This window comes from Streptomyces mayteni (assembly GCF_054783955.1).
The window spans coordinates 55,323-112,181 of the sequence record NZ_BAAGPR010000006.1 but is presented as its reverse complement, the minus strand read 5'-3'; the positions used below and the strand labels follow the sequence as shown (position 1 = coordinate 112,181).

Here is a 56,859-nt window from a genome sequence, read left to right as displayed (position 1 = left end):
GGCGCACGGTCGCCGTCAAACTGGTCCAGCCTGAGCTGGCCGCGCAGCCGGAGTTCCGGCAGCGCTTCCAGCAGGAAGTGGAGGCGGCCCGCCGGGTCGGCGGCGACTGGACGGCACCGGTCCTCGACGCCGACACGCTCGCCGACACGCCATGGGTGGCCACCGGCTACGTCGCGGGGCCCTCGCTCCACGACGTCGTCGCCAACTCCTACGGCCCGCTGCCGGAGCGCACGCTGTTCGTCCTGGCCAACGGGCTGGTGAAGGCGCTGCGCGACATCCACGGCGCCGGCCTGGTGCACCGTGACCTCAAGCCGTCCAACGTGATGATCACCATCGACGGCCCGCGCGTCATCGACTTCGGCATCGCCCGCGCCCTGGAGAGCGGCGAGGGCCTGACCCGCACCGGCGCCGCCGTCGGCTCCCCCGGCTTCATGTCGCCCGAGCAGTGCCGCGGCGAGACGCTGACGGCCGCCAGCGACATCTTCTGCCTCGGCTCCGTGCTCACCTTCGCCGCCACCGGACGCACCCCCTTCGGCGACGCCAACAGCGCCATGACGGCGCTGATGCTGGCCATCGTCCAGGGGCAGCAGGACCTTTCGGCGGTGCCCGAGGGCATCCGCCCGCTGATCGAGAGCTGCCTGGCGCAGGACCCGACCCAGCGGCCCAGCCTCGACCAGCTCCACCAGTTCACCGACATACCGGACGACGGTGACGAGCCCTGGCTGCCCGGCGCGCTCGTCGCGAAGCTCGGCCGGCACGCCGTCGAGCTCCTCGACTCCGAGGACCCGATGCACGCGCCGCCGCTGCCCACCAACCAGCCGCCGCCCGCGATGCCCGCCGGGCCGCCGGTCACCCCGCTGCCGCCCGGTGCCCACCCGACGCCGACCGCGTTCGCGCCGGCCACCCCGCCGCCCAGCCCGCTGCCGCCGACCGGCAACGTGAACGCGATGGCGACCATGACGTCGGCCGTACCGCCGCCCGGCTTCAACCAGCCGCCCGGCCAGCAGCCCCCCGGCGCCCCGCCGTACGGCTACCCGCAGCAGGGTGCGCCCGGCGCCCCCGCCTACGGCTATCCGCAGTCGCACGACATGGGCGGCCCGCAGGGGCCCTACAACACCGGCTACCCGGTCGGCCCCGGTGGCCCGGGCGCTCCCAAGCGGAACAACAACACGATCTGGATCGTGGTCGCGGCGGTCGTGGCCGTCGCGCTGGCCGCCGGCATCGCCATCTTCGCGATGGGTGGTGGCGGCGACGACAACGACCAGGCCGACGGCAACGGCAACGGCGGCGGTGGGGGCAACAACTCGACCGAGGACAACCAGAACCAGCCGACCACCGAGCCCACCAGGGAAGGCAGCGAGACCGACAACACGGCGCCCGACCCCACCGCGGCGGTACCGTCCGGCTACGCGGGCGCCTGGGTCGGCGAGGTGACCGGCGACGACGGCGCGTTCATGCTGCGGCTCGAGATCACGGAGGGCGGCGCCGGCCAGCAGGTCGTCACGGAGTACAGCCTGCTGGACTCCGTGATGTGCGTGGAGGGTTCCACCCTGGTGTCGTCCAACAACGGCATGCAGGTCACCGGCTCGGGCGTCACGTCCACCTTCCCGACCGGCGCCACCTGCAACCCGTTCGGCGAGCAGTCGATCACGATGCAGGGCACCACGCTGCACTGGGAGAGCGGCCGGTGGTCGGCGGACCTGACCCCCTCGCAGCAGGACGTGGGCTCGGACGGCATGCCGTACGCGATCTTCACCGAGACCTTCAGCTCCAGCGACCTGCGGTTCGACCCGGAGACCACCTCGTACCCGGGTGAGCTGGCGCTGGCGGTCACCAACGCCGACGGCAGCTGCACCTGGTCCCAGCCGATGATGAACGGCGGCCTCCAGGAGACCACGATCTACGTCGGCCCCGCCTCGGTGCTCACCGGCGACTGCGACCCGCTGCCGTCCTACCGGATCAGCTGGCCCAACCCGAACGGCGGCAAGCCCTCGCAGATCCAGTTCTTCCGACTCGGCTCGGACAGCCCGGAGTTCACGGCGCAGAACGACAACGGCTGAGACGACAACGGCCGAGACGACAACGGCCGAGAGGCCACGAGGGCCGGGTGGTGATCCGATCGGATCACCACCCGGCCCTCCGCCGTTCCCCGCCGAGGTGCCGGCCTACAGGAACGAGTTGATCTGGATGGTCTCGTCGCGCCCGGGGCCGACGCCGATCGCCGAGATCGGGGCGCCCGACATCTCTTCCAGGGCCCGCACGTAGCCGCGGGCGTTGGCCGGCAGGTCCTCCAGGGAACGGGCCTTGGTGATGTCCTCGGTCCAGCCAGGCAGGTACTCGTAGACCGGCTTGGCGTGGTGGAAGTCGGTCTGGTTGTAGGGGAGTTCCTCCACCCGCCGGCCGTCGATCTCGTAGGCAACGCAGACCGGGATCCGCTCCCAGCCGGTGAGCACGTCCAGCTTGGTGAGGAAGAAGTCGGTGAGGCCGTTGACCCGGGTGGCATAGCGGGCGATCACCGCGTCGAACCAGCCGCAGCGCCGGTCGCGCCCGGTGGTGACGCCGAACTCGCCGCCGATGCGGCGCAGCGCCTCCCCGTCGTCGTCCAACAGCTCGGTGGGGAACGGGCCGGCGCCGACCCGGGTGGTGTAGGCCTTGAGGATGCCGATGACCCGGCTGATCTTCGTCGGCCCGACCCCGGCGCCGGTGCAGGCGCCACCGGCGGTGGGGTTGGAGGAGGTGACGAACGGATAGGTGCCGTGGTCGACGTCGAGCAGGGTGCCCTGGCCGCCCTCGAAGAGCACCACCTTGCCGTCGTCGACGGCCTGGTTGAGCAGCAGCACGGTGTCGCACACATAGGGCCGCAGCCGGTCCGCGTAGCCGAGGAGTTCGTCGACGACCTGGTCAACGGCGATGGCGCGGCGGTTGTACAACTTGGCGAGCAGCTGGTTCTTCTGGTCCAGCGCCGCCTCCACCTTCTGGTGCAGGATCGATTCGTCGAACAGGTCCTGGACCCGGATGCCCTGCCGGTTGATCTTGTCCGCGTAGGCGGGGCCGATGCCGCGCCCGGTGGTGCCGATCTTCCGCTTGCCGAGGAAGCGTTCCGAGACCTTGTCGAGAGTGGTGTGGTACGGCGTGATCAAATGGGCGTTGCCGCTGATCAGCAGGCGGGACGTGTCGATGCCGCGCGCGGCGAGACCGCCCAGCTCGTCGAGCAGCACCTTGGGGTCGACCACGACCCCGTTGCCGATGACCGGAACGCAGCCGGGCGAGAGGATCCCGGATGGCAGCAGGTGAAGGGCGTACTTCTGGTCGTCCACCACGACGGTGTGGCCGGCGTTGTTGCCGCCCTGGTAGCGCACGACGTAGTCCACCGAACCGCCGAGCAGATCGGTGGCCTTGCCTTTGCCTTCGTCACCCCACTGAGCACCAAGCAGCACAAGTGCGGGCACAGGCGTACACCCCTTCCGAGCGGGGCATCTACGCAAAGGCTGCCCCGGATCGACGAAACCCCTGGCGCAATCGCGACAGGGGCTCTTGCACAGAGAGCTTACGGGAGACGCAGCCGGGAGGCGAACAGTCAGGTGCTCATCGTCATCGACCCGACGGCCCGCCAGACGGATGGGGAATCGGTGCGGATCGCCAGGGACGTGCTGTGCGCGGGCGCGAGCGGGGCCAAGGTGTGTGTGCTCGACCGGTCGCAGGGCATGACGCACGCCCTGCTCAAGCGGGGCGACCGGCGGGTGGTGATCGTCGGGGACGATCGGGCGCTGCTGCGCGCGGTGGGGGTGTTGCACAGCCGCGGTGAACTGGCGGCGAGCCCGCTCGGGGTGGTGCCGGTGGGGCCAGGGCCCTCGGTGGCGGTGGCGCGGGCGCTCGGGGTGCCGACGGACGCGGTGGCCGCCTCGCGGGCGGTGCTCTCGGGCGCGGACCGGCGGCTCGACGTGCTGACGGACGACGCGGGGGACGTGGTGTTAGGGGCCCTGGGCATTCCGGCGCCGCGGCGCGGGCCCGGGGCGGCGCTGTGGTGGCGGACCAAGCATCCGGTGCGGCAGCGGCTGCGGGTGGAGGCGGACGGCCGGCTGCTCGCGGACGTGGACCGGCCGGTGTCGGCGGTGTCGGTGCGGGCGGCGAACGGCCTGGCCGAAGTGGTGGTGCGGCACTGCCCGGACGGCTCGGACACCAGCGCGCGGGCCACCTCGGTGACGGTCTCCGGCACGCCGGGGGCGGCGTTCAGCTACCGGGCGAACGCGCTGGACCTCGGGCCGACCAGGACGCGGACGTGGACGGTGCGGCCCGGCGCGCTGCGGCTGACGGTGCCGAAGGCGCGAAGCGCAACCTTGGGTTGACAGTCCGAGGGTGTCAACCTACGGTTGACACATGAGCGAACCCACCCCCGTAAACCCCCGGATCAGCCTGGACGAGCTGATCGAGGCCATCAAGAAGGTCCACCCCGAGCCGCTCGACCAGCTCTCCGACGCGGTGATCGCCGGCGACCACCTCGGCGAGGTGGCCGACCACCTCATCGGCCACTTCGTCGACCAGGCCAGGCGCTCCGGCGCCTCCTGGACCGACATCGGCCGCAGCATGGGCGTGACGCGACAGGCGGCGCAGAAGCGCTTCGTCCCCAAGGACCCGGCCGACCCGAGTCAGGGTTTCGAGCGCTACACGCCCCGCGCCAGGCAGGTGGTGGTGGGCGCGCAGGTCCTGGCGCGCGAGGACCGCCACCCCGAGATCACCGCCGGGCACCTGCTGCTCGCCCTGGCGCGCAACCAGGACAGCCTGGCCGCCAAGGTGATCACGGGCGGCGGCGTGACGCTGGACGCGGTCACCGAGGCCGCCGCCGCGACCCTGCCGCCGGCCGTCGACCAGGCGCCCGACCCGATCCCGTTCGACGCGGGCGGCCGGAAGACGCTGGAGCTGACCTTCCGCGAGGCGCTGCGGCTCGGCCACAACTACATCGGGACCGAGCACCTGCTGCTGGCGCTGCTGGAACACGAGGACGGCACAGGACCGCTCTCAGGACTCGGCGTGACCAAGGCCGCGGTCGAGGCCCGCGTCACCGCCGCGCTCGCCGCCCTCCGGGCCGGCTGACGGCGGCGCCTCGGCCGCCCATCCACCGCCGCCCCCCGCCGACCGCTCGCTGGCGCGGCGCTCGCGCCAGCGAGCCAACATCTCCACCAGCTCTTCCTCCAGGAACGTCATGAACTCGGCGGTCTCGCGCAGCCGCTCGGCAGCCAGACCCTTCGGATCCACCACCGCGAGGCCGGCCTCCATGGAGCTCACCCAGCGGCGCAGCATCGCGTCCCGGCTCACCATCGCCAGATACCAGGAGTTGTGATGGAGCCGGTAGCGCTCGCGCCGGGAGCCGGGCTCGCGCTCCCGGCTCACCAGACTCATCTGCGCCAGATAGCGCACCGCGCCGGAGATCGCGGCCGGTGAGACGCGCAGCCGCGTGGCCAGCTCCGCGGAGCTCAGCGCGCTCTCGTCGGAGGCCAGCAGGCAGGCGAAGACCCGGGACGGCATGCGCGGCATCCCGGCCTCGATCAGATCGGCCGCGAACCGCTCCACGAAGGCGGCCCTGCCCTCGCCGTGCCCCTCTTCCGACGTCTCATCCGTCGTCGAACCGTGCTCGATCACCTGGTCATCCTCGCATCCCGTCACGCTCGGGCCCTTGACGGCTCCTTAACTTCACACATTTCTAAAATTACCGTAGATTCAAAATCATGAAAGCCCCAATCGTGAACGTGGCAACCAACGCCATCACCGTCTCCGGGCTGGTGAAGACCTTCGGTCGAACCCGCGCCCTCGACGGCCTCGACCTGGAGGTCGCCAGGGGCGAGGTCCACGGTTTCCTCGGCCCCAACGGCGCGGGCAAGTCCACCACCATCCGGGTGCTGCTGGGGCTGCTACGCCAGGACGCGGGCGCCGTCCAGCTGCTCGGCGCCGACCCCTGGCACGACGCGGTCGAGCTGCACCGCCATCTCGCCTACGTGCCGGGCGACGTCGAACTCTGGCCGAACCTCACCGGCGGCGAGGCCATCGGACTGCTCGGCCGGCTGCGCGGCGGCCTGGACCAGGCGCGCTCCGCCGAGCTGATCGAGCGCTTCGACCTCGACCCCACCAAGAAGGGCCGCACCTACTCCAAGGGCAACCGCCAGAAGGTCGCCATCGTCGCCGCGCTGGCCTCCCGCGCCGACCTGCTGCTGCTCGACGAGCCGACCGCGGGACTCGACCCGCTGATGGAGGTGGTCTTCCAGGACGTCATCGCCGAGGCCAAGGACGCCGGCACGACCGTCCTGCTCTCCAGCCACATCCTGGCCCAGGTCGAGAAGCTGTGCGACCGGGTCAGCATCATCCGGCTCGGCCGGATCGTGCAGTCCGGCTCGCTCAGCGACATGCGGCACCTCACCCGCACCACCATCGAGGCCGAGACCGGCGACCCCGTCACCGGCCTCGACCAGCTGCCCGGCGTCCACGACTTCCGCGTCGAGGGCGGCAAGGTCCACCTGACCGTCGACGGCGCCCACCTCGAGAACGCCGTCAGCCGCCTCGCCAGGTTCGGCGTCCGCAGCCTCGTCAGCCACCCGCCCACCCTCGAGGAGCTGATGCTCCGGCACTACGGCGACGAGCTCGAGGCCCGGGAGGGCAACGGCCACCGCACCCCCGAGGTGACGCGGTGACCGCCACCACCACAGCCGCCACCGCCACCGCCACCGGAACGATCGCGTCAGGGCAGGGGCAGGTCCTGGCGGGCACCGGGACGCTGATCAGGTTCGCGCTGCGCCGCGACCGGGTCAGGCTCCCCGTGTGGATCCTGGCGACCACGTTCGTCGCGACGTCCTCGCTCTCCAGCTTCGAGAGCCAGTACGCGACCGCCGCCGACCGCGCCAACGCCGCGGAGACCCTCGGCGGACCGGCCGGCCTCGCGATGACCGGCCCGGAACGCTACGTCACCGCCGCCGACTACACGTACGGGGCGATGACGGGGCACCAGATGATCGGCTACCTCGCCATCACCGTCGGGCTGATGAGCGTCCTCACCGTCGTCCGCCACACCAGGACGGAGGAGGAGACCGGCCGTGCCGAACTGCTGAGGGCCAACGTCCTCGGCCGGCACGCCCATCTGGCCGCCGCCCTCGCCGTCGCCGTGCTCGCCAACCTCACCGTCGGGCTGCTGCTCGCGGTCACGCTCGGCAGCTCCGGGGTCGAGTCGGTCACCGGTGCCGGCTCCCTGGTCCTCGGCGCGGCCGTCGCCGCCGCCGGCATCAGCTTCGCGGCCATTACCGCCGTCGGCGCGCAGATCACCGCCTTCTCGCGCGGCGCCTCCGGGCTCGGCATGGCCGCGGTCGGCGCCGCCTTCGCGCTGCGCGCCGTCGGCGACATCGGCGCCGACGCCGTCTCCTGGCTCTCCCCGATCGGCTGGGCCCAGCGCACCTACGCCTACGTCGACGACCGGTGGTGGCCGCTGCTGCTCAACCTGGCGCTGGCCGCGGCCTGCGCCGCCACGGCCTTCGTGCTCTCCACTCGCCGCGACGTCGGCGCCGGCCTGCGGCCACCGCGCCCCGGCCGGCCCACCGCCTCCGCGACGCTCGGCCACCCGCTCGGCTTCGCGCTCCGGCTGCACCGCGGGGTGCTGCTCGGCTTCGCCGCCGGCGGGCTGCTGTTCAGCCTGATGTACGGCTCGATCCTCGGCAGCGCCGAGGACATGATCCGCGACAACGAGCAGCTGCGGGAGCTCATCGACCGGCTCGGCGGCGACGTCATCGAGTCGTTCGCCTCCGTGGTGATGACCGTCCTCGTGGTCCTCGCCGCCTGCTACGTCGTGGTCGCCGTCCTGCGCGCCCGCGCCGAGGAGACCGCGGGACGCGCCGAACCCGTGCTCGCCACCGGGCTCTCCCGCACCCGCTGGCTCGCCGGCCACCTGGCCGTCGCGCTGGTCGGCGGCACCGCCGTGCTGCTGCTCGCCGGTCTCGGCTTCGGGCTCTCCGGCGCCGCGTCGAGCGACGACTGGGGACTGGTCGGCAGCCTCACCGGCGCCTCCCTCGCCTACGCGCCCGCGCTCTGGGTCACCGCGGGGATCGCCGTGGCGCTCTTCGGCTGGTTCCCGAGCGCCTCGGCCGCCGCCTGGGCCGTGCCCGCCTACTCCTTCCTGGTGGTCTATCTGGGCGACCTCATCGACCTGCCCGACGGGCTCGCCAACTTCTCCCCCATCGGCCACGTCCCCCAGGTGCCGGCCGCCGACCTGGAGTGGACGCCGCTGCTGATCCTGACCGCGGTGGCCGCCGGCCTGATCGGCCTCGGCCTGGCCGGCTTCAACCGGCGCGACCTGGACTGCAAGTGAGCCGGCGGCCCGGCCCAGGGCGCGGGCCGGGCCGCCCCCCACACTCGGACCCGCACTCGGCCCCCCACTCGGACCCGCACGCGTGCTCACCGCCGCTCCGCCCACCGGACGGCGCAACGCCCCACCCCTTTTGACCCGCTCCGGATGCGACCTCCGTGACGCGCTGTTCGCATAGGTGACAACCCGTCACGCCTCCCTGCGTGCGGCAGACGACCCGGAGGTCACCGCTCATGAGAACCGCGCACTCCCGAAGCCGCCTGGCCGCCGCAGCGGCCGCCCTCTTCCTGTCGCTGGGGCTCGCCGCCACCCCGACGCTCGCCCACGCCGACGGCCACCCGTCCCCGTCGCCTTCCCCCTCGGCGCCGCTCTCCATCTCGCCGAGCTCCGGCGCCCAAGGCACCTCGGTCACCGTCCGGGCGGTCTGCCAGCCCAACGGCCCGGCGACCTCGCCCGCCTTCCAGTCGGACATCACCCTGCAGCAGTCGAGCAACAACCAGTGGGTGGGCACCGGCCGGATCAAGTCCAGCGGGCTCCAGGTCGGCAAGAGCTACACCGTCACCGTCAACTGCCGGGACGGCGTCACCCTGACCACCAACTTCACCGTCACCTCGGCCACCCCGACCGGCGGCGCGTCCGCGGGCTTCGGTGGCAGCAGCGGCATCGGCGGCGGCAACTCGGTGGCGACGGCGCTGACCGTCGGCGGCGGGGTCGCCGTGGCCGGCACCGCCGGCTACGTGTTCCTCGCCAGGCGGCGCCGCACCACCGGCAACCACTACTGAGAGGCGCGGCGGTGCGCCACATCCTCCGCAACCTTCGGGGCGCCGACCGTCCGCCTCGCCTGCGCGTCCCGCGGGCGATGCGGAAGGTCAAACCCCGGCGCACCCCGCGCACGCCGCGGGACCCGCGCAAGGTCAGGACCAGGGAGCGGGACAGGACCGGGGCCGAGGCGCGGGCCGAGGCTCCGGTCGAAGTCCCGGTCGAGGCGCCGGCCGAGGTGACGGTCGAGGTCCCGGTCGAGGCGGAAACCGAGGAGGACGCCGGCCTCGCGATCCTGACCGAGGCCAGGACCACCACCACGACTGCGACCACGATCACGGCCACAGCCACAGACGCGACCGAGGCGGACGCCGGGCCGGGGGACGCGACCGAGCCCCGGGCCGGCGCCCGGCGCGGGCGCCGGCGCGGCGCCACGTTCCACCCGTGGCGCCGGATCCGGCTGCTCGCCCGCCTCGTCGGGCGGCCGTTCGCGGCCGTGTACCGCGCGCTGGTCCGGGCGGCGCGCCGGGCCAGCGCCTGGTTCCGTCGCGTCAGCCGGCCGGTGGCGCTGGCCGCCGGCGCCGGCAAGCGACTGGCCCAGGCCCGCCCCGACGACGGCACCCGGGAGGCGGCGGCCCGCGTCACCCGGCAGCAGCGGCTGGCGCTGCGGGCCCGCCGCCTGGAGGTGGCGGCCGCCGCCACCGCGGTCACCGTGGGGCTCGCCGGCGGGCTGCTGCTGCCCGGCTCAGGCGAACGCGTCAGCGAGGCCCGGGAGTCGAGCAGCATCGCGGAGGGCGTCTCCCGGCCCGGCGCGGTGGACGCTCCAGGCGCGGCACCCGACGCCGGCTCCACGGCCAATCTGGAGGGCTCGTTCCAGCCCTCCGGGGTGGTCGCCCCTCCGCTGCCCCGCTCGGCGCCCACCCGGATCCGGATCCCGCAGCTCAACACGGACGTCGAGGTGTTCGGCGCCGAACTCGGCACGGACGGCGGCCCGCCGTCCCCGGTCGAGGAGGACGCTATGCGGGCCGCCTGGTACTCGGGCGGCGCGGCGCCAGGCGAACGCGGGCCGGCCATCGTGGTCGGCCACCTGGACACCTACACGGGGCCCGCGGCCTTCGCCGGCCTCGGCCAACTCCGGCCCGGCGAACTCATCGAGATCGACCGGGAGGACGGCGGCACCGCGCTCTTCGAGGTGGACTCCGTCGAGCAGTACCCGAAGGCCGACTTCCCCGACCTGCGGGTCTACGGCGCGGTCGACACCCCACAGCTCCGGCTGATCACCTGCGGCGGCCGCTGGGCGGCGGACGGCGGCTACGACTCCAACATCGTGGCCTACGCCCACCTGATCGGCACGATCGCCTCACCGGCCGGCACCTGACCCGGCCCGACCCGGCCGACCCCAACATGCCGGAGGCGTCCCGCGACGGCGGGACGCCTCGGCGTGCTTCGTGCTTCTGCTACGTGCTCGTGCCTCGTGCCTCGTGCCTCAGGAGAGCGTGTCGGCGGCCGTCGGAGAGCTGTCCCGCAGGAACTGCGAGCAGCGCTGGTACTCCTCGTCCTCGCCGATCGTCCGGGCCGCGCGGGCCAGCGCGTGCAGCGCGCGCAGGAAGCCCCGGTTCGGCTCGTGCTCGAACGGGATCGGGCCCTGGCCGCGCCAGCCGCTGCGCCGCAGCGCGTCCAGGCCCCGGTGGTACCCGGTGCGGGCGAAGGCGTAGGACTCGACGGTCCGGCCCTCGGCGAACGCGTCGTCCGCCAACTGCGCCCACGCCAGCGAGGAGGCCGGATACTTCGCGGCCACCTCGGCCGGCGCCGTGCCCGAGGCCAGCAGCTCACGGGGCTGCGGGTCGTCGGGCAGATGGGTCGGGGGCGGGCCCCCGAGCAGGTTCTCGTGAATCGCCATGTCGTCCAGTGTGCCGCCTCGCCGAGGTGGCGAGCGCCGGCCGGCTACTCAGGTCGCCGGCCCCGGCCGCTCACTTCAGGCGGGTGCCGGTGGAACGCAGGTCGGCGCACGCCTGGGTGACGCGGGCCGCCATGCCGGCCTCGGCCAGCTTGCCCCAGCTGCGCGGGTCGTAGGTCTTCTTGTCGCCGACCTCGCCGTCCACCTTGAGCACGCCGTCGTAGTTGCGGAAGGCGTGGTCGACGATCGGCCGGGTGAAGGCGTACTGGGTGTCGGTGTCCAGGTTCATCTTCACCACGCCGTTCTCGAGCGCGGTGGCGATCTCCTCCTGGGTGGAGCCCGAACCGCCGTGGAAGACGAAGTCGAACGGGGACGCCTTGCCGTACTTCGCCGCGACGCCGTCCTGGAGGTCCTTCAGCAGGTCGGGACGGAGCACCACGTTGCCCGGCTTGTAGACGCCGTGCACGTTGCCGAAGGAGGCGGCCAGCAGGTAGCGGCCCTTCTCCCCGAGGCCCAGCGCCTCGGCGGTGCGCAGCGCGTCCTCGACGGTGGTGTACAGCTTGTCGTTGATCTCGTGGCTGACGCCGTCCTCCTCGCCGCCGGTGGGGGTGATCTCCACCTCGAGCACGATCCGGGCGGCGGCGGCCAGGGCCAGCAGCTCCTCGGCGATCTCCAGGTTGTCCTTCAGGGTCTCGGCGGAGCCGTCCCACATGTGCGACTGGAAGAGCGGGTTCTCGCCCCGGTCGACGCGCTCCCTGGAGAGGGCGAGCAGCGGCCGGACGTAGCCGTCCAGCTTGTCCTTCGGGCAGTGGTCGGTGTGCAGGGCGACGTTGACCGGGTACTTGTGGGCCACGACGTGCGCGAACTCGGCGAGCGCGGTGGAACCGGAGACCATGTCCTTGTTGTACTGGCCACCCAGGAACTCGGCGCCGCCGGTGGAGATCTGGACGATGCCGTCGCTCTCGGCCTCGGCGAAGCCGCGCAGCGCGGCGTGCAGGGTCTGCGTCGAGGTGACATTGATGGCCGGGTAGGCGAACTTGCCCGCCTTGGCCCGGTCAAGCATCTCGTTGTAGACCTCTGGGGTCGCGATGGGCATCTGTCCGCTCCTTGTATGCGTTGATCTGCTCGTCGGCGTCCCGCTCATCCTCCCAGAGAAGGACCCATACCGGGACAGCGCGCGACAGTTTCACGTGAAACCACTACAGAGTGTTATCTCCCCAGTTCAGGGGGAGATCAGCCGAGGCCCAGGTCGCCCATCGAGTACGCCTGGTAGTAGGGGAGGCCGGCCGCCTCGATGGCCGGAGCGGCGCCCCGCTCGACGATCACCGCGACGGCCACCACCTCGGCGCCGGCCTCGCGCAGCGCGGCCACCGCGTCGAGCACCGAGCCGCCGGTGGTGGAGGTGTCCTCCAGCGCCAGCACCCGGCGCCCCGCCACGTCGGGGCCCTCGATCCGGCGCTGCAGACCGTGGGCCTTGCCGGCCTTGCGCACCACGAAGGCGTCGAGCCGACGGCCGCGGGCCGCGGCCGCGTGCAGCATGGCGGCGGCCACCGGGTCGGCGCCCAGCGTCAGCCCGCCCACGGCGTCGAAGTCGAGATCCGCGGTGAGGTCGAGCAGGACCTCACCGACGAGCGGCGCGGCCTCGCCGTCCAGCGTGATCCGCCGGAGGTCGACGTACCAGTCGGCCTCCCGGCCTGAGGAGAGGACGACCTTGCCGTGGACGACGGCCTTGTCCTTGATCTGCTGTAGCAGTTCGTCACGCGCGCTCATGGTTCACGACATTACGCCAGGCCGGATCAGAGCCTTCGCCACGTCCAGGTTGTGGAGATCTCCAGCGGCTCCAGCTCCGTGACCAGCCGCGGCTGGCTGTTCAGCCCGTTGGGCGGCCCCGACTGGGGCTCGACGCAGACGGCCTCGGGCTGCTCGTCGTAGACGACGACCCAGGGGGTGCGGCTGGCGACGGTCAACTCCAGCTCGTCCGGCCAGTGGAGGGCGACCCGGACGCCGTCGGGCATCACGAAGCAGTCGTCCCAGGGCCCTGGCCCGGGCGGGACCCGGTGCCCGGTCGGCAGGTGGTCGTCACCGCGCTCCTCCTGCCACTCCGCGGTGAAGTCGAGGGTGACGTCCTTGCCGCCCGGGCTGAGGGTGCGGAGGAACCAGGGGTGCCAGCCGGCCTGCGCGGGGAAGGAGTCGCCCAGCGTCTCCACGGCGAGGGTGAGGGTGAGCCCCGAGCCGTCCTCGGCGAGCTCGACCAGCTGGCTCACCCGGCCGGGGTAGGGCCATGGGTCGTCGAGCTCGCAGACCAGCGCGACGCTGCGGTCGTCCGCGGTGACCACCCGCCAGGGCCGGCGCCGGACGGTGCCGTGGATCGCGTGCGGGCCGGCGTTCAACGGCAGCTGGTGGACGGTGGTGCCATTGCTGAAGCGGCCCTCGCGGGTGCGGCCGCACCAGGGCGCCATCACGAAGGAGCCGAAACGCTCGCCCTGGCGCAGCAGTTCGAGCTCGCCGACGCGGAGGGAGGACAGCCGGCCGCCCTCGTCGGGGCGCACGGTCAACTCGGTGTCGGCGGCGCGGAGTCGCACTCCGCGGTCGGTGTCGTCGGTGGTCACCCCATGACGATAACGATCTGATGTATGCAGATCCTAATGTCGCCGCCGGATCCTGCCGGATGCCGCCGGATGGGGCGTCCGACGGCGGCGACGGGGCTAACGGAGCGCGGCTCGCCGCCGGCGCAGCGCCCGGCCGACCAGAACCACCGAGGCCAGCGCGATGGCGGCGGCCGGCGCGGCCCAACGCAGCACGACGGCGGCGCCGGTCGGCTGCCCCGGCGCGGGGTCGGGGGCGTACCGGCCGCGCGGTGGGGCGTGATCGACCTCCTCCGCGCTGCGCCCGATCATCGTGCGCCGGGCGAAGTCGGCCTCCGGCTCCGGAACGGCGACGCCGGCGGCGACCAGGTCGTCGGCCACCTGGATGTCCTCGGCCGCCTCGGCCTCGGCCGGGTCGCCCAGCTCGCCGAGGTCGGCGGGCCAGAGCTCGGCCTCCACCTCGGACGACTCGGCCGACGGCCCGAGACCTGGCTCGGGCTCCGGCTCGGGCGCGGCCGGGATGACGGGGATGGCGGGCTCGTTGTCGTCCGGGGCGCCGATGCCGGCCGCCAGTTCGGTGGGCGGCGGCTCCTCGGCGTCGACGAGGTCCATGGCCTCGACGGCGTCCACGGTGTCGACGACCTCCATGGCGGTGGCCAGCTCCTCGACCAGCGCCTCGGCGAACCGGTCGAGCAATCGCCGCCCCGCCGCGGCCCGCTGGTCGGCGGCGTGCTCGACGAGCCGGCCGCCGGCCTCGACGGTGCCGGCGAACGAGAGCGTGCAGCCGGGCCGGTCGGCGACCGGGCGCGGCACCACGGTGAGCACCAGCCGCGCCGCCCCTTCGCCCCTGACCTCGCCGCCCACCGCCTCGACGGTGAGCCCCTCGCCGCGCTCGGTCAGGGTCAGGGTGCCGCGGTAGGTGATGGTCGAGGAACCGATCCGCACCTTGAGCCGGCCGGCGAGCCCGCCGCCCGGCTCCAGTCGCAGGCCGGGCACGCACCGCGCCACCCGCTCCGGCTCGGCGAACGCGCTCCGCACGGCGGTGGCGGACAGCGGCAGATAGACCTCGTGCTCCATGGCCATGGCGCGGAGCCTACCCACACGACATGATCGGATCACTTATTCATCGGCACCGCGCGCCGGAGCTCACCCGCCGCTCACCCGGAGTGGCCCGGCCCACGCTCGGTGGGCGAGGACGTCAGCCGCTCGGCCGCCGCCTGCTCCAGCGGCGGGACGACGGCCATGCAGGACAGCAGCGCGGTGATCACCCCCAGGCTCAGCAGCAGGAAACGGCGCCGGATCCGCTGCGGCAGGTCGCCGCGGAAGAGCCACAGCACCAGCGCCGCGCCCGCCAGCGCGTTGACCACCCCCGTCAACAGGGCCGCGTTCAGCCGGCCGAACAGCGGCAGCAGAAGAAAGGGGAAGGTGAGGCCGCCGAGCAGCGCGCCCACGTAGTCGGCCGCGGACAGGTCGGCCACCGCCCGCCCCGCGTCCTGCCGCCTGATCCGCTGGATCAGCGTCATCAGCAGCGGCATCTCGGCCCCGATCAGCACCCCCATCGCCAACGAGAAGCAGATCAGCGTCGGGGTGGCCTCGCCGAACAGCAGGAAGCTGAGGTAGAGCGCCATCGCGGAGCACCCGCCGACGAGCGCCAACAGCACCTCGATCAGGCCGAAGTTGACCGAGGCCCGGCCCCGGAGCCGCTTCGCGCCGAGCGAGCCGAGCCCCATCGCGAAGACCATCAGCGAGAGCACGATGGAGGTGTGGGTGACCGTGTCCCCGACGAGGTAGTCGGCCAACGCGATCAGCTCGAGCTCGTAGACCAACCCGCAGGCCGCGCAGACGAAGACCGTCAGCAGGACCAGAACGCGCCCGGCGCCGGCCGACACCGGGAGCACGGCCATCGCCGAGCGCTGCGACTCGGAGTACCGGGACTCGGAGCACTCGGCGTCGGACGTCTGGATCATGTACCGAACGTTACGTCACACTTCGAGATCGAACTGTCACCCACAGGGGTGGTTTCCCAGCGAGTTCCGCTCCGGGTGACCCGAGTTCGGGTGGCGACGAGCCGACCCTCCTGCGGGTAGGCGTGCCAGGTGCGCCAGTGCACCTGGTCGCCGCGCCGCTGCGCGAGCAGCGCCGTGAACGCGTTGGGGTCGCCGGGGAAGAGCCCGGCCAGGCCGTGCGGATGCTCCGCGACGAGGGCGAGCAACTCCTGGGCGCGGCCGGCGAACGACCCGGCGCTCAGGCTCTCGACGCGGGCCGCGAACTCGTACTCGAAGTTCCCGAGCCGTTTGGAAACCCCCAGGGGCAGCGGGGTGTTGCTCCCCGGCATGCACGCGACCGTCTCGGAACAGGTGCCGTCCCGGTGGTCGAGCAGCACCTGGTGCGATGCGCCCAGCACGCGCAACTGCACCCGCGCGCCGGCGAGTTCGAGATCGAGAGTGGCGAGGGCCGGCAGCGGTTCCCGGCCAAGAGCCCAGGCGAGGTCGGCGGCGCGGGTGTCGGTGTAGGCGGTGTGGATGGAGGTGAGCATGGGTGGACCCCCGCATGCGGGCAGTTGAGGGTGGTCTGGATCGCCCCTCGGGACGCTCGGAGACAGCGCCACCACCGAACCACGGAACCACCGACCGCATCAGCGTTTTTACCCAACTTCACCAGGTTTCCATCCCCTCGGGGGGAGGGTGGCTCAGGTGTTCGCACGCCACCGGCGGCGACCCGACGGCCCCCGACGCGCGGGCGCGACCACGCCGCCCACGGCGGTCGACGCCAACCCCCTTGGCACGTCGCCGTATTCGAACAAAAATACACAGTCAACGCGCGGAGACTCGGCCAATTGCCCGCATTCGCCCGGCAAAACACCGAAACCCTGATAACGGGTCAGCGTGCTTCACATCTCGTCTGCACAACGGTCACTCCGTCGCACTTGTTCGCTATCTGATCTGTGAGGAAGCTCAGCGGAACTTCACACCAAAGTGACTTACTGGGGAAGGCCCGATTGATGACGAGATTCGGCAGAACGTCGAAGATCGCCGCGGCCCTGCTGGGAGGCGCCCTCGTCCTCTCCGCTTGCGGCGGCGGCAGCGACGACGAGAGCGACGACACCAACGACGAGTCGAACGGCTCGGGCGGCACGGTGACCTACGCCATGGCCCAGCCGTGGCAGAGCTACAACAACACCACAGCCGGCGCCAACACCGTCGCCAACGGCCAGGTCATGGAGCAGGTGCTCTCCGGCTTCTGGACCTTCGGCAACTCGGACGGCCAGCCGATCCCCAACGAGGACTTCGGCACCTTCGAGAAGGTCTCCGACGACCCGTTGACCGTGAACTACACCATCAACGAGGCCGCCGTCTGGTCCGACGGCACCCCCATCGACTGCGACGACATCCTGCTCTGGTGGACCGCGCAGAGCGGCGCCTTCGACGGGCTGTTCTCCGCGGTCGGCACGCAGGGCGTCGAGGACACCGCGCAGCCCGAGTGCGAGCCGGGCGGCAAGTCCTTCACCATGCTCTACGACCAGCCGTTCGCCGACTGGCTGACCGCGGGCCCGGGCCACGGCAACACCGCCATCCAGCCGGCCCACGTCGTGTCCGAGCAGGGCGGGTTCGCCTCCGAGGAGGAGTTCATCGCCGCGCTGCAGGGCGACGACCCCTCGGCGCTCGATGCCGCGGCCGAGTTCTACAACAACGGCTGGGTGATCGAGGGCTCGCTCCCCGACCCCGCGCTGATCCCGTCCTCCGGCCCCTACGTCATCACCGGCTACGAGGCGAACCAGTCCGTCACGCTCACCGCCAACGAGAACTGGTGGGGCGAGCCGCCGGCCAACGACTCGATCGTCTTCCGCACCATCGCCGACGAGGAGCAGGTCCAGGCCCTGCAGAACGGTGATGTCGACATCATCGAGCCGCAGCCGACGGTGGACATCGCCCAGCAGATCGCCAACGCCTCCACCGTCGAGAGCGAGGTGGGCGAGGAGTACACCTACGAGCACATCGACTTCAACTTCAACGAGGGTCCGTTCGCCGACTCGCTGGCGCTGCGCCAGGCGTTCGCCCTCTGCGTGCCCTACGAGGACCTGGTCGTCAACCTGATCCAGCCGGTCGTGCCGGACGCCGAGGTCAAGCAGGTCCGCAACGTGGCTCCCTGGGACCCCGGTTACCAGGAGGCCGTGGACGCCTCGCAGGCCACCATCGACGAGTTCGGCACCACCGACCTCGCCGCGTCGCGCGCCCTCCTGGAGGCCGAGGACGCGGTCGGCACCACCGTCCGTCTCGGCACCCTGGAGAACCAGCGCCGCCTGGACGCCGGCGCCCTGATCGAGGCGTCCTGCGAGGAGGCCGGCTTCGACGTCGAGTTCGAGCCCGCGACCGACTTCTTCGACACCACCGGCGCGCTGGCCGAGAACCGCTTCGACGTGGCCATGTTCGCGTGGGCCGGCTCCCCCGACCGCTCCGGCTGGAACTCCACCTACCGGACCGTGAGCGAGTGCTCCGCGGAGGGCAAGGGCAACAACAACGGCTGCTACTCGAGCCCGGAGATGGACGAGCTGCTCGACTCGGTGCTGCGTACCTCGGAGCAGTCCGAGGCCATCGAGCTCACCGCGCAGATCGAGGCTCTGCTCTGGGAGGACATGGTGACGATCCCGCTGTACCAGCACCCGGGCATCACCGCCTGGAACGGCGCGGTGGAGAACGTCATCCCCAACCCCTCGCAGAACGGCATCACCTGGAACGCGGACCAGTGGGCCAGGTCCTGACCACCCACTGACCCGACCGGTGGCCCGCCCCGGCGGGCCACCGGCGGCGTGCCAGGCGCCCGTGCGGGGCCGGGGGGAGCCCATCCCTCCGGCCCCGCCGTCGTACGACCTCCGTACGGTGGCGGCCGCCGCGACCGGGCCCCTGTTTCCCCGCCTCTCCTCGCCCCCCGAACCTCTGGAGTCAGCGCACCATGCTCGTCTTCATAGCGCGGCGGCTCTTCGTCTCGATCTGGGTGTTCCTCGCGTCCTCGGTCCTGGTCTTCGTCCTCTCCACGCAGGTAAGGGACCCACTGGCCGAGGCCAGGGGGCTGCCCGACAGCGCCCGAGAGAGCAAGATCGCCGAAATCACCGAGCGCATGCACCTGGACGACTCGGTACTCGTCCGCTACTTCCGCTGGCTGAGCGACGCGCTCACCGGCGACCTCGGCACCAACCGGCAGGGCCAGAGCGTCAACAGCATGCTGGAGACGGCCTTCTCGGCCACCATGCAGCTGATCGTCGGCGCGACCGTGCTCTCGATCGTCGTCGGCATCAGCATCGGCGTCATCTCGGCCCTGCGCCAGTACACGGCGCTCGACCAGACCGTCACCTTCGTCGCGTTCATCTGCTTCTCGCTGCCGCTCTTCTGGGTGGGCACGCTGCTGAAGCAGTTCCTCGCCATCGACTTCAACGACTGGCTCGCCGACCCGGTGATCTCCCCCCTCTTCATCGGCGCCATCTCACTGTTCACCGGTCTGTTCTGCGGATCCGTGGTGCTCGGCGACCGGCGGACCCGGCTGATCGCCTTCGTGTCGAGCACCGGCGCCATGGCCGTGCTGCTCGCCGTGTTGTCGGCCGCCGAGTGGTTCGCCGACCCGGGCCTCGGCCCGATCGTGGTCGCCCTCACCGCGGTGGCCGGCGCGGTCGGTTTCACCACCCTGGTGAGCGGCCTGGAGTGGCGACCGCCGCTGCGCTCCGCCCTGATCGCCGCCGCCCTCGGCATTGTGGCCTACTTCGCCCTCGAACCGGTACTGGATAATCCACAGCTGCCGACGATTATCGGACTGGCACTGCTGACCGTGGGAATCTGCTTCGCCATCGGCTGGTACGTCGGCGGCGCCCTGGACCGGCGCAACGCCATCCCGGCGACCGTCTTCACCGGCCTCTTCGCCGGCGCCGTGATCTTCACCGACCGGCTGCTCCAGTCGTTCGCCGGCTACAGCGAGTCGGTCGGCGGCCGCCCGATCTCCACGGTCGGTTCCGAAACCCCCAACTACGAGGGGACGTTCTGGGAGAGCGGCCTCGACTCGTTCGGCCACCTGGCACTGCCCACCCTGGCGCTGGTGCTCATCTCCCTGGCCACCTACACCCGTTACACGCGAGCCAGCATGCTCGAGGTGATGAACCAGGACTTCGTGCGCACCGGCCGGGCCAAGGGCCTCAGCGAGCGCGCCGTGGTCACCCGGCACGTGCTGCGGAACGGCCTGATCCCGATCACCACGCTGATCGCCTACGACATCGGCACCATCGTCGGCGGCGCCGTGGTCACCGAACAGGTCTTCGGCTGGTCGGCGATGGGCAGCCTGCTCTTCACCGGCATCGAACAGGGCGACCCCATGCCGATCATGGCCTTCTTCGTGGTGTCCGGCGGCGCGATCGTGCTGTTCAACATGATCGCGGACATCGCCTACGCCTTCCTCGACCCCCGCATCCGGCTGTCCTAAGGAGGGAAGGCCATGACGACGCAGAACGCAGAACCGTCCGGGACGGCGAAGGGCCCGGCGGCCGCCGGCGCGGCCACGGACGCCGCGCAGGGCATGTCCATCGTCGCCCGCTCCCAGGGCCAGTTGGTCAGGCGCCGGTTCCTCCGGCACCGCGGCGCCCTGGCGGGCATGATCCTGTTCTTCATCGTGGTGACGCTCGCCGTCTCCTCGATCGGCGCCGGGCCGATCCCCGGCTGGTGGGACAAGGACCCGACGGAGACCGGTCAGGTCGTCGCGGCGGGCCGGCCCACCCTGTCCGTGCTGCCCGAGTTCCTCGGCGGCGGCGGGGTCCACCTCGGCGAACACCCCTTCGGCCAGGACAACATCGGCCGCGACTACTTCGCCCTCACCATGCGCGGCACCCAGGTGTCGCTGGTGATCGCGCTCCTCACCGGCCTGGTCGCCACCCTGGTCGGCACCCTGATCGGCGCGGTGGCCGGCTACTTCCGCGGCTGGACCGAGTCGGTGCTGATGCGGATCACCGACGTGGTGATCGCCATCCCGACCCTGCTGATCGCCGGGCTGATCGGCGTCATCGTCGCCGGGCGCGGCATCGTGATCTTCGCGGTCTTCCTCGGCCTGTGCCTGTGGACGCAGATCGCCCGGCTGGTGCGCGGCGAGGTGCTCTCGCTGCGCGAGAAGGAGTACGTGGAGGCGGCGCGCTCGGTGGGCACCCGCTCCCGGCGGATCATCTTCAAGCACATCCTGCCCAACACCATGGGCGTGATCATCGTCTCCGCGACGCTGATGATCGCCAGCGCGGTGCTGACCGAGACCGCGCTCTCCTTCCTGGGGCTCGGCGTGCAGGCGCCCGACACCTCGCTCGGCCGGCTGATCAGCGACTACCGCACGGCGCTCACGGTGCGGCCCTGGCTCTTCTACTGGCCGGGCGTTTTCATCATCGGCATCGCCCTGTCGATCAACTTCATCGGCGACGGGCTGCGTGACGCCTTCGACCCCCGACAGACCCGGGTGCGTGACTGATGTCTTCCCTAACCCCACCTGTCCCCCCCGCGACGAGCGTGCCGGAGACGGCCGCCAACGTCACCGAGGCCGCCGAGGACGTGCACCAGGCCAGGACCCTGGCCGACTCGCGGCCGCCGGCGGACGAGGAGATCCTGACGGTCGAGAACCTGACCGTCGAGTTCCCGACCGACGACGGCGTGGTGCGGGCCGTCCGCGGCATCAGCTACACGCTGCACGCCCGCGAGGTGCTCGGCATCGTGGGCGAGTCGGGCTCGGGCAAGTCGGTCTCGTCGATGGCCGTGATGGGCCTGCTGCCCAAGAACGCGCGGATCCGCGGCAGCATCCGCTACCGCGGCCAGGACCTGCTGACGATGCGGCCCAACGAGCAGCGCTCGCTGCGCGGCCGGAAGATCGCGATGATCTTCCAGGACCCGATGACCTCGCTCAACCCGGTGCGCACGGTCGGCGACCAGCTCGCCGAGGCCGTGCTCGCGCACCACCTGGTGCCGCGCAAGCAGGCGCTGGGCCGGGCGAAGGAGATGCTCGACCTGGTGGGCATCCCGCAGGCCGACCGACGGTTGCGGTCCTATCCGCACGAGTTCTCCGGCGGCATGCGGCAGCGGGTGATGATCGCGATGGCGATCATCAACGACCCGGACGTGATCATCGCGGACGAGCCGACGACGGCCCTCGACGTCACCGTCCAGGCGCAGATCCTGGAGAAGCTGCTCGAGGTCAAGGACGAGGTCAACGCGGCGATCCTGATGATCACCCACGACCTCGGCGTGATCGCGGGCATGGCGCACCGCACCCTGGTGATGTACGCCGGCAAGCCGGTGGAGGTCGGCTCGACCGACCAGGTGTTCTACGAGCCGCGGATGCCGTACACCGCGGGGCTGCTCGGCTCCATCCCCTCCCTGGAGGGCGAGCGGGACGGGCGGCTGCGGCCGATCGGCGGCACCCCGCCCTCGCTGATCCACCTGCCGGCCGGCTGCCCGTTCTCGCCGCGCTGCCCGCTGGCGACAGACGAGTGCCGGTCGGGCGAGCCGGAGCTCGCGGCCGTGGGCGACGGCCACCTGGCCGCCTGCCACCACAGCGACACCCTCGCCGAGGCCGAGGACGCCACCGCGTTCTTCCGCACGGCCGGCCCAGAGGAGGCCCGATGAGCACGCGGACCGACGTTCCGTCCGCACCCGAGCTGTTGAAGGTCACCGATCTGGTGGTCAACTTCCCGGTGCGCGGCGGCGGGCTGCTCCGCCGGGTGGTGGGGCAGGTGCAGGCGGTCAGCGGGGTGTCGTTCTCCGTCGCGGCGGGCGAGACCCTCGGCGTGGTGGGCGAGTCCGGCTGTGGCAAGTCCACCACCGGGCGGGCCGTGCTCCAGCTGCTCAAGCCGACCTCCGGCTCGGTGACCTTCGACGGCCAGGAGATCACCGGCCTGTCGGCGACCCAGCTGCGGCCGGTGCAGCGGAAGGCCGGCATGGTCTTCCAGGACCCGTACGCCTCGCTCAACCCGAGGCTGCCGGTGAACGACATCGTCGCCGAACCGCTGAAGGTGCAGGGCGTCTGGCGCGAGGGCGGCAAGGCGCGGGTGGCCGAGCTGCTCGAACTGGTGGGCCTGAGCCCGGAGCACGGCAACCGCTACCCGCACGAGTTCTCCGGCGGCCAGCGGCAGCGCATCGGCATCGCCAGGGCGCTGGCGCTCGACCCCAAGCTGCTGGTGCTCGACGAGCCCGTCTCGGCGCTCGACGTGTCGGTGCAGGCGGGCGTCGTCAACCTGCTGGAGGACCTCCAGGACCGGCTTGGCGTGGCCTATGTCTTCATCGCCCACGACCTGTCGGTGGTGCGGCACATCTCGGACCGGGTCGCGGTGATGTACCTGGGCAAGGTGGTGGAGACCGGCACCAGGAGGGACGTCTACGAACGCCCGAGCCACCCCTACACCCAGGCCCTGCTGTCGGCGGCCCCGCTGGCCGACCCGAAGCGGGAACGGGCGCGCCGGCGCACGGTGCTGACCGGGGACGTGCCGAGCCCGCTGTCGCCGCCAAGCGGCTGCCGCTTCCGCACCCGCTGCTGGAAGGCCCAGGACATCTGCGCCACGGAGGAGCCCGTCCTCGAGGACCGCGGCACGGCCCACCCGGTGGCCTGCCACTTCCCCGAGGAGGCGGCCACGGCCGCTCCCGCCGCCTGATCGGCCTCCCCACCCCGCGGCCCGGGCGGGCCACGGGGTGGGGGCCGGGGAGACAAGGAGGGCAGGGAGGCAGGGAGGCAGGGAGCCGACAAGCTCCCGGCGCTCCCGGCGCTCAGCCCTCGAGCAGTTCGTCGATCCGCCGGACCTTGGCCGTCAGGCCGTCGGTGACGCCGTCCCGCACGTCGGCCTTCAGCACCAGGCTGACCCGGCTCACGCCCCGCTCCCGCACGGCCTCGACGGCGGCCTTCACCACCGCCATCACCTCGTCCCACTCACCTTCGATGGAGGTGAACATCGCGTCGGTGCGGTGCGGCAGCCCGCTCTCCCTGACCACCCGCACGGCCGCCGCGACGTCCTCCGCGACGTCCTCGCCGGCGCCGATGGGCGTCACCGAGAACGCGACGATCACGCGGCACCGCCCCCGGCGCCGCCCTCGGCGTCACCGTCGCCGTCGTTGGTGTCCTGCTCCTCGGAGGACTCGGCGTCCTTCTCCAGGCCGAGGCGCTCGACCAGCCACCGGTCGAACTCGACCGAGGCCCGGACCCAGCTGACCAGGCTCGCCACGAAGTGGTCGAAGCCGACGCCGGCCCCGATCAGCATCTGCACCTCGCCGATCAGCCGCACCGAGCCGTCGTCGTTGGTGTGCGTGTACACCTTGGGCCAGAGCGTGGTGTGGTTCCACTCGTTGGCGCTCTCCAGCAGCCGCGGCTTGTCGTCGATGGTGTGCGGCCGGTCGTAGAAGGTCCGCACCGACAGGATCCGCTGCTGCTCCTCGCCGCGGAACAGGAAGTAGGTGCGGAAGTCCTTCCAGGGCGCCACCAGGTCGCCCTGCTTGTCCTCCACGTACTTCAGCTTCATCCGGTCGAGCAGCTGCTTGATCAGCTCCTTGTTCGGCATGATCGGCCCCGCCGGCTTGCGCGCCTGCTGCGGTTGGCCGCCTTGCTGGCCACCTTGTTGACCGCCGGACTGGCGGCCGGGCTGGCCCCCGAAGTTCGGGATTGCGGACGGGTCGACAGACACGGGATAAGTCCCTTCATAGGGTTTCGAAGGCTCTCCCCATACTCCCCCATCACTCCCGGGACGTGGCAACCAGTGGTACGGCCCGCGAGCCCGGCCTGCCGAGGCCCGTCACCAGGCCCGGTCAGTCGCGCTCGGCGACGTCCAGCCGCAGCCCCCCGTCCGGACTGGCGTCCACCCGGACCGTGTCGCCGTCCCGCACCTCGCCGGACAGGATCCGCCGGGCCAGCGGGTCGCCGATCGCCGTCTGCACCAGGCGCCGCAGCGGCCGGGCGCCGTACGCCGGGTCGTTGCCCTCGTCGGCCAGCCAGCGCAGCCCCAGCTCGGTGACCTCCAACGTGAGCCGCCGGTCGTCGAGCCGCCGCTGCAACGCGTCGATCTGCAACCGGGCGATCCGGCCCAGCTCGCCGCCGGTCAGCACGCCGAACACCACGAGGTCGTCGAGCCGGTTCAGGAACTCGGGCCGGAAGGCCGCCCGCACCGCGGCCAGGACCTCCTCCCGCTGCTCGGACGGCTTGGCCAGCGGGTCGATCAGGTGCTGGCTGCCGAGGTTGGAGGTGAGGATGAGGATGGTGTTGCGGAAGTCGACCGTGCGGCCCTGACCGTCGGTCAGCCGGCCGTCGTCCAGCACCTGGAGCAGGATGTCGAAGACCTCGTGGTGCGCCTTCTCCACCTCGTCGAGCAGCACCACGGTGTAGGGGCGGCGGCGGACCGCCTCCGTGAGCTGGCCGCCCTCCTCGTATCCCACATAGCCGGGGGGCGCCCCGACCAGCCGGGCCACGGAGTGCTTCTCGCTGTACTCGCTCATGTCGATGCGGACCATGGCCCGCTCGTCGTCGAAGAGGAAGTCGGCCAGCGCCTTGGCCAGCTCCGTCTTGCCGACGCCCGTGGGGCCGAGGAAGAGGAAGGAGCCGGTGGGCCGGTCCGGGTCGGCGACCCCGGCGCGGCTGCGCCGCACCGCGTCCGACACGGCCTGGACGGCCTCGCTCTGGCCGATCAGCCGCCGGCCGAGCTCCTCCTCCATCCGCAGCAGCTTCTCCGTCTCGCCCTCGAGCAGCCGGCCGGCCGGGATGCCCGTCCAGGCGGAGACGACGTCGGCGATGTCGTCGGGGCCGACCTCCTCCTTGACCATGGTGGACCCGGCCGCCTCGGCCTCCGCCTCGGAGGCGGCGGCCAGCTCCCGCTCCAGCGCCGGGATCTCGGCGTACAGCAGCTTGGACGCGGTCTCGAAGTCGCCGTCCCGCTGGGCGCGCTCGGCCAGGCCACGCGTCTCGTCGAGACGCTCCTTGAGCTCGCCGACCCGGTTGAGGCTCTCCTTCTCCTTCTCCCAGCGGGCGGTCAGGCCGCGCAGCTCCTCGTCGCGGTCGGCCAGCTCCCGCCGGATCCGCTCGAGCCGCGCCCGGGACGAGACGTCCGACTCGCCGGCCAGCGCCATCTCCTCCATCCTCAGCCGGTCGACGGAGCGCTGGAGCTCGTCGATCTGGACCGGCGAGGAGTCGATCTCCATCCGGAGCCGGGACGCGGCCTCGTCCACCAGGTCGATCGCCTTGTCGGGCAGGAAGCGCGAGGTGATGTACCGGTCGGAGAGCGCGGCGGCCGCGACCAGCGCGCCGTCGGCGATCTGCACCTTGTGGTGGGCCTCGTAGCGGCCCTTGAGCCCACGCAGGATGGCGATGGAGTCCTCCACGCCCGGCTCGGCCACCAGCACCTGCTGGAAGCGCCGCTCGAGCGCCGCGTCCTTCTCGATGCGCTCGCGGTACTCGTCGAGCGTGGTGGCGCCGACCATCCGCAGCTCGCCGCGGGCCAGCATGGGCTTCAGCATGTTGCCCGCGTCCATCGCCGAGTCGGCACCGGCGCCCGCGCCGACGACCGTGTGCAGCTCGTCGATGAAGGTGATGATCCGACCGTCGCTCTCCTTGATCTCGCCGAGGACGGACTTCAGCCGCTCCTCGAACTCGCCCCGGTACTTGGCGCCGGCCACCATGGCGCCGAGGTCGAGCGAGACCAGCCGCTTGTTCTTCAGCGACTCGGGGACGTCCCCCTTGACGATGCGCTGGGCCAGCCCCTCGACGACGGCGGTCTTGCCGACGCCCGGCTCGCCGATCAGCACCGGGTTGTTCTTGGTGCGGCGGGAGAGCACCTGCACGACGCGGCGGATCTCGTGGTCCCGCCCGATCACCGGGTCGAGCCGGCCCTCGCGGGCGGCGGCGGTGAAGTCGGTGCCGAACTTCTCCAGGGCCTTGTAGGTGCCCTCGGGATCGGGGCTGGTGACCCGCTGCCCGCCGCGGCCACGCTGGAACGCGGCCAGCAGCTTCTTGTCGGTGGCGCCCTGGCGGGCCAACAGCTCCCCGACAGCCCCGCCGCGCGCCGCGAGGCCGATCAGCAGGTGCTCGGTGGAGAGGAACGAGTCGCCCAGCTCCTTGGCCCGCTGAGCGGCGTCCGAGAGGACGGACAGCGTCTCCCGGTTCGGCTGGGGCTTGGCGACGGAGGAGCCCTGGACGCTCGGCAGCGCGCCGAGCACCCGCTCGGCACCGGAACGGAGCGCGGCCTGGTCGGCGTCGACGGACGCGAGCAGGTCCTGGATGTTCTCGTTCTCCTGCCCGGAGAGCAGGGCGAGCAGCAGATGAGCCGGAGTGATGTCCGGGTGCCCGTCGGCCAACGCCCGATCGTTGGCCGCGCTGATCGCCTCCCGGCTTCGGTTGGTCAGCTCCCCGTTCACTTCCGCGACGCCTCCCTGTAGCTGCTAATGACAACGTGCGATAAGTTGAGTCTACGCCACTCAACCCGCAATTCGTCCACTCCTTCGCCTGCCCCCTTTCGGGTGAAGAGGATCTTGTCCTGAGGCACCCCGGCATGGAGGGCCGGCGGGCGTGCCGATGGTGGTGGTGGATCGAGGCCACGAGACCGTCAGCCCGTTCAGCCAGCCGCTGAGGGACGACCACAGGGAGGTCGTCTCCGCCCGCTTCGGCGCCCCCACCCCCCACCCGCTGCCCGACCCCTTCGGCTTCGCGCCGGACACCGGCGCCGTCCGCTTACCCGGCTGCCCCGGCTGACCCGGCTGGCCCCCGGCCGGCCCGGCTCAGTCGCCGGCGGCGGCGAACAGCTCCCGCGCCTCCTCGGGGAACGGCCGGCCCACCACGTGCCCGTCGGCGCTGCCCACCGACATCACCGCGACCACCGTCCCCGACTGGCCATCGGCCGCGAAGTCCTGCATCCACGGCCCGCCGCTCGACCCGGCGGTCAGATCGCAGTCGTCGAGCACCAGACCGCCCACGTTGGGCTCCTGGGCCTCGCCAGGGCCCAGCACGTCGGTGTCGCCCTCGCAGTAGCGCAGCGACTCCCCGTCGTAGGGGTCGGCCGCCGGGTAGCCGAGCGCCGCGACCCGCCGGCCCTCCGTCACCGGCTCGAACACCAGCCGGTTGGCGCCCTGCGCCTCCTGCACCGTCCGGCCGTTCTTCTTCGCCAGCGTGAGGAAGGCGTAGTCGTGCGGCAGCACCTCCACCGTCTCCCGGCTGACGTCCCAGCCCTCCGGGGTACGCCAGGAGGCGATGCGCCAGCCGTCCTCCCGGTAGTCGTCCTCGTCGTGGTCGTACCCGGGCACGAACCACGCCTCGCGCGGCGGATCCGGGTTCTCCCTGGTCCGCGCGCAGTGCGCGGCGGTGGCCACCACGCTGCCGTTGGGCGCGTCCACGACGGCGCCCGAGCAGAGGCCGAGCCGGCCGCCACCGGCGTCCCAGATGATCTTGCCCACGGTGGCGACCGTGCCGCCGTCCCACCGCTCGGCGGCCGCGGCCGTCGGCGGCGCGGAGAGCCCGGCCAGCGAGACCGCGGCGAGGATCGACAGCAGCGGAGTTTTCATACGGACACCCTGGGAGCCGCGCGGTGGGCCTGTCCAGCCGCCGTCAGCCGATGGAGTGGCGGTGCCGGGGCCGCCGACCGGTAAAGATCCAGCAAAGCCCGCCGCCGCGCCACCGGTGTGGACCACTGCCGCGCCGCAGGCGACACACTCGTCATGGCGAAACCCCGCACCCACCGCCCTGACGTGCAACTCCCGGTTATCCGAGGCGCATTGACGGCGTTATCCGGCACCACGAGCATGCCCATGCCCACTACCTCCGGAGGCCGACTTGCGAGGACGAGCACCCAGAACCCGCCTGATCGCCATGGCCGCCACCGCGGCCACGGCCGTCGCCCTGCCCCTGCTGCTGACCGGCCCACCCGCCGCCGCGGACTCCGACGACACCGCGCTCCAGTCCGCGTTCGCCGAGGCCGCCGACCGGTACGACGTGCCGGAGAGCGTGCTGCTCGGCGTCGCCTACCTGGAGTCGCGCTGGGACGGCCACCGCGGCGCGGCCAGCGTCTCGGGCGGCTACGGCCCGATGCACCTGACGGACGCGGCCACCGCGCTCGCCGAGTCCGCCGGCCACGGGCACCACACGGACGGCGCCGAGGACCCGCGCGGCGACGACTCCCGCCCGGTCTCGGCCGTCGCCACGGGTGACCGGGCCGAGGACGCGACCGCGGCCGCGACCGCGACGATGGCCGCCGCCGTGGCCGAGCAGGCGGCGGTGCGCGCACCCGCGGCGCGCACCCTGCCGCGCGCCGCGGACCTGACCGGGATCCCCGCCGACGAGCTCCGCGCCAGCGAGGCCGCCAACGTCGCCGGCGGCGCCGCGCTCCTCGCCCAGACCCAACGCCAACTCGGCGCCCCGCTCAGCGACGACCCCGCCGACTGGTACGCCGCCGTCGCCGGCTACGCGGGCGCCGAGACCCGGGAGGCGGCCCAGGTCTTCGCGGACGACGTCTACGACCTGATCGCCACCGGCGCCACCCGCGTCACCGACAGCGGCCAGCGAGTCGTCCTGGCCCCCGCCGACGTCACGCCCGACACCGCGACCGTCGACGCGCTCGGCCTGCCGAGCCAGGGCCGTGCCCCCGAGGTGGAGTGCCCGCGGAGCGTGGCCTGCGACTGGATCCCCGCCCCCTACCAGGAGCTGGGCGACGGCGACTACGGCAACCACGACCTCGCCGACCGGCCGAACTCGCAGGACGTCGACTACATCGTCATCCACGACACCGAGGCCACCTGGGAGACCACGCTCGACCTGGTGCAGGACCCGACCTACGTCTCCTGGCACTACAGCCTGCGCTCCTCGGACGGCCAGATCGCGCAGCACCTCCCCACCAGGGACGTCGGCTGGCACGCCGGCAACTGGTACGTCAACGCCAAGTCCATCGGCCTCGAACACGAGGGCTTCCTCACCGATCCCGACGCCTGGTACACGGAGGCGATGTACCGCACCTCGGCCCGCCTGGTGCGGTACCTGGCCCGCGCGTACGACATCCCGCTCGACCGGCAGCACATCATCGGCCACGACAACGTCCAGGGCCCGACCAACGCCAACGTCTCCGGCATGCACACCGACCCCGGCCCCTACTGGGACTGGTCGCACTACTTCGATCTCCTCGGCGCCCCCTTCCACGCCACGGCCGGCCCGCGCGGCGGCCTGGTCACCATCGCGCCGGACTACGACTCCAACACCCCCTCCTACGTGAACTGCGGCGGCACCGGCGCCGCTTGCGAGCCGCACGGCTCGGGCGCCGTCCGGCTGTACACCGCCCCGAGCCACGACGCGCCGCTGGTCCGCGACATCGCCACCCACCCGGGCGGCGGCGAGTCCTCGACCGGCGTGAACGACGTGGGCGCCCGGGCCTCGGCCGGCCAGACCTTCGCGGTAGCCGACCGCGAGGGTGAGTGGACGGCCGTCTGGTACCTGGGCCAGGAGGCCTGGTTCCACAACCCGGCCGACGCGCCGACCGCCGTCAACGCCCAGGGCCCGGTCGTCACCGGCAAGCCGGGCGCGACGACCATCCCGGTCTACGGCCGCGCCTACCCGGAGGCCACGGCCTACCCGGCGGACGTCCCGGTGCAGTCGGTGGTGCCGCTCGCCTACGAGATCCCGGCCGACCAGGAGTACGCGGTCGGGCTGCGCACCGACAGCGAGTACTACCGGGCCGTCACCTTCGACCCGGCCGACCACCAGGTGGTGCGGGGCGAGAGGTACTACCAGATCCAGCTCGGCCACCGGATCGGCTTCGTCCGCGCGGCCGACGTGGAGCTCGGCTGGTCGGGACACTGACCAACCCGGCGGTCGGCGGGGCTCGTTACGATGGGGACGATGCCCCGCCGACCGCTCGTCATCGCCGCCCTGGCCGCCGCCGTGCTGGCCGCGCTCATGATCACCGTGGCGGTCAGGGGCGGCGCGCCCTTCGCGCTGGACTCCAGGCTGCACGACTGGGCCGTCGACCACCGAAGCCCCGCCTGGACCACCACCTTCAAGGCGATCACCGACACCGGCAGCGGCCCTCCCGCCATGGCCCTGGGCGCGATCGCCGGCGCGCTGGCGATCCCGCGCCGATGGTGGCTGGGCGCGGTGGTCGGCCTCGGCACCCTGCTGGTGGGGATGCTGTTCCGCTGGCTACTGGTCAACTGGCTGGGCCGGCCTCGCCCCCCGGTCGCCGACTGGCTCACCCACCCGGACAACCCTTCGATGCCCTCGGGGCACGCCGCCACGTCCGGCATGATCGCCATCGGCTTCGCCCTGGTGCTGTCGCGCCATCTCCCCCGCGCCCTCGCGTACGGCCTCCCCGCCGTCTGGGCCGTGCTGGTCGGCGCCAGCCGGGTCTACCTCGGCGTGCACTGGGCCACCGACATCCTCGCGGGCTGGCTCTACGCCGTCGCCTTCACCGCCCTGGTGCTCCCGCCGCTCGCCACCGCCCTGGCCAGGGTGCGGGGTGTCGACCGGCCGATCGGTGTGCGGGGGTGACCACCCGGCGGCCAGGTCGGGTCAGCGCCCGCGGTCGGGCCGCCAGACGACGATCGCCGAGGACTGCCTGACGTCCTGATAGGGCACCAGGTCACGCCGGTAGGAGGCGTGCACCTGCGCCTCCCGCTGACGCATCGCCAACGCGGCGCCCTCCACGGCCGCCTGGAGCTCGGCCACCTGTGCCTGGAGGGTCGCGACCTGGGTCTGCAGCGCGATGATCTGCTTGATCCCGGCGAGGTTGATGCCCTCGTCCTGGGAGAGCCGCTGCACCTCTCGCAGCAGCTGGATGTCGCGCGCCGAGTACCGCCGGCCGCGGCCGGCGGTACGGTCCGGCGAGACCAGCCCGAGCCGGTCGTACTGCCTGAGCGTCTGCGGATGCAGCCCGGAGAGCTGCGCCGCGACGGAGATGACGTATACCGGCGTGTCTTCGGTCAGCTCGTAGGGGTTCCCATAGGAGTTACTACTCGGTCCGTGCCGGCCGTCCATCTCTTACTCTCCCTTCGCGGCCTCGAACAGCCCTGCCCGAGGATCCTCGCCCTCTGCTGCCGCGCGGTACTCCTCCAGGGCGTTGCGCGCCCTGTCGCCCAGATCGCGGGGTACCGCGACCTCGATCGTCACCAACAGGTCGCCCCGGGAGCCGTCCTTGCGCACCGCGCCCTTGCCACGCGCTCGCATGGTGCGGCCGGCCGGGGTGCCCGGTGGCAACTTCAGGGTGACGGGAGGACCACCGAGCGTCGGCACCTTGATCTCACCACCCAGCGCCGCTTCCGGGAAGGTGACGGGCACGGTGATGGTGAGATTGTCACCTCGCCTGCCGAATATCGGATGTTCGTCCACATGGACGACGACATACAGGTCGCCGTTGGGCCCCCCGCGCTCGCCGGGCGCGCCCTTGCCACGCAACCGGATCCGCTGGCCGTCGTCGACGCCCGCCGGGATACGCACCTGCATGGTGCGCGAGCTGGTGGCCCGCCCGCTGCCGCGGCAGACCGGACACGGATCCTGGGCGATCAGGCCGCGCCCCTTGCAGTCCACGCACGGGTCGGTGAGCGAGAAGCCGCCCCCGCCGCCGCGACTGACCTGGCCGGTGCCGACACACGTCGGGCACACCCGCGGTGTGCCGTTCTTGTCACCGGTGCCGGAACACGCCTTGCACGCCGCGCTGGACGACATCCGCAGCGGAACGGTGGCCCCCGACACGGCCTCGGTGAAGCTGAGGGTCACCTCGGACTCGATGTCCTGGCCCCGGCGCGGAGTGGTGCGAGTGCCCGCGCCGCCCCGGTTGAACAGGCCGCCGAACACGTCTCCGATGCCGCCGCCGAAGCCACCGGCCGCCCCGCCGGGGCCCGGTCCTGTGCCCTGGGGGCCGCCGAACAGGTCGCCCAGGTCGAAGTTGAACTGGCCGCCGGCGCCCGGCCCCGGCCGGAAGCCGCCGTTGCCGAAGAGAGCACGCGCCTCGTCGTACTCCTTGCGCCGCTTCGCGTCCCCGAGCACGTCGTAGGCCTCGGAGACGTCCTTGAAGCGGTCCTCGGCGCGTACGTCCCCCTTGTTGGCGTCCGGGTGGTTCTCCCGGGCCAGCTTGCGGTACGCCTTCTTGATCTCGGCCTCGGTGGCGTCACGAGGAACGCCGAGGACCTTGTAGTAGTCCTTCTCGATGAAGTCCTTGGTGCTCATCCCCGGCGTTCCTCCTTCCCCACCACCGTGGCGTCAGCCCTCGTCAGGGCCACCGCCGTTGTCCTTCTCGGGCGCGCTCTCGTCCTGGTCGGCGGGCTTGCCCGGCTGCGGCTCGGCCACTCCGACCCTGGCCGGGCGAATCGTCCGGTCGCCGATTCGGTACCCCGGCTGGAGGATCTGCACGCACGTGGTCTCCGCGACGTCCGGCGAGTAGCTGTGCATCAGGGCCTCGTGGATCATCGGGTCGAAGGGCTCGCCCTCCTTGCCGAACTGGGCGAGGCCCATCTTCGCCGCCACCATCTCGAGCGACTCAGCGACGTGCTTGAAGCCGCCGACCAGCTCGCCGTGGTCCCGCGCGCGACCGATGTCGTCCAGCACCGGCAGCAGTTCGGTGAGGAGGTTGGCGATCGCCACCTCCTTGACGGCGATCCGGTCGCGCTCGACGCGCCGGCGGTAGTTCTGGAACTCCGCCTGGAGCCGCTGCACGTCCTGGGTGCGCTCGTTCAGCGCCGAGCGAGCCTGGTCGAGCTGGGCGGTCAGCGCCACGTCCTGGAGGTCGGCAGCCGACGGCTCGGGGATCGTGTCCCCGGCCGCCGTGTCCGCGCCGGCCCGCTCGGGGGACTCGGCGGCGGACTCGGCCGGCACGTCCTGGTTCGCCGCCTCGGCGTCGGGGACCTCGGGCTCCTTGTCGAAGCCCTGCGGGTCCTGCGTCACGCGGCACCGCCCTTCGGCTTGTCGTCGTCCACGATCTCGGCGTCGACGACGTCCTCGTCGGCACCCTGCGCGCCCGGCGCGGCGCCGGGCGCCGCGCCACCGGCGGCCTGGGCCGCCTGCGCGTCCGCGTACATGGCCTGGCCAAGCTTCTGGCTGGTGGCGGCCAACGTCTCGGACGCCTCGCGGATGGCCGCGGTGTCCTCGCCCTTCAGCTGCTCGGCCAGCTCGGCGATGGCGGCCTCGACCTCGGTCTTGACGTCGCCGGGGACCTTCTCCGCGTTCTCCTTGAGGAAGTTCTCCGTCGTGTACTTCAGCTGCTCGGCCTGGTTGCGCGTCTCGGCGGCCTCGCGGCGGCGCTTGTCCTCCTCCGCGTACTGCTCGGCGTCGCGCATCATCCGCTCGATGTCGTCCTTCGGAAGCGCAGAGCCTCCGGTGACGGTCATCCGCTGCTCCTTGCCGGTACCGAGGTCCTTGGCGGAGACGTGCATGATGCCGTTGGCGTCGATGTCGAAGGTGACCTCGATCTGCGGGATCCCGCGCGGCGCCGGCGGAAGACCGGTCAGCTCGAACATGCCGAGCTTCTTGTTGTAGGCCGCGATCTCGCGCTCGCCCTGGTAGACCTGGATCTGCACGGACGGCTGGTTGTCCTCGGCCGTGGTGAAGATCTCGGAGCGCTTGGTCGGGATCGTGGTGTTGCGCTCGATCAGCTTGGTCATGATGCCGCCCTTGGTCTCGATGCCGAGGGACAGCGGGGTGACGTCGAGCAGCAGGACGTCCTTGACCTCGCCCTTGAGCACACCGGCCTGGAGGCTGGCGCCGATGGCCACGACCTCGTCCGGGTTGACGCCCTTGTTGGCCTCCTTGCCGCCGGTGAGCTCACGCACCAGACCGGCGACGGCGGGCATCCGGGTCGAGCCACCGACCAGCACCACGTGGTCGATCTCGGAGAGCTGGATGCCGGCGTCCTTGATCACGTTGTGGAACGGGGTCTTGCAGCGCTCCAGCAGATCGGAGGTGAGCTGCTGGAACTGCGCCCTGGTGAGCTTCTCGTCCATGTGCAGCGGGCCCTCGGCCGAGGCCGTGATGTAGGGCAGGTTGATCGTGGTCTCGGTGGAGGAGGAGAGCTCGATCTTCGCCTTCTCCGCGGACTCGCGCAGCCGCTGGAGGGCCATCTTGTCCTTGGAGAGGTCGACGCCGTGCGCGTTGGCGAACTGGCGGACCAGGTGGTCCACGACGCGCTGGTCCCAGTCGTCGCCACCGAGGTGGTTGTCACCGTTGGTGGCCTTGACCTCGACCACGCCGTCGCCGATCTCGAGCAGCGAGACGTCGAAGGTGCCGCCACCGAGGTCGAAGACGAGGATGGTCTGGTCGTCCTTCTCCAGGCCGTAGGCGAGGGCGGCCGCGGTCGGCTCGTTCACGATCCGCAGCACGTTCAGACCGGCGATCTCGCCGGCTTCCTTGGTGGCCTGGCGCTCGTGGTCGTTGAAGTACGCCGGGACGGTGATCACCGCGTCGGTGACCTTCTCGCCCAGGTACGCCTCGGCGTCCCGCTTGAGCTTCTGCAGGATGAAGGCGCTGATCTGCTGCGGGTTGAAGTCCTTGCCGTCCAGGCCGATCTTCCAGTCGGTGCCCATGTGGCGCTTGACCGACCGGATCGTCCGGTCCACGTTGGTGACGGCCTGGCGCTTGGCGACCTCGCCGACCAGCACCTCGCCGTTCTTCGCGAAGGCCACAACGGACGGCGTGGTCCTGGCGCCCTCGGCGTTGGTGATGACGGTGGGCTCACCGCCTTCGAGAACACTGACGACGGAGTTCGTCGTACCCAGGTCGATGCCGACCGCACGTGCCATTTCAGTTTCCTCCGGCTGCTTGACGTCGCTGGCTTGAGCGTAACTGACTCAAGACTGCCTCAGCCGGCACCTCCAGTCAAATGACCTGAGCGAACCTGACTCAACTCTTATCCTGACCTTACACTCAAGCGATTACTCTCCGTGACCATGAGAGTTCTACAAGCCCGAATCGAAGGACACCTCACCCTCGACATCCGGATCCGAGCCCGCGTCTGGTTCGGAGTCCAGGCTGAGGGAGAGGAGCGCCACGTCGTCCCTGATCTCCTCGGCGAAGGCCGTGAGGTCCCGCCAGACAAAGTCCACCACGGCACTCGGCGGCAGCACACCGTCCGCCCCGAGCCGGCTGGCGAGCCGGTCGAGCAGCGGGTAGAACGTGCCGTCCGGCCCCCGCGCCTCCGTCACCCCGTCCGTGTAGCCGAGCAGCACGTCGCCCGCCGAGAGCTCGACGTCGGTGAGCCGGGGCGCGCCCCCGCCGGACACCCCGAGCCCGAGCGGCGGTCCGGGCGGAGCGGTCAGCTCGCGCACCGTGCCACCCCTGAGCAGCAGCGGCGGCGGATGCCCGCAGCTCACGAGCCTGACCACCGTCCCGCCCTGAGGGAACTCGAGCAGAAGCGCCGTGGCGAACAGCTCGACTCGGTCGCCCGCCTCGAGCCGCAGCCGCCGGTCGACGCGCGCCGCCACCCCCTCGAGCCCCGCCTCGTCGAGCACTGCCTCCCGAAAGGTGCCGAGAATCGAGGCGACGGTGCCCACCGCGGCGACCCCGTGCCCCTGCACGTCCCCGACGAGCGCCCGCACGCCGCGCGGCCCCGCCCGCACGTCGTAGAGGTCCCCGCCGACCAGGGCGCCGCGTTGCGCCGCGCGGTAGAGCCCGGCGCAACGCACCGGTCCGACCCGTTCGGGAAGCGGCGGAAGCACCGCGCGCTGGGCGGCCTCCGCCACGCTGCGGAACACCACCAGGTCGCGGGTGTAGCGCGCCCTGAGCCACGACACCAGCACACTGAACACGGTGATGGCCACCACCGCGGCCAGGTCGCCGCCCGAGACGTGGCCGGGGCGGGTCACGGGAAGCGCGAGCAGCACGACCACCGCCGCGCCGAGCACCGTCGTCAGCCCCGGTCCGTAGATCAGCCCCGTCAGCGGCGGCAGCGCGGACAGCAGGTAGCCGAACTGCTGGGAGCGCGGCTCGGCCAGCTGGGCGACGGCCGTGCCGATCAGCAGCGCGGCCGGCAGCAGGCGCAGCCAGCGCGGCAGCACCTGGGCGGGCCCGGCGCCGGGCAGCGGGCCAGGAAGAGGCAGCGTCACGGCGGAGCCGGCCGTCCGGGCGACAGCGGCAGAGGCAGAGGCAGAGGCGGCAGCCGCCTCGGAGGGGCGGTCAGGCCGTCATCGTCACCGGCGCGTCGCCCGCACGCCGAGGAGGCGCCGCCGCCGGCGACCCGGCCGGCCGGCGCGGCGGAGTCGGCCCGGGGCGCGGCGGCCGGGCGCCGCGCGCGCTCAGCCATGCGCGGCGCTCCGCAGCCGGGCCGCCTCGGCGCGGATCTCGGGAAGCTTGGTGTACAGCACGTCGCCGGGGCAGTAGGTCTCCACGATGTCGCGATGTCCGGAGATCACGTCGAGCTCGGCCGGGTCGCCGGCCGGCACCCGGCTGTCGTCGTTGGTGGAGACCATCCGCACCTCGCCCCGCGGGTCGGTGCCGGGCCGCAGTTTCCAGGCCGCGATCTTGGCGATCGCCGACACCAGCACGGCCGGCACGCTGCCCTCGGTGCCGAAGTCGCCGAGCGCCGCGATGCCCACGCTGTCCGCGTTGAAGCCCGTGGTGTGCGCCCCCTGCACGAAGCGGTCGGCGCCGCCTCCCCGGCCCTCGTAGATGGTGCCGCAGCGGTCGACCACGAAGTTGTAGCCGACGTCGTCCCAGCCCTTCCACAGGACATGGTCCTGCTGCATGCCTCGCAGCATCTCCGGCACGTCGGCGCAGTCGTAGTCGTCCGGGTGGTTGGTGTGGTGCACGAAGACGGCCCGGGCCGCCCCGGTGTAGGTGACGGGCTCGGTGCGCAGTTCCTCGTCGGCACCCCAGCTCGCGCGGGTGATGACGGGAGGCGCGGCCGTGGGGCGCTCCACGGCGGGAAACGATCTCTCGGCGGAGGCCGGCGGCGTGGCGCCGACGAACGGCGGCGTGTCCCAGGTCACCAGGCTGGCGATGGGCAGGATGGCGGCGGCCCACAGGGCGATCCGGCGAACCCACATGCGAACTCCCGAGGTCCGGCCCTCAGGGCAGGATCTTGACGGCGCTCGACCAGTTGAGGCCGAGTCGCTCCTGGGCCGCCATGTGAAGGAACTGAAAGGCCTCCAGTTCCCGGGCGCGGCGTAGCGGTCCCACGTCCAGCGGCCGCAGGCCGCCGGAGGCGGCCAGCTCGGCCACGGCTCGCTTGGCGTCCTCGTCGTCGCCCGCGATCAGTACGTCCAGCGGTTGTCCGGCCACCTGGCCCGACAACAGGGTCGCGGCGAAGGTGGTGTTGAAGGCCTTCACCACCGGGGCGCCCGGGGCGGCCTCGGCCGCGATCTCCTCGGCCGCCGAGGTGCTGGCCGGCACCGCCAGCGAGTCGAACGTGGAGAAGTCCACCGGGTTGGAGATGTCCACGACGACGGATCCGGTCAGGGCGGTGCCGTAGTCGGCGGCCACCTCTCGGCCGGCCGGGTAGGGCACGGCGAGCACCACCAGGTCCGCGTCCTCGACGGCGATCGCGTCGGACTGGTGCACGTCACCTTCACCGCCGGGAGCTGCCCGGCGCAGTTCGTCGGCGAGGGCGGCCGCCTGCTCGGCGGAGCGGCCTATCAGCCGCACCGTGTGCCCGCCGGCCAGCGCGCGGGTCGCTATGCCACGGGCCATGCTGCCCGTGCCCACAATGGTGATGATCACCTCTCCATGCCAGCACGAGCGTCAGGAGCACGCATCTCGGCCGACGGCTCGGTCCCGGGCACCGACGGGTGCTCAGGCCCGCTCCGGCAGCGGCCGGTCGGCGCGCAGGTCGGCGAAGAGTTCGTCGGCGAGTTGGTGGTCGAGCGTCAGCCGGTTGGGTCGCTCGGGGTGGGGCACCGTGGGCACGGTGTGGAAGGAGACGCCGCCGTCCGGCACCGCCCGCAGATCGGCCACCAGACCGGACAGCGCGTCGAGGGAGTCGAGCCCGGGGTCGGCGGTGATCGACGAGGTCACCGCGGCGAGCACGGGGTAGAGCTTGGCCGGGTTGGCCAGGGTTCCCTGGGTCGTCACCTTCTCGTAGACGCGCCCGAGGAACTCCTGCTGGCGCATGAGCCGGTTGAGGTCGCTGCCGTCGCCGACGTAGACCCGGGCCCTGACGTAGGCGAGTGCCTGCTCGCCGTCGAGCAGGTGGCGGCCGGCGCTGAGGTCGTGGCCCACGTTGGGGTCGTGCTCGTCCTCGGCGAGCTCCACCTCCACCCCGCCGACGGCGTCCACGATGTCCGCGAAGCCCTCGAAGCCGACGACGACGTGGTGGTCGATCCGGACGCCGGTCAGTTGTTCGAGGGTGCGGATCGTGCAGGCCGCCCCGCCGAACTGGAACGCCCAGTTGAACTGCGCGTGCTGCGGCTCGCTTGTCGTGCCCTCGGGGGTGCGGCAGCCGGGGATGTCCACGACGATGTCGCGCGGCACGTTGACGGCCTGGGCCCGCTCGCCGTCGCCTGACAGGTGCAGCAGCAGCACGGTGTCGGAGCGGGCGTTTCCGGTGCCCGAGCCGAAGTCCTCGCCGATCACGAGGACGTTCCTGGCCCTTCCGGTGCCCGCGTGGGGCCGTTCCGCGGCGTGCGCGTCGAGTTCGCGCGTCGCGGCGTGGTCGGTGCGGATGTTGCCCTCCAGCGAGTGGAAGGCCCAGAGGGCGGTCCCGGCCGCGATGGCGAGCAGTGCGCCGAAGGCGAGGAGCAGCCACCACAGCACTCCGTGACCGCGTGACGTGTGTGCGAACAAACGACTGCCCAGCCTTCCGGTGCGCGCTCGATGTCGGTCCATCGTGCGCGCACCGGAGACCCATTGAAGGCTTTTGGGATTATTTGTCCGCGACTTCCCTCGATCGGCCGCCGACCGGCCGGTCGATGGGCCCTTCTCCCGCGACCGGTTCCGGTGGCCGCCCGGAGATCAGCAGCGCCGGCAGTACCGCGGCGGCCATGACCAGCACGCCCCAGACGTAGGTGTGCTGGTAGCCACCGGCCAACGCGGCCGGGTCGCCGGCTCCGGCCCGGGTGGAGAGCTGCCCGGCCAACACCATGGAGATCATCGCGGGGCCGATGGCCCCGGCGACCTGGGAGGTGATGTTGAGCAGGGTGGAGGCGGCCGGCGCGTCCGCCGTGGAGATGGCGCGGGTGGCGGCCGCGATGTTCGGCATCATCACCATGCCCACGCCGGTCCCCATCACCGCCAGGGTGATCCCCAGCCGGAGGTAGGAGGCGTCCGGCTCGGCCTGGGCGGCGAAGGCGGCGAGCCCGGTCGTCGCCAGCAGGACCCCGGGCAGCACGATCAGCCGCGGCGGGATCCGGTCTATCAGCCGGCCCGTCACCTGCATCATGGTTCCGGCGGCGAGCCCGAGCGGCGCGCACAGCAGCCCGGAGACCAACACCGACGTGTCGCGCACCTCCTGGTAGTACATGGGCGCCAGGAGCATCGACCCGAAGTAGCCGGTGACGAAGAGCAGCGAGGTCACAGCCCCGACGGCCAGTGGCCGGCGCCGCAGCAGCCGCAGGTCGAGCAGTGGCTCGTCGACCGTCAGCGCCCGGGCCACGAATCCGATCACGAGCGCGATCCCCGCGAGCACCGGGAGGAACGACGCGGGGTTGCCGAGCCCGTCGGTCCCCTCGCTGGCCCGGGTCAGCCCGTAGATCACGGCGGCGAGGCCCGGCGAGAGCATCAGCAGCCCCGGCACGTCGAGCCGGCGGCCCGGCCGTGGCGCGTCGGCCGGGAGGATCCGGCGGGCCAGCACCACGGTGAGCAGCCCGATCGGGAGGTTGATGAAGAACATCCAGCGCCAGGAGATCTCGTCCACCAGCCAGCCTCCGAGCACCGGTCCGGCGACGGGCCCCACCAGGATGGGCAGTCCGAGCAGCGACATCATGGCGCCCTGCCGGCCCTCCTGGGCGGCGACCCGGATGATGATCGCCATGCCCACCGGCATCACCATGCCGCCGCCGAGGCCCTGCAGCACCCGGAAGCCGATCAGCGACTCCGCGTTCCAGGCCAGCCCGGCGAGGCCGGAGCCGACCGTGAACAGGCCCATGGCAAGCAGGTAGAGGCGCCGGCTGCCGAACCGCGCCATGGCCCAGGCGGTGGCCGGGATGACCGCGGCCAGGGCGAGCGTGTAGCCGGAGGCGATCCACTGGATGGTGGTCAGCGGCACGTCGAACTCGCGGGCCAGCGGGTTGAGCGCGACGTTGACGATCGTGGTGTCCAGGACCGTCGTCAGCGCGCCGAGCACGATGACGCCGGCAACCGCCCGGGCGTTCACGAGGCGTACGGGCGGGTCGCCCGGGCGTCGCGGAGCACGTGTCCCCACCAGGCGAGTTGGTCGAGCATCGCCTTGGCCGCCCGCCCGCAGCCCTCGGTGTCCACGGGCCGGCCGGCGGCGTCGAACCGCTCCCAGGCGTTGTGGAAGCTCACGGTGTCCCGGATGGTGACGGCGTGCAGCTCGGCGAAGACGACCCGCAGATGCTCGACCGCCCGCAGGCCGCCGGACATGGCGCCGTAGGAGACGAAGGCGACGGGCTTGGCCTGCCACTCCCCGCGGTGCCAGTCGATCACGTTCTTGAGCGCCGCCGGATAGCTGTGGTTGTACTCGGGGGTGACCACGACGAAGGCGTCCGCCGCGGCGAGCCTGGGCGACAGCGCCCCCGGGGTGGGGTCCGCGCCGTATCCGCCCATGTCCAACGGCAGCTCGGCGTCCGCCACGTCCACGGCGTCCGCCGTCATGTCGGATCGTCGCCGCACCTGATCCGCGGCCCAGACCGCGACCGCCGGCCCGAACCTGCCGGCCCTCACGCTGCCCCCGATCACCGCGACGGCCAGCTCACGCCGTTCCTGCTCCATGTGTACGTCCCCTTTCCCGGACACGCTTCCCGTGCACGGGTCAGGCTCGTATCTCAACATAACTTGAAGTCAAGTCGCGCCTCGGACGGCCGGGCGAGGCGGCCCACAGGGCTGATGTCGATCCGCTGGTCAGGTGAAGTTACCCTCCAGTAGGATTTCGCTGAGCTATCTTGCAAGCCCTCGTCGGCCCGACCGCCAGCCGAGCCACAGCCCCACCTCATCCGCACGCCGAGGAGCCGCCGTCATGCAACTCGCCGCGATCGTCGTCTCGCTGGTGCTCACCGCGGTCGCCGTCGCGCTGTTCGGCCGGGCCGTCGTGGAGATCGTCCGCCGTCTCCGCCTCGGTCAGCCCGTGCCGAAGGGCCAGCGCACCGACGACCCCCGCCAGCGCACCCTGACCCTGGCCCGCGAGTTCCTCGGCCACACCCGGATGAACCGCTGGGCACCCGTCGGCATCGCCCACTGGTTCGTGGCGATCGGCTTCCTCACCCTCGGCCTGACCATCCTCCAGGCCTACGGCCAGCTCTTCCAGGCGGACTGGACGCTCCCCGTGCTCGGCGGCTTCGTCCCGTACGAGATGTACATCGAGTTCATCGCGCTGATGACGACCCTCGGCATCGCGGCCCTGATCGTCATCCGGCAGCTCAGCCTGCCCTCCAGGGCCGGGCGCAAGTCCAGGTTCGCCGGCTCCACCGCCTGGCAGGCCTACTTCGTCGAGTACGTCATCCTCACCATCGGCGTCTGCATCCTGCTGCTCCGCGGCCTCGAAGGAGCCCTGCACCACGTCGCCGGCTACGAGGCGTCCTACTTCGTCAGCTACCCGCTGGTCGCCGCCTTCGACGGGCTGTCCACCGGCGCCCTGCAGAACCTCGTCTACCTCGTCGCCCTGATCAAACTCGGCACCACCATGGTCTGGGCCATCACCGTCGGCATGAACACCGACATGGGCGTCGCCTGGCACCGCTTCCTGGCCTTTCCCAACATCTGGTTCAAGCGGAACGCGGACGGCGCCACGGCCCTCGGCGCGCTCCAGCCCATGACCTCGGGCGGCCAACCCATCGACTTCGAAGACCCAGAGGAGGACGCCCAGTTCGGCGTCTCCCAGATCGAGCACTTCTCCTGGAAGGGCCTGCTCGACTTCTCCACCTGCACCGAGTGCGGCCGTTGCCAGTCCCAGTGTCCCGCCTGGAACACCGGCAAGCCGCTCTCGCCCAAGCTGCTGATCATGTCCCTGCGGGACCACGCGCACGCCACCGCGCCCTACCTGCTGGCCGGCGAGACCACCGACCGCCCCCTGGTCGCGCCCGCCGACCAGAACGGCGTGATCGACCCCGACGTCCTCTGGTCCTGCACCACCTGCGGCGCCTGCGTCGAGCAGTGTCCGGTCGACATCGAGCACGTCGACCACATCGTCGACATGCGCCGCTACCAGGTGATGATCGAGTCCTCGTTCCCGAGCGAGGCCGGCACCATGCTCAAGAACCTGGAGCGCAAGGGAAACCCCTGGGGCCTGGCCAAGAAGAAGCGCCTGGAGTGGACCGCGGAGGTCGACTTCGACGTCCCCGTCGTCGGCCAGGACGTCGAGAACCTCACCGACATCGAGTACCTCTACTGGGTCGGCTGCGCCGGCGCCCTCGAGGACCGCGCCAGGAAGACCACCAAGGCCTTCGCCGAACTGCTGCACATCGCCGGCGTCTCCTTCGCGATCATGGGCGGCGACGAGTCGTGCACCGGCGACTCCGCCCGCCGGCTGGGCAACGAGTTCCTGTTCCAGCAGCTCGGCCAGCAGAACGTGGAGACCCTCAACGAGGCCGCCGCCAGGAAGATCGTCACCACCTGCCCGCACTGCTTCAACACCATCGCCAACGAGTACCCCCAGCTCGGCGGCCACTACGAGGTCATCCACCACACCCAGCTGCTCCAGCACCTCGTCGACGCCGGCAGGCTGCTGCCGGTCACCCCCGTCGAGGGCCTGATCACCTACCACGACCCCTGCTACCTCGGCCGCCACAACAAGGTCTACACCCCGCCGCGCGAGATCATCGGCCGCGTCCCCGGCCTGCGCAACGAGGAGATGCACCGCCACAAGGAGCGCGGCTTCTGCTGCGGCGCCGGCGGCGCCCGCATGTGGATGGAGGAGCGCATCGGCAAGCGGGTCAACGACGAACGGGTCGACGAGGCGCTCTCGCTCAACCCGGACATCATCTCCACGGCCTGCCCGTTCTGCCTCGTCATGTTGACCGATTCGGTCAACGGCAAGCAGGCCGCCGACACCGCGGGCGCCATCAAGGACGACCTGCGCGTCGTTGACGTCGCCCAGCTCCTCCTCGAATCCGTCCGAAAGCCGGACAACGGGGACGCCAAGGCCCCCGCCTCGGCTCCCGAACCCGCTCCGGAACCGGCCGGATAGCACCCTTGTCCCGCCCGTTCGGGCATGTCATGATCGCCGCGACCGGGCGGTGGGCGGGTTGCCGGGGGAGTCGAGCGAGCCTGGGGAACGTCCACACCGCGCTCGCGGCGACGGGCGAGGCTTATCTCGACCCCTCCGGCGCATTCCACCCGCCGAGAGGCGGTACGTTCGTACTCGTGGCCGGTTTCAGGAACGATCGCGACGACCAGCAGCCCCCGTACGGACAACCGCCGTACGGGCAGCACCCCACCTACCCACAGCCCACTCCCGGCGGCTACCCCCCGGGATACGGCGCGCCCGACCCGTACGCGGCTCAGCCCTACCCCGCGGGACCTGACGACCAGGCCCCGGCCGGCGACGCGCCCCCGCCCGGGCCCCCGCTCCCCTGGAAGCAGTTGCTCGTCGGCGTCGTCTTCCGGCCCAGCCCCACCTTCTGGCGCATGCGGGACTACGCGATGTGGGTCCCGGCGCTGATCGTCACCTTCCTCTACGGCCTGCTCGCCGTCTTCGGCCTGGACAGCGCCCGCGAGTCCGTCCTCGACTCCACGGCCTCCACGCTGGCGCCCTACCTGCTGATCACCGGCGTGGTCATGGTGCTCGGCGCGCTCCTCCTCGGCACCGTCACCCACAACCTGGCCCGCCAGTTCGGCGGCAACGGCATCTGGGCGCCGACGACGGGCCTGGCCATGTTGATCATGACGCTGACGGACGTCCCCAGGCTCGCCCTGGCGCTCTTCCTCGGTGGCGCCAACCCCATTGTCCAGCTGGTGGGTTGGGCCACCTGGCTCCTCGCGGGACTGCTCTTCACCATGATGATCAGCCGCTCCCACGAGATCCCGTGGCCACGCGCGCTCGCGGCCTCGGCGATCCAGCTGATCGCCGTCCTGATGCTGGTCAAGTTGGGCACCCTCTAGCCACCCTGTAGCCTCGGGGCGTGCTGCTGTCAGACAAGGACATCCAGACCGAAATCGACACCGGCCGGGTACGGATCGATCCCTACGACCCGGCGATGGTCCAGCCGTCGAGCATCGACGTTCGGCTGGACCGCTACTTCCGGATCTTCGAGAACCACCGCTACCCGCACATCGACCCGGCCACCGAACAGCCCGATCTGACCCGCACGATCGAGCCCCCGGGCGACGAGCCGTTCATCCTGCACCCCGGGGAGTTCGTCCTCGCCTCGACCTACGAGGTGATCAGCCTCCCCGACGACCTGGCCTCCCGCCTCGAGGGCAAGAGCTCCCTCGGCCGCCTCGGGCTCCTCACCCACTCCACGGCCGGCTTCATCGACCCCGGCTTCTCCGGCCACGTCACGCTCGAACTCTCCAACGTGGCCACGCTTCCCATCAAGCTCTGGCCCGGCATGAAGATCGGCCAACTCTGCATGTTCCGGCTGAGCTCCCCGGCCGAACGCCCATACGGCTCGGCCGAGGTCGGCTCCCGCTACCAGGGCCAGCGCGGCCCTACGCCCTCCCGCTCATACCTGAACTTCCACCGGTCCCGGACCTGACGCCCCCACCGGCACCGCACTCCGCAACCGCGCACACCGCGGACACCGCAACAACCGCCCGGGCCCGATCCGCTCACTCCCCAACTGCTGCAAGGGAAACCGCGACGTACTGAACACGTGCCCCTCGGCACAGCGGACGACGGTGACACTCTCGAAGGCTGCCTGCAACGCTTCCCTCTCCCTGCTCCGGCTGACGACCGTCACCCTAGGGGAAGCCACTGACATCACCCGCGCAGCCACTCCGGCGTACCCCGCCGACCGCCACATGCGGTAAGCTGCTCCTGGCGAGCAGCCATCCGGCTGCTCCGCGCGGGCGTAGTTTAATGGTAGAACATGAGCTTCCCAAGCTCAGAGCGCGAGTTCGATTCTCGTCGCCCGCTCCAGCAGTGAAGGCCCAGGTCAGGGACGGTGTCCCGAACCTGGGCCGTTGTGCTCTGTGGACCCATTAGCCGCCGCGTGCCAGGTCCGTGCCAGAAGCGCCGCCGCCCTCCTTCTCGTGCGCCGTCTTCGTAGCGGCCTCCTGCTCGGCACGCCCCGGGCATCGACGAGCCAGGTAGCGACCTGCGACTGTCGCTCCCGTATGGAGTGCTACTGAACTTGATTGGGTGATGTCGGGCTGTTGGCCTGCGATGGTGAGGTGTATTGCTCGCGGCGTGCACCTGAGGCGCCCGGGCGGGCCGCCCGGCGGCCGTCAGGGCGGCGACAGCGGGAGGACGACCGAATCGTAGGGCTCGAATACGACGCCATGGGGGCCTTCGACGTTGAAGAAGTCGCGGAAGGCGTACCCGTCCGTGAGCATTTCGTGGAGGAAGCTGCTCAGGGAGTGCTCGTACTGTTCCACTTCGTCGCCGCTGCGGAGGTTGACGCCGATGGTCCACTTCTCCGGATCGTTCTCCGCCGCGATCCAGAAACCGTAGCCGCCGTTGTCGGTCCAGAAGCACGGGTGCAGTTGCCCCGGCCCGAACAGCGGCCGCCACTTCTCCCCGTCTTCGGCGGGCGGATCAGCGGCCGTCCACCGACCGGCGTTCGCCTCCTCGGTGTCGATCCGCTCCTGCTCGACGAGCTGATCCACAAACCCGCCGGGCTCCTTCAGCGACCGCTCCCCGTCGAACAGGTTGCCAAAGTCGCTCACGCTCGCCGGGTGCAGCACGTTCACGAATTCGCCGAAGCCGCCGGGCGGGAGCCGCTCGCACAGCCGCTTGTAGTCGGAGGGCAGCGGGTGCCCCAAGGCCGCCTCGATCGCCGGCCAGTCCAGCCGCCAGGTCTGCGAACTGTGCCAGCCCGCCAGATCAATGATGCGCTGAACGTGATCGTCGCCGGCCACCTGCTGACCCCCGTACGCCGTTGGGCACCTTTCCACGGCGCATGCTATCCACGGCCCGGCGATTGCAAGGCGCACGGGGTGGTGTCGGGCACGGTCATGCTTTGTCCAGAGCCAGGCCGGTTTGGGTGAGGCAGGCATCGATCAGGTGGGGGCGGCGCTGAATCGTCTTCAGGCGATGGATCACGGTGGTGGCCAGGTGGTCGACGCTCGCGGCGGCGAGGTTGCCGAGGGAGCGTTTGAGCAGCGGCCAGACGCCCTCTTGAGGGTTGAGGTCGGGGGCGTAAGCGGGCAAGTGGACCACCGTCAGCCACGCGGCGTTGGCCTCGAAGAACGCCGCGAGCCGGGGCATGCGGTGGACGGCAAGGTTGTCCCACACCAGCACGATCGGACCGCCCAGCTGGCGCCGGGCAGCGACGATCAGGTCGCGGTAATCTCGCCAGGTGAACCCCTTCCGCTCGCCTTTGCGGCCCCGGTGTATGCGAGAGCGGTAGATCAGCCGCGAGCGCTGGGCTCCGCCCCGCCCGATCAGCTGAGCAAGCGTACGGCCCCCTGGCCATGCCCGACCCCAGTCCGGGCAGGACACCGCCCCAGCACTCTCCGGCCGCCCTCGCACGTATCGTCGCGCGCCGTCCATCTCCACAACTCCCCCTCGTTTCCCGTGCTCTGACCTGCACCGCCGGGGGACGACCGCACGCACGGCACGACCGCAGCCCCGGTTACCATCGGCACCGGGGTTCTGCGGAATCCCAACCGGACCACCCCTTGCCTGCCAGGGTTCAGCGGGTGGTCCGGTCTCGTATGCGGTTGTTGATCAAGCGCCTTACGGCGCGTCCCCGTTGCCCTTCTCCAGGTCGAAGTACGGGTTGCCGGGGGCCGGACAGACGCGCCAGAACCACTCGGTCGTGAGCTTGAACTGACGATGCGTGGGGTTCAGCCCCGTATGCCTCAGCGCCCAGGTCTCCACGGGGTTCGGCTCGTTGTCGACGGCCTCCGACTCAGCTCCGCAGGTGATGCACCCGACGCGGAAGATCGCGCGAGGAGCCCCCTCGGCCGTCTCCTCCGTCAACGTCCATTCGGCGGCCTTGATGATCGACCGGGGAGTCATCGGCCCTCCCGGTCGTCACAGTTGGTCAGCGGCTCCACTTGGTCCACCGGAACGTCCCACTCACGGCCACCGCCGACCGGACGCAGCCAGACCCGACTGCCTTGGCGATCCGCGACGCAACCGACCGCGTCACGCGCGATGTCCCGTGCCAGCGCGCCGACTTCCGGCGCTTCTCCCGCGCTCACGAGGCCACGCCCACGCCACGCACAGCCGGCCGGACGGAGGACCGGACCCGTCCAAGCGGCACGGTCGGCATGTCCCCACGCATGCAGGCAGGTCCGGGCGGCACGTCGGTCAGCCGATGGCGGCCCGAGGCCGGAACCAGCCATCGCATCAGCGGCTCGAAGATCCAGACGATAAAGTTCGGCACTGTCGGCGCTCCTTCACAGCGTCGACCATGCCCCGGGCCGTCCAACCACGGCTGCGGGGTTCTTTTCGCTGCGTGATCATCGCGTCGCGGTATGGGACGGAGGAACCTCCGACAAACCCCACTTCGGGACGTCCCGCGTCGGGTAGAACGTCCCTAGTGCCGTCCTGAGGAATGGGGAGAGACTGTGGCGCCGAACGAGCGGCTACGAGCTGTCATGGCAGCCGGCGGCTGGACGTACGCCGACCTGGCGAAGAAGGTCGAGGTGGACCCCAAATCCGTCGAGCGCTGGGTGAACCTCGGGCGTACGCCACGCCGCAGCACGGCTGTTGTGGCAGCGGAGACCCTAGGAGAAGACGTGCACGCACTGTGGCCAGCTCTGCGCCAGGCCCGCCCGGCCCGCGCGATCAGCCCCCAGTTGGTAGCGCTCCACGAGCAGCGCGCCGACATCCCGACGTCCGCGTTCGTGGACATGCTGGTCCAGGCCCGCGAACGGATTGACGTGCTGGTGTACGCGGCAGTCTTCCTCCACGAGGCGTACCCGCGCTTGAACGACGCCCTCAAGGAGCGGGCCGCCGAAGGCTGCACCATCCGTATCGCCATCGGTGACCCCGACAGCGTGCACGTCCAGCAGCGCGGCAAGGAAGAGCGCTTCGGGCACGGTATCGAGTCCCGGTGCCGGTTGGCCCTCATGCACTACCGCCCGCTGATCGGCGTTTCGGGGATCGAAGTGCGCAAGCACAGCACCACGCTCTACAACTCCATCTACCGCGCGGACGACCAGATGCTCGTCAACGCGCACGTCTGGGGAGTCAACGCGTACGGTGCCCCCGTCTGGCACCTCCGCCGCAACGGCGACGGCGGCATGTTCGACACCTACGCCGAGAGCTTCAACGCGGTATGGGCCACCGCGGCCCCGATCGAGGAACGCTGACCATGGCACGAACCGAGTACTACGACGATCCCAACGCGCCCACGCCGAACAGCATGGTCGTCGCCGCTTCCGCAGTCGTCACTGACGACCAGGGCCGCATCCTTCTTCAACGCCGACGGGACAACGACCTCTGGGCACTCCCCGGCGGCGGCATGGAGTTGACCGACTCGCTTCCCGGAACGGCCGTCCGAGAGGTCAAGGAAGAGACCGGCCTCGATGTCGAGATCACCGGTCTTGTAGGCACCTACACCGACCCCCGCCACATCATCGCCTACACGGACGGCGAGGTCCGCCGCCAGTTCAACGTCTGCTTCACCGGCCGCATCACCGGCGGCGAGCTGGAGATCTCCGACGAGTCCACCGAACTCCGCTTCGTCCCTCCGAACGAACTGGCCGACCTCCCCATGCACCACACGCAGCGCCTCAGGATCGATCATTTTCTAGAGAACCGCGCTCAGCCGCACCTCGGCTAGTAACCCAGCAGATCTTGCCGTAGCGGCTTCACCGATCTCAGCGAGGGGTAGACTCCTGCCGCCTTTACGGCAGAGAGGGGCGTCGTGGAGTTCTGGGTCGGTACCGCTATCGCCGTCGCATCATTCGCTTTGGCCGGGGTTGCGCTCGCATGGCAAAAACGGGGTGGGACATTCAAGAGAATTCACTACACCGCTTACCGTGAACAACTATTAATGGACCGCAGCGAAGGCGCATTTGACGATTTCTCGGCAGGTCCCATTAGTGTCCACTTAGAACCAGGCGGACACGAGTTGGTCTGGCCGATGGCATTTAAGCTGAAGCTCGCAAACACGGGCCGCGCCCCCATCACTCCTGATGATTTTTCAGCGCCAATCTCCATCACATTTGGCAACCTCTGCCGCTTCGTAGGTGGCGCCATCGAGGTTAATCGTGGAGCCGTTGAAGAGTTCGTACAGTCAGACTCACTCGAACTCAGCGGGGGAATCTTGAAGATCTCCCCCTTCCTTCTCAACCCGGGGGACCAGATAACGCTGTCAGGGATCTTGAACGGCATTCCCGCAGAAGAAGGTATCACTATCAGCGGAAGGATTGCCGGAGTAGAGACTTTCGCTCGCCTCGCACCTGAAGACGGCGGAATAACAATGAAACTCCTCGGCAGATCCCTTATCTACGATTCCATGGAATCATGGCCCTCGAACCCAGCTCTAGACATTAAAGTCGTAGTACTGCCAAAGTTCCTACCTCTAGACGAGATAGCACCCAGCGGCGCGGACGGCCGGGGAATCTCGACACGAGTAAACGGCACAGCGGTTGAGCACATGCATCAGACGTCGTTCATCATCCGCAATAATTCACAACGAGAAATTCACATCACATCACCCCTGACGTTCGGCGACGAAGCCGATTCGTTCCTCCATCTAATTCGAGCCACCCGGAATGACTCCCCGATCCCCGAGTCGGAATTGGGCAGAATTGTGCACCATGACAGCGGGCAAGTGCGCATTCGAGTCGGGCGCCTGGGCGTAGATGAATTTCTAGCCTTAAGTTTCATCACCGAGGGCGACGTGAGCAACCTGAAGCTGCTTGAGCGTCCGCCTGCAACGGAGGACGTACAAATCATGCGAGCACGGGTAACCGATGACCCGCTCGGCAAAAAGCTACTGGATATGGACCCGAGGATCCTTCTAGTCAGTCGACGGTTCCATAGAAAATTCCATCTTGAGATGCCGCACGCAAAGGCACTCATAAGGCGCATTCGTGAAGCAAGACAGAGGATCCTGCACGGGGATTAAGCCAACTTCACGGGTTCTGACTCTAGGTCTCCACCTCACTCTGATCCAGCGTTGGATGCCGTGCCCGTTACGTGCCCGATGACTCGGTGAACCACGGTCAGTACGGGCTCCCCGCAGCGCTGGCGAAGTGCCCTTCAGTGCGGCGTTCGTGCAGGTCAGAGGGAAGATTCCGGCCGATTGGCGCGGTGATTCCCAAGCTCAGAGCGCGAGTTCGATTCTCGTCGCCCGCTCCAGCAGTGAAGGCCCAGGTCAGGGACACGTTCCCCAGCCTGGGCCGTTGTGTTGTCCGGGCCTCTTGTGCGGTTCGACGGAATCCCACCGTCACGGGTAGTGAGTCGCGCACCGGGCGTGTGACGGCGGGTGGAGCGGAACGGTCATCGTCCGGTCGCATTCGGCGCGTGGAGCGGTCATGGGCGGCTGTGAGCATCTGCGGCGTTCGCCAGCAGAGAGGCTCACACCGTGTCAGCGCTGCCCGTCATGGCCGTTCGTGGCCGGGAAACACCGCCAGTGCCCATCACCGCCACCGCGTATCGCCGGTTCCTGACGTCCCGTGAGGGTGTGGCGCTGAACGCCGCGTTCCTGCAGTGCCCTTCCTGGGCGGAGGTCAAGGAGGGCTGGTGGGGGCAGCTCGTCGGGTGGGGTCCTGACCCGGGGGCCGGGCGGTTGTCCGGGGTGGCGCTGGTGCTGCTGCGGCAGGTGCCGGGTACCCGTAAGTTCTTCGCCTACCTGCCGGAGGGGCCGGTCGCCGACTGGGCCGACCCCGACATCGACGGCTGGCTCGCCCCGCTGCTGCGGCATCTGCGCACGGCGGGCGCGTTCGCGGTACGGATCGGGCCGTCGCCCGACTACCGGCGCTGGAGCGCGGCCCTGGTCAAGGCGGCGTCCGGCCCCGGGCAGCGGCTCGCGGACGTTCTCGCGAGCGAGGTGGATCCGCTGGGCACGGTCGTCGCCGAGCGGCTGCGGGCACGCGGCTGGCACCGGTGCGGCGGCGAGGAGGACGGGGACGCGCAGCCGCGGCACGTCTTCCGGATACCGCTGACCGGCCGCACGCCGGACGACCTGTGGACCGGGCTCAACCAGGAGTGGCGGCGCAACGTGCGGCGGGCGCGGAAGGCCGGGGTGGAGGTGACCGTCGGCAGCGCGGCCGATCTGCCCGAGTTCTACCGGCTGTTGAGGATCACGGAGGAGCGGGACGGCTTCCGGCTCGGGCGGTCGCTGGCCTACTACGAGCGCCAGTACGCGGCCTTCAACGCGGAGGAGCCGGGCAGGATGAAGCTCTACCTCGCCCGGCACGGCGGCGAGACGCTCGCCGCCCACACCATGATCCGGGTGGGCCGCCGGGTCTGGTACCAGACCGGCGCCTCGGCCGACCACCGTCGCGAGGTCCGTCCCTCCAACCTGCTGCAGTGGCGGATGCTGCTCGACGCCCAGGCACTCGGCGCGGAGGTCTACGACATGCGTGGGATACCCTCCACCCTCGATCCCGACGACCGCCCGTACGGGCTGCTGCGCTGGAAGCTCGGCACCGGCGGTGAGGTCGTCGAGACCCTGGGGGAATGGGAGAGACCGTTGGGCGGCACGGCCAACCACGCGCTGTACCGGATGTTCCAGACGTATCTGGCGCGCCGGTGACGGCGGCGCACAGCACGACGGTCGCCTCCGGTGAGGCGGCGCCGCCCCGGGCACCGTCCGTGCTGCGCGGCGGCCTGGTCATGGCCGCCGGGTCGGTCGTCTCGCGGGCGACCGGGTTCGTGCGGTCCGCCGTCGTCGCCGCCGCGATGGGCGTCGGGATGGTCGCCGACGGGTACGCCGTCGGCAACTCCCTGCCGACCATCGTCTACATGCTCCTGATCGGCGGCGCGCTCAACGCCGTCTTCGTCCCCGAGTTGGTCAGGGCGGCCAAGGAACACGGGGACGGCGGCGCCGCGTACACCGACCGGCTGCTCACCGTCTGTCTGCTCGCCCTGCTGGCGCTCACCGCGGTCGCGGTGTGGGCGGCGCCCGCGATCGTCGACGCGTACACCGACTATCCGCCGGACCAGACCGCGATGACGGTCGCCTTCGCCCGCTACTGCCTGCCGCAGATACTCTTCCTCGGGCTGTTCACGCTGCTCGGCCAGGTGCTCAACGCCCGCGGGCACTTCGGCGCGATGATGTGGACGCCGGTCCTCAACAACGTCGTCGTCATCGCGGTCTTCGGTCTCTTTCTCGCGACCCTCGCCACCGGTGAGGGAGGCGTGCTGAGCGGCACCGAGACGGCGCTGCTCGGCTGGGGGACCACGGCGGGCATCGTCGTCCAGGCCCTCGCCCTGCTGCCCGCGCTGCGCGCGGCCCGGTTCCGCTACCGGCCCCGCTTCGACTGGCGCGGCAGCGGCCTCACCCGGCCGCTGCGGAACGCCGGCTGGCTGGTGCTGCTGGTGCTCACCAACCAGGTCGCGTACTGGGTGACGACCAGGCTGGCGACGGCGGCGGGCCTGCGGGCGGAGGCGGCCGGGGTCGACGGCGGCGCCGGATTCAGCGCCTACAACAACGCGTACCTGTTGTGGGCCGTGCCGCACGGGATCATCACGGTGTCGCTGATGACCGCGCTGCTCCCCCGGATGAGCGCGGCGGCCGCCGACGCGGACACCGCGGCGGTGCGACGCGACGTGTCGTACGCGCTGCGCGGCAGTGCGGCGGCCGTCGTTCCCGCGGCGTGCGCGCTCTTCGCGCTCGCGCAGCCCGCGATGGCGCTCGTCTTCCAGTACGGCGAGACGGACGAGGCGGCCGTCGCCGTCATGGCGGGCACGCTGATGGCGTTCGCGCCAGGGCTGATCGCCTTCAGCGGGCAGTACGTCCTCTCCCGCACGTTCTACGCGCTGTCCGACACGCGGACCCCGTTCCTCCTCAACCTGGTGATCGTGAGCCTCAGCGCGGGGCTTTCGGTGCTGGCGTACGTGTCGCTGCCCGCGCGCTGGACGGTGACCGGCATCGCGGCCGGGTACTCGCTCGCGCTGTGGGTGGGTTGGGCCGTCACGGCCCTCGTCCTGGACCGCCGCCTGGCGGCACGGGACGCCCACCCGGGCGCGGTCGCCGCGCAGGCGCGGCTGCTGGTCGCCGCCGTGCCCGCGACGGCGCTCGGGTACGGCGCCGCCCGCTGGGCGGAGGCCGGCGGGGCCCTCGCGTCCGCCGGGGCCGGGGCGGCGGCGATCGCCGCCGCGTTCGTGCTGCTCGCCCGACCGCTGCGACTCACCGAGATCGACGCCCTCGTCGCCGGGGCCGTCGCGCGGCTGCGCCGCCGCTGACGCCCAGGTCTCCGCTCAGGACCGCCCTCCGACCGTCTGGATACTGTGCACATGCCTCGGTTGCTCCTCATCGATGACGATCCCTCCGTGCGCGAGGGTGTGGAACTCGGGCTGCGCGGCCGCGGCCACGAGGTGCGGACCGCCGCCACCGGCGAGGCCGGGCTCGCCGCCCTGCGCGAGTTCCGGCCCGATCTGCTGCTGCTCGACCTGATGCTGCCCGGCATGAACGGCGTGCAGGTCTGCCGCAGGGTGCGGGAGGACAGCCAGCTGCCGATCATCATGCTCACCGCCCGCGGCGACGACTTCGACGTCGTCGTCGGCCTCGAGGCCGGTGCCGACGACTACATCGTCAAACCCGCCAGGACCGAGGTCATCGAGGCCCGGATCCGGGCCGTGCTGCGCAGGATCGAGGAGCCGGGCGGCGGGCGGCCCGCCGTCGAGGTCCACGGCGAGCTGACCATCGACCGGTCCGGGCTCAGCGTGGCCAGGAACGGCGAACGCCTCGCGCTCGCGCCGTCCGAGATGAGACTGCTCCTGCATCTGTCCGCGGCGCCCGAACAGGTCTTCAGCCGCCAGCAGTTGCTTGAGCACGTGTGGGAGCACAGCTTCCACGGCGACACGCGGCTCGTGGACGCGTGCGTGCGGCGGCTGCGCAACAAGATCGAGGACGTCCCGGGAAACCCGCGCTACATACAGACCCTGCGGGGCTTCGGCTACCGCTTCGGACCACTGTGAGGCCGCGGCCCGAGGGAGCCAGCGGTGAACGGCGCCGCTCCTTCGGCCTGCGGACCCGCCTCGTCCTGGCGTTCCTGCTGGTCGCCGCCGTCAGCGCGGGGACGACCGCCGCGCTCACCTTCCGTGAGGTCCGCAACGCGGTCCTGGCGACGGCACAGGACACCGCGGTCTCCTCCTTCCGCGACCAGGTGGGCGACCTCTACTTCAACCTGCCAGTGAACACGACCGAGTTGGTGGGCACGCTGCGCACCCTCGCCCGCAACGGCCGGCCGCACCCCTGGTACGTCTACGCCGAGTACGGCTCGATCCGGGCCTCCTCGGGCACCAGCCCCACCTCCACGGTGATCACGCCGGAACTGCGCGACGAGGCGCACTCGAATCCGCACGGCAGCTTCCAGCGGGTCGTCAAGGACGGGGTGCCGTACCTCACCATCGGCATGCCGGTCGTGTTCGAGGTCGGGGAGAACACCGTGATGCCGACCGGGATCGTGCTGTACGCGGTGATGCCCATGCCGGAGGAGCAGGCGAACGTGGCGGCGCTGACCGCCGCCGCCAGGAACGGCGCGCTGCCGGGCCTCGCCGTCGCCCTGGTGCCGGCGCTGATCGCCGCGCGCAGTGTGCTGCGCCCGGTCCGCGAGTTGCGCCAGGCCGCCCGTTCCATGGGCGGCGGCCGCCTCGACACCCGGATCGAGGTGCGCGGAAGCGACGAACTCGCCGATCTGGCACGGACGTTCAACGAGACCGCGGCCGCTCTCGAACGCTCCGTGAACGAGCTGCGGGAGGCGGAGGCGGGTGCCCGCCGCTTCGCCTCCGACGTCTCGCACGAACTGCGCACCCCGCTCGCCGGGATGCTCGCCGTCACCGAGGTCCTCGACGCGGGCGCGGACCATCTCAAGTCCGACACCGCGCGCGCGGTCCGGCTGATCAGCGCGGAGACCGGGAAGCTCGCGGTGCTGGTGGAGGACCTGATGGAGATCTCCCGTTTCGACGCCCACGCCGCCGAGTTGAACACCGACGAGGTCGACGCCGCGGAGACCATACGCAAGACGTTGCAGCACCGGCGCTGGACCGACCTGGTCCGTGCCGAACTGCCGGACGGGATCCGCGCCCGGCTCGATCCGCGGCGCTTCGACGTCGTCGTCGCCAACCTGGTCGGCAACGCGCTGCGGCACGGCGGCGCGCCGGTGACCGTGCGGCTGCGCACGGCCGCGGGGGCGGACGGCACGGCATGGCTGGTCACCGAGGTGGCCGACGAGGGTCCCGGCATCCGGCCGGACGTCCTCCCGCACATCTTCGACCGCTTCTACAAGGCCGACGCGGCCCGCACCCGCTCGGTCGGCAGCGGCCTCGGCCTGGCCATCACCCTGGAGAACGTCCGGCTGCACGGCGGCACCGTCCGGGCCGCGAACGGGCCGGGTGGGATCGGCGCGGTCTTCACCGTCGAGATGCCGCTGCGCACGGCGGAGGCCTCGGCATGAGGCCACGTCGCCCGGCTCTCGTCGCCCTCGCCGTTCTCCCGGCGCTGCTGCTCGGCGGCTGCGGTGTCCCGGAGACGGACGTCGTCGCGGCCGGCGCCCCGGCCACCGCCGAGGTCTATCCGTACCCGCCCACTGGGATGGTGCTCTTCCTCCGGTCGCCCGAGGGGCGGTTGATGCCGGTGATCCGCTTCGTGGACGAGGCGCCTGACGTGCCGGGCCCGGGCGACTCGCCGGGCGTGTCTACGCCCCAGACGGTCGCGGAACTGTTCGTCGGGCCGCTGGCGAACGAACGGGCGGCCGGCCTCACCGACGGCCTGCCCGAGTTCCCTTTCGAGGGCATCGCCCGGGTGGCGCCCTACCGGGATGACGGGGTGGAGGTGACGCTGCCGATCGACCTCGGCGACCTCGACGACCTGGGGGTGCGGCAGGTGGTGTGCACGATCGCGTTCACCGAGGACGCCGAGGGCCAAACTCCGGTGCGTCTGCGGGGGATCGACACGGCGCTGCCGCCGGCCGTCTGCGACGCGGACGTCGACGGTGGCGGGTGA

53 protein-coding genes and 1 tRNA gene (1 of these 54 cut by a window edge) are annotated in these 56,859 nt (G+C 71.2%); 27 read left to right on the top strand and 27 right to left on the bottom strand.

Annotated features, from left to right (window positions below; all coding sequences use genetic code 11):
• Positions 1 to 2,060 carry the 3' portion of a serine/threonine-protein kinase gene (locus ACYVPE_RS04935; protein ID WP_461032139.1) on the top strand. It extends 109 nt beyond the left edge of the window, so only the last 2,060 of its 2,169 coding nucleotides appear in the window; its start codon lies off the left edge, out of view; the stop codon is at positions 2,058 to 2,060.
• 105 nt (positions 2,061 to 2,165) lie between these two features.
• Here the strand turns inward: ACYVPE_RS04935 and ACYVPE_RS04930 are convergent, their stop codons facing one another.
• Positions 2,166 to 3,449 carry an adenylosuccinate synthase gene (locus ACYVPE_RS04930; RefSeq protein ID WP_461032138.1) on the bottom strand — a complete coding sequence of 428 codons (1,284 nt, stop codon included), beginning with the start codon at positions 3,447 to 3,449 and terminating at the stop codon, positions 2,166 to 2,168.
• Between the two features lie 138 nt (positions 3,450 to 3,587).
• Between ACYVPE_RS04930 and ACYVPE_RS04925 the strand changes: the two genes are divergently transcribed.
• Together ACYVPE_RS04925 and ACYVPE_RS04920 are read left to right on the top strand one after the other, a co-directional pair.
• Positions 3,588 to 4,346: a diacylglycerol kinase family protein gene (locus ACYVPE_RS04925; protein WP_461032188.1), complete on the top strand. Its 759-nt coding sequence runs from the start codon at positions 3,588 to 3,590 to the stop codon at positions 4,344 to 4,346.
• A 31-nt stretch (positions 4,347 to 4,377) separates the two neighbouring features.
• Positions 4,378 to 5,091, top strand: coding sequence for a Clp protease N-terminal domain-containing protein (locus ACYVPE_RS04920; protein ID WP_461032137.1), 714 nt, complete (start codon positions 4,378 to 4,380; stop codon positions 5,089 to 5,091).
• On the opposite strand, the gene ACYVPE_RS04915 is transcribed toward ACYVPE_RS04920, so the two are convergent.
• Positions 5,017 to 5,637, bottom strand: a complete 621-nt coding sequence (locus ACYVPE_RS04915; RefSeq protein WP_461032136.1) for a GbsR/MarR family transcriptional regulator — start codon at positions 5,635 to 5,637, stop codon at positions 5,017 to 5,019. The two genes, ACYVPE_RS04920 and ACYVPE_RS04915, sit on opposite strands and share 75 nt — an antisense overlap.
• Positions 5,638 to 5,723: 86 nt before the next feature.
• On the opposite strand from ACYVPE_RS04915, the gene ACYVPE_RS04910 reads away from it, so the two are divergent.
• The 4 genes from ACYVPE_RS04910 to ACYVPE_RS04895 all read left to right on the top strand — a co-directional run bounded on the left by ACYVPE_RS04910 (position 5,724) and on the right by ACYVPE_RS04895 (position 10,475).
• Positions 5,724 to 6,680: an ABC transporter ATP-binding protein gene (locus ACYVPE_RS04910; RefSeq protein WP_461032135.1), complete on the top strand. Its 957-nt coding sequence runs from the start codon at positions 5,724 to 5,726 to the stop codon at positions 6,678 to 6,680.
• Positions 6,677 to 8,341: an ABC transporter permease gene (locus ACYVPE_RS04905; protein WP_461032134.1), complete on the top strand. Its 1,665-nt coding sequence runs from the start codon at positions 6,677 to 6,679 to the stop codon at positions 8,339 to 8,341. Before ACYVPE_RS04910 ends, ACYVPE_RS04905 begins: the two co-directional genes overlap by 4 nt.
• A gap of 230 nt (positions 8,342 to 8,571) precedes the next feature.
• Positions 8,572 to 9,120, top strand: a complete 549-nt coding sequence (locus tag ACYVPE_RS04900) for a hypothetical protein (protein WP_461032133.1) — start codon at positions 8,572 to 8,574, stop codon at positions 9,118 to 9,120.
• An 11-nt stretch (positions 9,121 to 9,131) separates the two neighbouring features.
• A complete protein-coding gene (locus tag ACYVPE_RS04895) occupies positions 9,132 to 10,475 on the top strand; it encodes a class F sortase (protein ID WP_461032132.1) in 1,344 nt (447 codons plus the stop codon).
• Between the two features lie 108 nt (positions 10,476 to 10,583).
• On the opposite strand, the gene ACYVPE_RS04890 is transcribed toward ACYVPE_RS04895, so the two are convergent.
• From ACYVPE_RS04890 to ACYVPE_RS04860, 7 genes are all read right to left on the bottom strand, one after another.
• Positions 10,584 to 10,997: a DUF3151 domain-containing protein gene (locus tag ACYVPE_RS04890; protein WP_461032131.1), complete on the bottom strand. Its 414-nt coding sequence runs from the start codon at positions 10,995 to 10,997 to the stop codon at positions 10,584 to 10,586.
• Positions 10,998 to 11,067: 70 nt separating this feature from the next.
• Entirely contained in the window at positions 11,068 to 12,090 is a 1,023-nt protein-coding gene (gene fbaA, locus ACYVPE_RS04885; RefSeq protein WP_461032130.1) for a class II fructose-bisphosphate aldolase, read from the bottom strand.
• A 137-nt stretch (positions 12,091 to 12,227) separates the two neighbouring features.
• Complete coding sequence (gene pyrE, locus ACYVPE_RS04880; protein WP_461032129.1) at positions 12,228 to 12,764, bottom strand: orotate phosphoribosyltransferase; 537 nt, start codon at positions 12,762 to 12,764, stop codon at positions 12,228 to 12,230.
• 26 nt (positions 12,765 to 12,790) lie between these two features.
• Positions 12,791 to 13,603: an aldose epimerase family protein gene (locus ACYVPE_RS04875; protein WP_461032128.1), complete on the bottom strand. Its 813-nt coding sequence runs from the start codon at positions 13,601 to 13,603 to the stop codon at positions 12,791 to 12,793.
• 96 nt (positions 13,604 to 13,699) lie between these two features.
• Positions 13,700 to 14,662, bottom strand: coding sequence for an SRPBCC family protein (locus tag ACYVPE_RS04870; RefSeq protein WP_461032127.1), 963 nt, complete (start codon positions 14,660 to 14,662; stop codon positions 13,700 to 13,702).
• A gap of 74 nt (positions 14,663 to 14,736) precedes the next feature.
• Positions 14,737 to 15,546: a hypothetical protein gene (locus ACYVPE_RS04865; RefSeq protein WP_461032126.1), complete on the bottom strand. Its 810-nt coding sequence runs from the start codon at positions 15,544 to 15,546 to the stop codon at positions 14,737 to 14,739.
• Positions 15,543 to 16,115, bottom strand: coding sequence for a DUF2617 family protein (locus tag ACYVPE_RS04860; RefSeq protein ID WP_461032125.1), 573 nt, complete (start codon positions 16,113 to 16,115; stop codon positions 15,543 to 15,545). Before ACYVPE_RS04860 ends, ACYVPE_RS04865 begins: the two co-directional genes overlap by 4 nt.
• Before the next feature lie 465 nt (positions 16,116 to 16,580).
• Here ACYVPE_RS04860 and ACYVPE_RS04855 point away from each other — a divergent pair, with 465 nt between their 5' ends.
• The 5 genes from ACYVPE_RS04855 (at position 16,581) to ACYVPE_RS04835 (ending at position 23,234) form a co-directional block, all read left to right on the top strand.
• Positions 16,581 to 18,338 (top strand): ABC transporter family substrate-binding protein, encoded by a 1,758-nt coding sequence (locus tag ACYVPE_RS04855; protein ID WP_461032124.1) that lies wholly within the window; start codon positions 16,581 to 16,583, stop codon positions 18,336 to 18,338.
• 191 nt (positions 18,339 to 18,529) lie between these two features.
• Positions 18,530 to 20,041, top strand: coding sequence for an ABC transporter permease (locus tag ACYVPE_RS04850; RefSeq protein WP_461032123.1), 1,512 nt, complete (start codon positions 18,530 to 18,532; stop codon positions 20,039 to 20,041).
• Positions 20,042 to 20,053: 12 nt separating this feature from the next.
• Positions 20,054 to 21,064 (top strand): ABC transporter permease, encoded by a 1,011-nt coding sequence (locus ACYVPE_RS04845; RefSeq protein WP_461032122.1) that lies wholly within the window; start codon positions 20,054 to 20,056, stop codon positions 21,062 to 21,064.
• Positions 21,065 to 21,102: 38 nt separating this feature from the next.
• Positions 21,103 to 22,212: an ABC transporter ATP-binding protein gene (locus tag ACYVPE_RS04840; RefSeq protein ID WP_461032121.1), complete on the top strand. Its 1,110-nt coding sequence runs from the start codon at positions 21,103 to 21,105 to the stop codon at positions 22,210 to 22,212.
• The gene (locus ACYVPE_RS04835) at positions 22,209 to 23,234 is read left to right on the top strand and encodes an ABC transporter ATP-binding protein (RefSeq protein WP_461032120.1); all 1,026 of its coding nucleotides are present in this window, start codon (positions 22,209 to 22,211) and stop codon (positions 23,232 to 23,234) included. The genes ACYVPE_RS04840 and ACYVPE_RS04835 overlap by 4 nt, the downstream gene beginning before the upstream one ends.
• A 112-nt stretch (positions 23,235 to 23,346) precedes the next feature.
• Here the strand turns inward: ACYVPE_RS04835 and ACYVPE_RS04830 are convergent, their stop codons facing one another.
• From ACYVPE_RS04830 to clpB, 3 genes are all read right to left on the bottom strand, one after another.
• Complete coding sequence (locus tag ACYVPE_RS04830) at positions 23,347 to 23,643, bottom strand: MTH1187 family thiamine-binding protein (protein ID WP_461032119.1); 297 nt, start codon at positions 23,641 to 23,643, stop codon at positions 23,347 to 23,349.
• A complete protein-coding gene (locus ACYVPE_RS04825; protein ID WP_461032118.1) occupies positions 23,640 to 24,254 on the bottom strand; it encodes a YbjN domain-containing protein in 615 nt (204 codons plus the stop codon). Before ACYVPE_RS04825 ends, ACYVPE_RS04830 begins: the two co-directional genes overlap by 4 nt.
• Positions 24,255 to 24,375: 121 nt before the next feature.
• Positions 24,376 to 26,970, bottom strand: coding sequence for an ATP-dependent chaperone ClpB (gene clpB, locus ACYVPE_RS04820; RefSeq protein WP_461032117.1), 2,595 nt, complete (start codon positions 26,968 to 26,970; stop codon positions 24,376 to 24,378).
• Positions 26,971 to 27,121: 151 nt separating this feature from the next.
• On the opposite strand from clpB, the gene ACYVPE_RS04815 reads away from it, so the two are divergent.
• Entirely contained in the window at positions 27,122 to 27,304 is a 183-nt protein-coding gene (locus ACYVPE_RS04815; protein ID WP_461032116.1) for a hypothetical protein, read from the top strand.
• A 26-nt stretch (positions 27,305 to 27,330) separates the two neighbouring features.
• Here the strand turns inward: ACYVPE_RS04815 and ACYVPE_RS04810 are convergent, their stop codons facing one another.
• Complete coding sequence (locus ACYVPE_RS04810; RefSeq protein ID WP_461032115.1) at positions 27,331 to 28,110, bottom strand: trypsin-like serine peptidase; 780 nt, start codon at positions 28,108 to 28,110, stop codon at positions 27,331 to 27,333.
• 304 nt (positions 28,111 to 28,414) lie between these two features.
• Here ACYVPE_RS04810 and ACYVPE_RS04805 point away from each other — a divergent pair, with 304 nt between their 5' ends.
• Both ACYVPE_RS04805 and ACYVPE_RS04800 read left to right on the top strand, forming a co-directional pair.
• Positions 28,415 to 30,391, top strand: a complete 1,977-nt coding sequence (locus ACYVPE_RS04805; RefSeq protein WP_461032114.1) for an N-acetylmuramoyl-L-alanine amidase — start codon at positions 28,415 to 28,417, stop codon at positions 30,389 to 30,391.
• Between the two features lie 39 nt (positions 30,392 to 30,430).
• Positions 30,431 to 31,078, top strand: coding sequence for a phosphatase PAP2 family protein (locus ACYVPE_RS04800; RefSeq protein WP_461032113.1), 648 nt, complete (start codon positions 30,431 to 30,433; stop codon positions 31,076 to 31,078).
• A 21-nt stretch (positions 31,079 to 31,099) separates the two neighbouring features.
• On the opposite strand, the gene ACYVPE_RS04795 is transcribed toward ACYVPE_RS04800, so the two are convergent.
• The 10 genes from ACYVPE_RS04795 to ACYVPE_RS04750 all read right to left on the bottom strand — a co-directional run bounded on the left by ACYVPE_RS04795 (position 31,100) and on the right by ACYVPE_RS04750 (position 41,398).
• Positions 31,100 to 31,564 carry a heat shock protein transcriptional repressor HspR gene (locus tag ACYVPE_RS04795; protein ID WP_461032112.1) on the bottom strand — a complete coding sequence of 155 codons (465 nt, stop codon included), beginning with the start codon at positions 31,562 to 31,564 and terminating at the stop codon, positions 31,100 to 31,102.
• 3 nt (positions 31,565 to 31,567) lie between these two features.
• Complete coding sequence (dnaJ, locus tag ACYVPE_RS04790; protein ID WP_461032111.1) at positions 31,568 to 32,752, bottom strand: molecular chaperone DnaJ; 1,185 nt, start codon at positions 32,750 to 32,752, stop codon at positions 31,568 to 31,570.
• A gap of 33 nt (positions 32,753 to 32,785) precedes the next feature.
• Positions 32,786 to 33,466, bottom strand: a complete 681-nt coding sequence (gene grpE, locus ACYVPE_RS04785) for a nucleotide exchange factor GrpE (RefSeq protein WP_461032110.1) — start codon at positions 33,464 to 33,466, stop codon at positions 32,786 to 32,788.
• Positions 33,463 to 35,316 carry a molecular chaperone DnaK gene (dnaK, locus tag ACYVPE_RS04780; RefSeq protein WP_461032109.1) on the bottom strand — a complete coding sequence of 618 codons (1,854 nt, stop codon included), beginning with the start codon at positions 35,314 to 35,316 and terminating at the stop codon, positions 33,463 to 33,465. The genes grpE and dnaK overlap by 4 nt, the downstream gene beginning before the upstream one ends.
• A gap of 156 nt (positions 35,317 to 35,472) precedes the next feature.
• Complete coding sequence (locus tag ACYVPE_RS04775) at positions 35,473 to 36,618, bottom strand: PP2C family protein-serine/threonine phosphatase (RefSeq protein ID WP_461032108.1); 1,146 nt, start codon at positions 36,616 to 36,618, stop codon at positions 35,473 to 35,475.
• Between the two features lie 189 nt (positions 36,619 to 36,807).
• Positions 36,808 to 37,557, bottom strand: a complete 750-nt coding sequence (locus tag ACYVPE_RS04770) for a peptidoglycan recognition protein family protein (RefSeq protein ID WP_461032107.1) — start codon at positions 37,555 to 37,557, stop codon at positions 36,808 to 36,810.
• A 22-nt stretch (positions 37,558 to 37,579) separates the two neighbouring features.
• Positions 37,580 to 38,230: an NADPH-dependent F420 reductase gene (locus tag ACYVPE_RS04765; protein ID WP_461032106.1), complete on the bottom strand. Its 651-nt coding sequence runs from the start codon at positions 38,228 to 38,230 to the stop codon at positions 37,580 to 37,582.
• A gap of 72 nt (positions 38,231 to 38,302) precedes the next feature.
• Complete coding sequence (locus ACYVPE_RS04760; RefSeq protein ID WP_461032105.1) at positions 38,303 to 39,262, bottom strand: LCP family protein; 960 nt, start codon at positions 39,260 to 39,262, stop codon at positions 38,303 to 38,305.
• Positions 39,263 to 39,371: 109 nt separating this feature from the next.
• Positions 39,372 to 40,820, bottom strand: a complete 1,449-nt coding sequence (locus tag ACYVPE_RS04755) for a DHA2 family efflux MFS transporter permease subunit (RefSeq protein ID WP_461032104.1) — start codon at positions 40,818 to 40,820, stop codon at positions 39,372 to 39,374.
• Positions 40,817 to 41,398: an NADPH-dependent FMN reductase gene (locus ACYVPE_RS04750; RefSeq protein ID WP_461032103.1), complete on the bottom strand. Its 582-nt coding sequence runs from the start codon at positions 41,396 to 41,398 to the stop codon at positions 40,817 to 40,819. Before ACYVPE_RS04750 ends, ACYVPE_RS04755 begins: the two co-directional genes overlap by 4 nt.
• 244 nt (positions 41,399 to 41,642) lie before the next feature.
• On the opposite strand from ACYVPE_RS04750, the gene ACYVPE_RS04745 reads away from it, so the two are divergent.
• From ACYVPE_RS04745 to dcd, 3 genes are all read left to right on the top strand, one after another.
• On the top strand, positions 41,643 to 43,808 hold the full coding sequence (locus tag ACYVPE_RS04745) for a (Fe-S)-binding protein (RefSeq protein WP_461032102.1): 2,166 nt from the start codon (positions 41,643 to 41,645) through the stop codon (positions 43,806 to 43,808).
• A 176-nt stretch (positions 43,809 to 43,984) separates the two neighbouring features.
• Positions 43,985 to 44,722, top strand: a complete 738-nt coding sequence (locus ACYVPE_RS04740) for a YIP1 family protein (protein WP_461032101.1) — start codon at positions 43,985 to 43,987, stop codon at positions 44,720 to 44,722.
• Between the two features lie 20 nt (positions 44,723 to 44,742).
• Entirely contained in the window at positions 44,743 to 45,318 is a 576-nt protein-coding gene (gene dcd / locus ACYVPE_RS04735; protein ID WP_461032100.1) for a dCTP deaminase, read from the top strand.
• Here dcd and ACYVPE_RS04730 read toward each other — a convergent pair.
• Positions 45,286 to 45,486 carry a hypothetical protein gene (locus tag ACYVPE_RS04730; RefSeq protein WP_132821927.1) on the bottom strand — a complete coding sequence of 67 codons (201 nt, stop codon included), beginning with the start codon at positions 45,484 to 45,486 and terminating at the stop codon, positions 45,286 to 45,288. The two genes, dcd and ACYVPE_RS04730, sit on opposite strands and share 33 nt — an antisense overlap.
• A gap of 141 nt (positions 45,487 to 45,627) precedes the next feature.
• Between ACYVPE_RS04730 and ACYVPE_RS04725 the strand changes: the two genes are divergently transcribed.
• Positions 45,628 to 45,701: transfer RNA gene (locus ACYVPE_RS04725), tRNA-Gly, on the top strand.
• Positions 45,702 to 46,009: 308 nt separating this feature from the next.
• Here the strand turns inward: ACYVPE_RS04725 and ACYVPE_RS04720 are convergent.
• The 3 genes from ACYVPE_RS04720 to ACYVPE_RS04710 form a co-directional block, all read right to left on the bottom strand.
• A complete protein-coding gene (locus ACYVPE_RS04720) occupies positions 46,010 to 46,642 on the bottom strand; it encodes a hypothetical protein (protein ID WP_461032099.1) in 633 nt (210 codons plus the stop codon).
• Between the two features lie 94 nt (positions 46,643 to 46,736).
• Positions 46,737 to 47,276 carry a transposase gene (locus ACYVPE_RS04715; RefSeq protein ID WP_461032098.1) on the bottom strand — a complete coding sequence of 180 codons (540 nt, stop codon included), beginning with the start codon at positions 47,274 to 47,276 and terminating at the stop codon, positions 46,737 to 46,739.
• A gap of 186 nt (positions 47,277 to 47,462) precedes the next feature.
• On the bottom strand, positions 47,463 to 47,747 hold the full coding sequence (locus ACYVPE_RS04710) for a DUF7848 domain-containing protein (protein ID WP_461032097.1): 285 nt from the start codon (positions 47,745 to 47,747) through the stop codon (positions 47,463 to 47,465).
• Between the two features lie 584 nt (positions 47,748 to 48,331).
• Between ACYVPE_RS04710 and ACYVPE_RS04705 the strand changes: the two genes are divergently transcribed.
• The 8 genes from ACYVPE_RS04705 (at position 48,332) to ACYVPE_RS04670 (ending at position 56,859) form a co-directional block, all read left to right on the top strand.
• Complete coding sequence (locus tag ACYVPE_RS04705) at positions 48,332 to 49,048, top strand: XRE family transcriptional regulator (RefSeq protein WP_461032187.1); 717 nt, start codon at positions 48,332 to 48,334, stop codon at positions 49,046 to 49,048.
• Positions 49,049 to 49,050: 2 nt separating this feature from the next.
• The gene (locus ACYVPE_RS04700) at positions 49,051 to 49,521 is read left to right on the top strand and encodes an NUDIX hydrolase (protein WP_461032096.1); all 471 of its coding nucleotides are present in this window, start codon (positions 49,051 to 49,053) and stop codon (positions 49,519 to 49,521) included.
• An 84-nt stretch (positions 49,522 to 49,605) separates the two neighbouring features.
• The gene (locus ACYVPE_RS04695) at positions 49,606 to 50,814 is read left to right on the top strand and encodes a hypothetical protein (protein ID WP_461032095.1); all 1,209 of its coding nucleotides are present in this window, start codon (positions 49,606 to 49,608) and stop codon (positions 50,812 to 50,814) included.
• Between the two features lie 477 nt (positions 50,815 to 51,291).
• Positions 51,292 to 52,446: a lipid II:glycine glycyltransferase FemX gene (locus tag ACYVPE_RS04690; RefSeq protein WP_461032186.1), complete on the top strand. Its 1,155-nt coding sequence runs from the start codon at positions 51,292 to 51,294 to the stop codon at positions 52,444 to 52,446.
• An 80-nt stretch (positions 52,447 to 52,526) separates the two neighbouring features.
• Positions 52,527 to 54,098 (top strand): murein biosynthesis integral membrane protein MurJ, encoded by a 1,572-nt coding sequence (gene murJ / locus ACYVPE_RS04685; protein ID WP_461032185.1) that lies wholly within the window; start codon positions 52,527 to 52,529, stop codon positions 54,096 to 54,098.
• A gap of 51 nt (positions 54,099 to 54,149) precedes the next feature.
• Positions 54,150 to 54,833 (top strand): response regulator, encoded by a 684-nt coding sequence (locus ACYVPE_RS04680; protein ID WP_461032094.1) that lies wholly within the window; start codon positions 54,150 to 54,152, stop codon positions 54,831 to 54,833.
• Positions 54,830 to 56,311 carry an ATP-binding protein gene (locus ACYVPE_RS04675; protein WP_461032093.1) on the top strand — a complete coding sequence of 494 codons (1,482 nt, stop codon included), beginning with the start codon at positions 54,830 to 54,832 and terminating at the stop codon, positions 56,309 to 56,311. The genes ACYVPE_RS04680 and ACYVPE_RS04675 overlap by 4 nt, the downstream gene beginning before the upstream one ends.
• Positions 56,308 to 56,859 (top strand): hypothetical protein, encoded by a 552-nt coding sequence (locus tag ACYVPE_RS04670; protein ID WP_461032092.1) that lies wholly within the window; start codon positions 56,308 to 56,310, stop codon positions 56,857 to 56,859. Before ACYVPE_RS04675 ends, ACYVPE_RS04670 begins: the two co-directional genes overlap by 4 nt.

Coding starts and splice junctions, on each gene's coding strand:
- ACYVPE_RS04920 (WP_461032137.1), top strand. CDS start 4,378: ATGAGCGAACCCACCCCCGTAAACCCCCGGATCAGCCTGGACGAGCTG.
- ACYVPE_RS04910 (WP_461032135.1), top strand. CDS start 5,724: ATGAAAGCCCCAATCGTGAACGTGGCAACCAACGCCATCACCGTCTCC.
- ACYVPE_RS04900 (WP_461032133.1), top strand. CDS start 8,572: ATGAGAACCGCGCACTCCCGAAGCCGCCTGGCCGCCGCAGCGGCCGCC.
- ACYVPE_RS04890 (WP_461032131.1), bottom strand. CDS start 10,997: ATGGCGATTCACGAGAACCTGCTCGGGGGCCCGCCCCCGACCCATCTG.
- fbaA (WP_461032130.1), bottom strand. CDS start 12,090: ATGCCCATCGCGACCCCAGAGGTCTACAACGAGATGCTTGACCGGGCC.
- pyrE (WP_461032129.1), bottom strand. CDS start 12,764: ATGAGCGCGCGTGACGAACTGCTACAGCAGATCAAGGACAAGGCCGTC.
- ACYVPE_RS04870 (WP_461032127.1), bottom strand. CDS start 14,662: ATGGCCATGGAGCACGAGGTCTATCTGCCGCTGTCCGCCACCGCCGTG.
- ACYVPE_RS04865 (WP_461032126.1), bottom strand. CDS start 15,546: ATGATCCAGACGTCCGACGCCGAGTGCTCCGAGTCCCGGTACTCCGAG.
- ACYVPE_RS04860 (WP_461032125.1), bottom strand. CDS start 16,115: ATGCTCACCTCCATCCACACCGCCTACACCGACACCCGCGCCGCCGAC.
- ACYVPE_RS04855 (WP_461032124.1), top strand. CDS start 16,581: ATGACGAGATTCGGCAGAACGTCGAAGATCGCCGCGGCCCTGCTGGGA.
- ACYVPE_RS04850 (WP_461032123.1), top strand. CDS start 18,530: ATGCTCGTCTTCATAGCGCGGCGGCTCTTCGTCTCGATCTGGGTGTTC.
- ACYVPE_RS04845 (WP_461032122.1), top strand. CDS start 20,054: ATGACGACGCAGAACGCAGAACCGTCCGGGACGGCGAAGGGCCCGGCG.
- ACYVPE_RS04835 (WP_461032120.1), top strand. CDS start 22,209: ATGAGCACGCGGACCGACGTTCCGTCCGCACCCGAGCTGTTGAAGGTC.
- ACYVPE_RS04810 (WP_461032115.1), bottom strand. CDS start 28,110: ATGAAAACTCCGCTGCTGTCGATCCTCGCCGCGGTCTCGCTGGCCGGG.
- ACYVPE_RS04805 (WP_461032114.1), top strand. CDS start 28,415: ATGGCCGCCACCGCGGCCACGGCCGTCGCCCTGCCCCTGCTGCTGACC.
- ACYVPE_RS04800 (WP_461032113.1), top strand. CDS start 30,431: ATGCCCCGCCGACCGCTCGTCATCGCCGCCCTGGCCGCCGCCGTGCTG.
- ACYVPE_RS04795 (WP_461032112.1), bottom strand. CDS start 31,564: ATGGACGGCCGGCACGGACCGAGTAGTAACTCCTATGGGAACCCCTAC.
- dnaJ (WP_461032111.1), bottom strand. CDS start 32,752: ATGAGCACCAAGGACTTCATCGAGAAGGACTACTACAAGGTCCTCGGC.
- dnaK (WP_461032109.1), bottom strand. CDS start 35,316: ATGGCACGTGCGGTCGGCATCGACCTGGGTACGACGAACTCCGTCGTC.
- ACYVPE_RS04770 (WP_461032107.1), bottom strand. CDS start 37,557: ATGTGGGTTCGCCGGATCGCCCTGTGGGCCGCCGCCATCCTGCCCATC.
- ACYVPE_RS04750 (WP_461032103.1), bottom strand. CDS start 41,398: ATGGAGCAGGAACGGCGTGAGCTGGCCGTCGCGGTGATCGGGGGCAGC.
- ACYVPE_RS04745 (WP_461032102.1), top strand. CDS start 41,643: ATGCAACTCGCCGCGATCGTCGTCTCGCTGGTGCTCACCGCGGTCGCC.
- ACYVPE_RS04715 (WP_461032098.1), bottom strand. CDS start 47,276: ATGGACGGCGCGCGACGATACGTGCGAGGGCGGCCGGAGAGTGCTGGG.
- ACYVPE_RS04710 (WP_461032097.1), bottom strand. CDS start 47,747: ATGACTCCCCGGTCGATCATCAAGGCCGCCGAATGGACGTTGACGGAG.
- ACYVPE_RS04705 (WP_461032187.1), top strand. CDS start 48,332: ATGGCAGCCGGCGGCTGGACGTACGCCGACCTGGCGAAGAAGGTCGAG.
- ACYVPE_RS04700 (WP_461032096.1), top strand. CDS start 49,051: ATGGCACGAACCGAGTACTACGACGATCCCAACGCGCCCACGCCGAAC.
- ACYVPE_RS04690 (WP_461032186.1), top strand. CDS start 51,292: ATGGCCGTTCGTGGCCGGGAAACACCGCCAGTGCCCATCACCGCCACC.
- murJ (WP_461032185.1), top strand. CDS start 52,527: ATGGCCGCCGGGTCGGTCGTCTCGCGGGCGACCGGGTTCGTGCGGTCC.
- ACYVPE_RS04680 (WP_461032094.1), top strand. CDS start 54,150: ATGCCTCGGTTGCTCCTCATCGATGACGATCCCTCCGTGCGCGAGGGT.
- ACYVPE_RS04670 (WP_461032092.1), top strand. CDS start 56,308: ATGAGGCCACGTCGCCCGGCTCTCGTCGCCCTCGCCGTTCTCCCGGCG.